The organism is Micromonospora sp. NPDC049679 (genome assembly GCF_040659735.1).
GTDB lineage: Bacteria > Actinomycetota > Actinomycetes > Mycobacteriales > Micromonosporaceae > Micromonospora_I.
This window is the reverse complement of the sequence record NZ_JBFANZ010000043.1, coordinates 1-45,063: the sequence shown is the minus strand read 5'-3', so window position 1 is coordinate 45,063 and position 45,063 is coordinate 1. Positions and strand designations below refer to the sequence as shown.

The 45,063-nt window shown below is 71.7% G+C and carries 41 protein-coding genes; 14 read left to right on the top strand and 27 right to left on the bottom strand.

Annotation, left to right across the window (positions count from 1 at the left end; genetic code table 11):
• Positions 1-95 precede the first annotated feature (95 nt).
• From AB0J06_RS22745 to AB0J06_RS22735, 3 genes are read left to right on the top strand one after another with little or no spacing between them, the layout of a single operon-like run.
• Positions 96-494, top strand: a complete 399-nt coding sequence (locus AB0J06_RS22745) for an iron chelate uptake ABC transporter family permease subunit (protein ID WP_357431068.1) — start codon at positions 96-98, stop codon at positions 492-494.
• Entirely contained in the window at positions 491-1,555 is a 1,065-nt protein-coding gene (locus AB0J06_RS22740; protein ID WP_357431066.1) for an iron ABC transporter permease, read from the top strand. Before AB0J06_RS22745 ends, AB0J06_RS22740 begins: the two co-directional genes overlap by 4 nt.
• Positions 1,552-2,349: an ABC transporter ATP-binding protein gene (locus AB0J06_RS22735; protein ID WP_357431064.1), complete on the top strand. Its 798-nt coding sequence runs from the start codon at positions 1,552-1,554 to the stop codon at positions 2,347-2,349. Before AB0J06_RS22740 ends, AB0J06_RS22735 begins: the two co-directional genes overlap by 4 nt.
• On the opposite strand, the gene AB0J06_RS22730 is transcribed toward AB0J06_RS22735, so the two are convergent.
• From AB0J06_RS22730 to AB0J06_RS22715, 4 genes are all read right to left on the bottom strand, one after another.
• Positions 2,271-2,813 carry a MarR family winged helix-turn-helix transcriptional regulator gene (locus AB0J06_RS22730; protein WP_357431062.1) on the bottom strand — a complete coding sequence of 181 codons (543 nt, stop codon included), beginning with the start codon at positions 2,811-2,813 and terminating at the stop codon, positions 2,271-2,273. The genes AB0J06_RS22735 and AB0J06_RS22730 overlap by 79 nt on opposite strands.
• A 207-nt stretch (positions 2,814-3,020) precedes the next feature.
• On the bottom strand, positions 3,021-4,562 hold the full coding sequence (locus tag AB0J06_RS22725) for a methyl-accepting chemotaxis protein (RefSeq protein ID WP_357431060.1): 1,542 nt from the start codon (positions 4,560-4,562) through the stop codon (positions 3,021-3,023).
• 189 nt (positions 4,563-4,751) lie between these two features.
• A complete protein-coding gene (locus tag AB0J06_RS22720; RefSeq protein WP_357431058.1) occupies positions 4,752-6,353 on the bottom strand; it encodes an MFS transporter in 1,602 nt (533 codons plus the stop codon).
• 40 nt (positions 6,354-6,393) lie between these two features.
• On the bottom strand, positions 6,394-6,867 hold the full coding sequence (locus AB0J06_RS22715) for a helix-turn-helix domain-containing protein (RefSeq protein WP_357431056.1): 474 nt from the start codon (positions 6,865-6,867) through the stop codon (positions 6,394-6,396).
• A gap of 56 nt (positions 6,868-6,923) precedes the next feature.
• Between AB0J06_RS22715 and AB0J06_RS22710 the strand changes: the two genes are divergently transcribed.
• Entirely contained in the window at positions 6,924-7,442 is a 519-nt protein-coding gene (locus tag AB0J06_RS22710) for a PaaI family thioesterase (RefSeq protein WP_357431054.1), read from the top strand.
• 109 nt (positions 7,443-7,551) lie between these two features.
• Here AB0J06_RS22710 and AB0J06_RS22705 read toward each other — a convergent pair whose 3' ends face one another.
• The 3 genes from AB0J06_RS22705 to AB0J06_RS22695 form a co-directional block, all read right to left on the bottom strand.
• Complete coding sequence (locus AB0J06_RS22705; protein WP_357431052.1) at positions 7,552-8,502, bottom strand: acyl-ACP desaturase; 951 nt, start codon at positions 8,500-8,502, stop codon at positions 7,552-7,554.
• 68 nt (positions 8,503-8,570) lie between these two features.
• On the bottom strand, positions 8,571-9,893 hold the full coding sequence (gene hisS, locus AB0J06_RS22700; protein ID WP_357431050.1) for a histidine--tRNA ligase: 1,323 nt from the start codon (positions 9,891-9,893) through the stop codon (positions 8,571-8,573).
• Positions 9,894-9,931: 38 nt separating this feature from the next.
• On the bottom strand, positions 9,932-10,645 hold the full coding sequence (locus AB0J06_RS22695; protein ID WP_357431048.1) for an MBL fold metallo-hydrolase: 714 nt from the start codon (positions 10,643-10,645) through the stop codon (positions 9,932-9,934).
• Positions 10,646-10,916: 271 nt separating this feature from the next.
• On the opposite strand from AB0J06_RS22695, the gene AB0J06_RS22690 reads away from it, so the two are divergent.
• On the top strand, positions 10,917-11,780 hold the full coding sequence (locus AB0J06_RS22690; RefSeq protein WP_357431046.1) for a peptidylprolyl isomerase: 864 nt from the start codon (positions 10,917-10,919) through the stop codon (positions 11,778-11,780).
• A gap of 43 nt (positions 11,781-11,823) precedes the next feature.
• On the top strand, positions 11,824-12,651 hold the full coding sequence (locus AB0J06_RS22685) for a peptidylprolyl isomerase (protein WP_357431044.1): 828 nt from the start codon (positions 11,824-11,826) through the stop codon (positions 12,649-12,651).
• 171 nt (positions 12,652-12,822) lie between these two features.
• Here AB0J06_RS22685 and AB0J06_RS22680 read toward each other — a convergent pair whose 3' ends face one another.
• From AB0J06_RS22680 to ruvC, 8 genes are all read right to left on the bottom strand, one after another.
• Positions 12,823-15,363, bottom strand: coding sequence for a bifunctional (p)ppGpp synthetase/guanosine-3',5'-bis(diphosphate) 3'-pyrophosphohydrolase (locus AB0J06_RS22680; RefSeq protein WP_357431042.1), 2,541 nt, complete (start codon positions 15,361-15,363; stop codon positions 12,823-12,825).
• A 169-nt stretch (positions 15,364-15,532) separates the two neighbouring features.
• Positions 15,533-16,096 (bottom strand): adenine phosphoribosyltransferase, encoded by a 564-nt coding sequence (locus AB0J06_RS22675; protein ID WP_357431040.1) that lies wholly within the window; start codon positions 16,094-16,096, stop codon positions 15,533-15,535.
• An 83-nt stretch (positions 16,097-16,179) separates the two neighbouring features.
• On the bottom strand, positions 16,180-17,373 hold the full coding sequence (secF, locus tag AB0J06_RS22670) for a protein translocase subunit SecF (protein ID WP_357431038.1): 1,194 nt from the start codon (positions 17,371-17,373) through the stop codon (positions 16,180-16,182).
• A gap of 1 nt (position 17,374) precedes the next feature.
• Positions 17,375-19,255 (bottom strand): protein translocase subunit SecD, encoded by a 1,881-nt coding sequence (gene secD, locus AB0J06_RS22665; protein WP_357431036.1) that lies wholly within the window; start codon positions 19,253-19,255, stop codon positions 17,375-17,377.
• 160 nt (positions 19,256-19,415) lie between these two features.
• Positions 19,416-19,751: a preprotein translocase subunit YajC gene (gene yajC, locus AB0J06_RS22660; protein WP_357431034.1), complete on the bottom strand. Its 336-nt coding sequence runs from the start codon at positions 19,749-19,751 to the stop codon at positions 19,416-19,418.
• Positions 19,752-19,899: 148 nt separating this feature from the next.
• Entirely contained in the window at positions 19,900-20,958 is a 1,059-nt protein-coding gene (gene ruvB / locus AB0J06_RS22655; protein WP_357431032.1) for a Holliday junction branch migration DNA helicase RuvB, read from the bottom strand.
• Positions 20,955-21,557 (bottom strand): Holliday junction branch migration protein RuvA, encoded by a 603-nt coding sequence (gene ruvA / locus AB0J06_RS22650; RefSeq protein ID WP_357431030.1) that lies wholly within the window; start codon positions 21,555-21,557, stop codon positions 20,955-20,957. The genes ruvB and ruvA overlap by 4 nt, the downstream gene beginning before the upstream one ends.
• On the bottom strand, positions 21,554-22,081 hold the full coding sequence (gene ruvC / locus AB0J06_RS22645; RefSeq protein WP_357431028.1) for a crossover junction endodeoxyribonuclease RuvC: 528 nt from the start codon (positions 22,079-22,081) through the stop codon (positions 21,554-21,556). Before ruvC ends, ruvA begins: the two co-directional genes overlap by 4 nt.
• A gap of 178 nt (positions 22,082-22,259) precedes the next feature.
• Here ruvC and AB0J06_RS22640 point away from each other — a divergent pair, with 178 nt between their 5' ends.
• Both AB0J06_RS22640 and AB0J06_RS22635 read left to right on the top strand, forming a co-directional pair.
• A complete protein-coding gene (locus AB0J06_RS22640; RefSeq protein ID WP_357431026.1) occupies positions 22,260-23,057 on the top strand; it encodes a 3-hydroxybutyrate dehydrogenase in 798 nt (265 codons plus the stop codon).
• Positions 23,057-24,994 (top strand): helix-turn-helix domain-containing protein, encoded by a 1,938-nt coding sequence (locus tag AB0J06_RS22635; RefSeq protein ID WP_357431074.1) that lies wholly within the window; start codon positions 23,057-23,059, stop codon positions 24,992-24,994. Before AB0J06_RS22640 ends, AB0J06_RS22635 begins: the two co-directional genes overlap by 1 nt.
• Before the next feature lie 182 nt (positions 24,995-25,176).
• Here AB0J06_RS22635 and AB0J06_RS22630 read toward each other — a convergent pair whose 3' ends face one another.
• A complete protein-coding gene (locus tag AB0J06_RS22630; protein ID WP_357431024.1) occupies positions 25,177-26,562 on the bottom strand; it encodes a cation:dicarboxylase symporter family transporter in 1,386 nt (461 codons plus the stop codon).
• 109 nt (positions 26,563-26,671) lie between these two features.
• On the opposite strand from AB0J06_RS22630, the gene AB0J06_RS22625 reads away from it, so the two are divergent.
• Positions 26,672-28,261, top strand: a complete 1,590-nt coding sequence (locus tag AB0J06_RS22625) for a sensor histidine kinase (RefSeq protein ID WP_357431022.1) — start codon at positions 26,672-26,674, stop codon at positions 28,259-28,261.
• Positions 28,258-28,929, top strand: coding sequence for a response regulator (locus tag AB0J06_RS22620; RefSeq protein ID WP_357431020.1), 672 nt, complete (start codon positions 28,258-28,260; stop codon positions 28,927-28,929). Before AB0J06_RS22625 ends, AB0J06_RS22620 begins: the two co-directional genes overlap by 4 nt.
• Before the next feature lie 19 nt (positions 28,930-28,948).
• On the opposite strand, the gene AB0J06_RS22615 is transcribed toward AB0J06_RS22620, so the two are convergent.
• From AB0J06_RS22615 to pgsA, 7 genes are all read right to left on the bottom strand, one after another.
• A complete protein-coding gene (locus AB0J06_RS22615; RefSeq protein ID WP_357431018.1) occupies positions 28,949-29,698 on the bottom strand; it encodes a YebC/PmpR family DNA-binding transcriptional regulator in 750 nt (249 codons plus the stop codon).
• 288 nt (positions 29,699-29,986) lie between these two features.
• Complete coding sequence (gene pdxT, locus AB0J06_RS22610) at positions 29,987-30,583, bottom strand: pyridoxal 5'-phosphate synthase glutaminase subunit PdxT (protein ID WP_357431072.1); 597 nt, start codon at positions 30,581-30,583, stop codon at positions 29,987-29,989.
• 99 nt (positions 30,584-30,682) lie between these two features.
• On the bottom strand, positions 30,683-31,597 hold the full coding sequence (pdxS, locus tag AB0J06_RS22605; RefSeq protein ID WP_357431016.1) for a pyridoxal 5'-phosphate synthase lyase subunit PdxS: 915 nt from the start codon (positions 31,595-31,597) through the stop codon (positions 30,683-30,685).
• Between the two features lie 266 nt (positions 31,598-31,863).
• The gene (locus AB0J06_RS22600) at positions 31,864-32,364 is read right to left on the bottom strand and encodes a hypothetical protein (RefSeq protein ID WP_357431014.1); all 501 of its coding nucleotides are present in this window, start codon (positions 32,362-32,364) and stop codon (positions 31,864-31,866) included.
• Between the two features lie 34 nt (positions 32,365-32,398).
• Positions 32,399-33,559: a glycosyltransferase family 4 protein gene (locus AB0J06_RS22595; protein WP_357431012.1), complete on the bottom strand. Its 1,161-nt coding sequence runs from the start codon at positions 33,557-33,559 to the stop codon at positions 32,399-32,401.
• A 14-nt stretch (positions 33,560-33,573) separates the two neighbouring features.
• Positions 33,574-34,518 (bottom strand): phosphatidylinositol mannoside acyltransferase, encoded by a 945-nt coding sequence (locus AB0J06_RS22590; RefSeq protein WP_357431010.1) that lies wholly within the window; start codon positions 34,516-34,518, stop codon positions 33,574-33,576.
• The gene (gene pgsA, locus AB0J06_RS22585) at positions 34,515-35,144 is read right to left on the bottom strand and encodes a phosphatidylinositol phosphate synthase (protein ID WP_357431008.1); all 630 of its coding nucleotides are present in this window, start codon (positions 35,142-35,144) and stop codon (positions 34,515-34,517) included. The genes AB0J06_RS22590 and pgsA overlap by 4 nt, the downstream gene beginning before the upstream one ends.
• Positions 35,145-35,373: 229 nt before the next feature.
• Between pgsA and AB0J06_RS22580 the strand changes: the two genes are divergently transcribed.
• Together AB0J06_RS22580 and AB0J06_RS22575 are read left to right on the top strand one after the other, a co-directional pair.
• Positions 35,374-37,539 (top strand): elongation factor G-like protein EF-G2, encoded by a 2,166-nt coding sequence (locus AB0J06_RS22580; protein ID WP_357431006.1) that lies wholly within the window; start codon positions 35,374-35,376, stop codon positions 37,537-37,539.
• Between the two features lie 139 nt (positions 37,540-37,678).
• A complete protein-coding gene (locus AB0J06_RS22575) occupies positions 37,679-38,164 on the top strand; it encodes a hypothetical protein (protein WP_357431004.1) in 486 nt (161 codons plus the stop codon).
• On the opposite strand, the gene AB0J06_RS22570 is transcribed toward AB0J06_RS22575, so the two are convergent.
• The 3 genes from AB0J06_RS22570 to thrS all read right to left on the bottom strand — a co-directional run bounded on the left by AB0J06_RS22570 (position 38,161) and on the right by thrS (position 41,916).
• Positions 38,161-38,631: an HIT domain-containing protein gene (locus tag AB0J06_RS22570; RefSeq protein ID WP_357431070.1), complete on the bottom strand. Its 471-nt coding sequence runs from the start codon at positions 38,629-38,631 to the stop codon at positions 38,161-38,163. The two genes, AB0J06_RS22575 and AB0J06_RS22570, sit on opposite strands and share 4 nt — an antisense overlap.
• 79 nt (positions 38,632-38,710) lie before the next feature.
• Positions 38,711-39,775 carry a pectinesterase family protein gene (locus AB0J06_RS22565; protein WP_357431002.1) on the bottom strand — a complete coding sequence of 355 codons (1,065 nt, stop codon included), beginning with the start codon at positions 39,773-39,775 and terminating at the stop codon, positions 38,711-38,713.
• A 140-nt stretch (positions 39,776-39,915) separates the two neighbouring features.
• Entirely contained in the window at positions 39,916-41,916 is a 2,001-nt protein-coding gene (gene thrS, locus AB0J06_RS22560) for a threonine--tRNA ligase (protein ID WP_357431000.1), read from the bottom strand.
• A gap of 115 nt (positions 41,917-42,031) precedes the next feature.
• On the opposite strand from thrS, the gene AB0J06_RS22555 reads away from it, so the two are divergent.
• Positions 42,032-43,174 carry a class I SAM-dependent methyltransferase gene (locus tag AB0J06_RS22555; RefSeq protein ID WP_357430998.1) on the top strand — a complete coding sequence of 381 codons (1,143 nt, stop codon included), beginning with the start codon at positions 42,032-42,034 and terminating at the stop codon, positions 43,172-43,174.
• Between the two features lie 4 nt (positions 43,175-43,178).
• On the opposite strand, the gene AB0J06_RS22550 is transcribed toward AB0J06_RS22555, so the two are convergent.
• On the bottom strand, positions 43,179-44,105 hold the full coding sequence (locus tag AB0J06_RS22550) for an ADP-ribosylglycohydrolase family protein (RefSeq protein ID WP_357430996.1): 927 nt from the start codon (positions 44,103-44,105) through the stop codon (positions 43,179-43,181).
• 74 nt (positions 44,106-44,179) lie between these two features.
• On the opposite strand from AB0J06_RS22550, the gene AB0J06_RS22545 reads away from it, so the two are divergent.
• Positions 44,180-44,869: a response regulator transcription factor gene (locus AB0J06_RS22545; protein WP_357430993.1), complete on the top strand. Its 690-nt coding sequence runs from the start codon at positions 44,180-44,182 to the stop codon at positions 44,867-44,869.
• Positions 44,870-45,063 lie beyond the last annotated feature (194 nt).

The window sequence follows — 45,063 nt, the reverse complement described above, 5'->3', positions numbered from 1 at the left end:
CGAGTTGTCGTTGTTGCCGCCGAAGCCGGTACCCCACTCGATCATGTACATCGCGCCGTCGGGGCCGAACTCGAAGTCCATCGGACGGAGGAAGGATGCTGGGCGGCGTGCTCGTGCTGCTCGTCGCGCGCCCGCTGGCCGCGCTCGCCCTCGGCGAGCAGGTGGCCACCGGGCTCGGCCACCATCCCCGGCGCGCGCGGCTGGGCGCCGTCGTGGCCGTCGCCCTGCTGGTCGGCAGCGCCACCGCCGTCGCCGGCCCCATCGCCTTCGTCGGGCTGGTCGTCCCGTTCGCCGCCCGCGCGCTCGTCGGCCCCGACCTGCGTCGGGTCCTGCTCCCGTCGGTGCTGCTCGGGCCGGGCGTGGTGCTCGGTGCCGACGTCGCCTCCCGACTGCTCGTCCGCCCGTACGAGATGCCGCTCGGGGTGGTCACCGCCCTGATCGGCGCCCCCGTGCTCGTCGCCGTGGTCCGCTCCCGACGGGTTCCCACACTATGACGACCAGCACACACCCCACCCTGCGGCCGCCCGCCGGGACCCGGCTGCTGCGGCTGGGCAGCCGCACCATCCTGATCCCCGTACGCGCGACGGTCGGCGCCGCGCTCCTGGCCGCCCTGCTCGTCTTCGCCGTCACGGCCGCGCTCGCGGTCGGCGCCGCGTCGGTCGGGCCGCTGCGCTCGCTTCCCGCGCTCTTCGGCAGCGGGGACGCCACGGACGTGCTGGTGGTGCAGCGGCTGCGACTGCCGCGGCTGCAGGCGGGGCTGCTCGTCGGCGCCGCGCTCGGCGTCTCCGGCTGTCTGATGCAGACCCTGGCCCGCAACCGGCTGGCCACCCCCGGCACGGTCGGCATCGACGACGGCGCCACCGCGTTCGCGGTCGCCTCCGTCGTCGGCGTCTCCACCTCGCTGCTCCCCTCCGGCATGGCGCTCGTCGGCGCCGCCACGGCCGCCGCACTGGCCCTGGGGCTGGCCGGCGGCGCGGGCACCTCGGGGTACCGGTTCGTCGTCGTCGGGCTCGGTGTCGGCGCGGTCCTGGGCGCGGTGACCAACCTGCTTCTCGTCCGGGCGCCGATCGACGCCGCGAACGCCGCGTTCCCGTGGGCCGTCGGCAGCCTCAACGCCCGGCCGGCGCTGCCGATCACACTGCTCGGCATCGGCCTCGCCGCCTGCCTGCCACTGAGCGTGCTCGTGGGCCGCCGGTTGGCCGCGCTGCGCTTTCCGGACACCGTGGCGGCCGGCCTCGGCGTCCGGGTCCGGGCCGTCCGGCTGGCTGCGCTCGCGCTGGCCGTGGTCTGCGCCGGCCTGGCCGTCGCCGTCGGCGGACCGCTCGGGCTGGTCGCCCTGGTCGCGCCCGAGGCCGCCCGACGCGTCTGCGGCCCCCGCGGCGTCCCGATCCTGAGCAGCGCCCTGGCCGGGGCCGTGCTGGTGCTGCTCGCCGACACCGCCGGTCGCACCATCGCCGCGCCGGTGGAGGTGCCGGTCGGACTGGTCACCTCGATCGTCGGCGGCCCCTACCTCGTCTGGCTCCTACTCAGTTCCCGCCCCAGGAGGCTGCCGTGACCCCGTCCGATATCGCCGTGCTGCGCGCCGACGACCTCACCCTCGGGTACGACCGGGCCGTGGTCGTCGACGCCCTGCGGCTTGCCCTGCCGCCCGGCCGGCTCACCGCCATCGTCGGCCCGAACGGCTGCGGCAAGAGCACGCTGCTCGCCGGGCTCAGCCGGCTGCACCGGCCGAGCGGCGGCGCCGTGCTGCTCGACGGCCGCGCGCTGGCCCGCATGTCCGCCCGGGAGGCGGCGCGCAGCATCGGGCTGCTTCCGCAGACCGCCCAGGCGCCGGACGGCCTGACCGTGGCCGACCTCGTCCGGTTCGGCCGGCTGCCGCACCAGGGGCTGCTGCGGCAGTGGTCCCCACAGGACCAGAACGCCGTCGACCGGGCGCTGGCCGCGGCCGACGTCACCGCGCTCGCCGACCGGCCACTGGAGACGCTCTCCGGCGGGCAGCGGCAGCGGGCCTGGATCGCCATGGCGGTCGCCCAGGACACCCCCGTGCTGCTGCTCGACGAGCCCACCGCGGCGCTGGACCTCGGCCACCAGCTGGAGGTGTTCGAGCTGCTGCGGGAGTTGGCCGCGGCCGGACGTACGGTCGTGGTCGTCGTGCATGACCTGACGGCGGCCTGCCGCTACGCCGATCACCTGGTCGCGCTGCACACTGGGCGCGTCGTCGCCGAGGGATCCCCGCAGGAGGTCGTGACGCCCGAACTCGTCCGGCGGCTCTACGGCGTCGAGTCGGTCGTCGTCCGCGACCCGGCCGCCGGCTGCCCGGTCGTCGTGCCGCTGCGGCTCGTGTCCTGACCGGGCTCGTCGACGTCGAGCAACGCCAGTAGCCGACGCATCGCCGGCAGGGCCTGCGCGATCGCCCGGCGGTCGGCGTCGTCGAGCCGGCGCAGGGCCGCTGAGATGACCTCGTCACGGGCGGCGCCCCACAGCCGCAGCGCGTCCTCGGCGGCCGGCGTCAGGCTCAGCCGCCCCACCCGCCGGTCCCCGGCAGCCCGCTCCCGCGACAGCAGGCCGGCCTGGACCAGTTCGCCGACGATCGTCGACACCGTGTTCGGCACCAACTGCAGCCGCTCGGCGACCGCGCCCGTGCCGATGCCCGGGTTCGCCTCGACCGCGCGCAACACCTGCACCTGGGCCTCCGGCAGCGGGGGCAGCGCGGCATGCCGCCGGACCGCCCGACGCGCCACCCTCGCCACGGCGCCGAACAACGGCAGCTCGCGGGCCAGGTCCACCATGTCGTCCCCGACCGTCCCGCTCACGCACCACCCCGCATCGTCGCGAACAACCACCCGCACAGGATGAAGCAGAACGTCCTGGCTCCCCCACCCGGCTCCCCTCGCCCGGCCCGTCGGTGCACCGGGTTACCGGCGACCGCGCGGGTCTGACGCGGTGCAGACGCGCTGACCGGGAAACCGCGGCACGAGTGAGGCCCCGGCGGATGCCGGGGCCTCGACGATCGCGGCGGGTCAGACCCGGAACTGGGTGACCGACGCGTGCAGCCGGTCGGAGGTCGCGGAGAGCGCCAGGGCCGCGGCGGTGACCTCCGCGATGCTGGCGTTGGTCGACTCGGTGGCGTCGGCGACGCCGGAGACGTTCGCGGCGATCTCGCCGGAGCCCGTAGCGGCCTCGGTGATGTTGCGGGCGATCTCGTTCGTGGTGGCGGTCTGCTCCTCGACCGCCGCGGCGATCGTGGTCTGGTAGGCGCTGATCTGGCCGATGACATCCGAGATCTCGGCGATGGCGTTGACCGCGTCCGAGCTGTGTGCCCGGATCGCCTCGACCTTGCGGGTGATGTCCTCGGTCGCCTTGGCGGTCTCCTGCGCCAGATCCTTGACCTCGCCGGCGACGACCGCGAAGCCCTTGCCGGCGTCGCCCGCCCGGGCCGCCTCGATGGTCGCGTTCAGCGCCAGCAGGTTGGTCTGCTCGGCGATCGATGTGATGACCTTGACGACGGTGGCGATCTCGGCGGACGAGTCGCCGAGCTTCCCGACGATCTCGTTGGTGGTGTTCGCGGCCGCGACCGCCACCGAGGCGATCCGCGCCGCCTCGGTCGCGTTCTGCGCGATCTCCCGGATCGAGCCGCCCATCTGCTCGCCGCCCGCCGCGACCGTCTGCACGTTGTTGGCCACCACGTCCGCGGCCGCCGAGACCGCCGCCGCCTTCGCCGCGGTCTCCGCGTTGCGGCCCTCGATCTCCCTCGCGGTGCTGGTCAGCCCGCCGGCCATGTCGGTGACGACCGCTGCCTCGCGGGTCAGCGTCGCCACGGCGTGCCGGGTGTTGTCGATCGCGTCGGCGAGCGCCGCGTCCATGACGGCGAGTTCGTCGGAGCCGCCCACCACCGGCGGGGCGGTGAGGTCACCGGCGGCCAGCCGGCGCAGCGTGGCCACCGTCCGCGCCAGCGGCTGGGTGATGCTGCGGGTCACCATGACGACGAGCAGCACCGCGAGGATCACCGCGAGCACCAGCGCACCGGTGGCGAACGTGCTCACCTGCTTGGACGACGCGTTCATGCTCGCCTGCGCGGCGGCGCTACGCCCGTTCACCGAGTCGGTCAGCGTCTTGAGTTCCTTGAGGATGGGGCCGTAGTTCTCCATCCAGTTCTTGTCGTAGACCGAGAACGCGGTCTTGTCGTCGCCGGCCGCGGCGGCCGCGGCGACCTTGTCGTCGTTCTGGAAGAACCCGGTCCACCGGGCCTTCATCGCCTCGAGTGCGGCAGGCTCGGCGCCGGTCAGCACGTCGGTGGGGATGGCGTTGAGGACGGCGTACATCTCGCCCTTCGCGGCCATCATGCCCTTGCGGAAGTCGGAGTCGGGGGCGGCCATCGCGGGACCCGCGCGCAGCGCCTGCGACATGTAGAAGTACTGCCAGTAGTTGAGCGTGTCGGTGTAGAACTTCATCTCACCGAGCTGCTGGGAGACCTTCTGCAGCCGCTGCGCCTGCACCGCGCTCTCCCGCTGGCCGGCGATGCCGGCGATCCCGAACCCGGCGGCGATACTCAGCAAAACCACGACAGAAGCGAACGCGACGGTCAACCGGGCACCTACCCGCAGACGGCGCAACATTGAGATCATTCTCGGCCTCCACAACCTTCGACACAGCTCGTATCGGCCGACATCCCGCGGGGATAAGGGGGATCCCCACGATGGAGACCATCGCCAGGTGAGACCACCCGTTGCCCGAGCGGATCGCGCCGTCGCCTACCGGTCGGTGGCGGGCAGCAGGTGACGTACCTCGGGCGGGCAGACGGTCAGCGCCCGTGCCCCGGTCTCGGCCTGCTGGTCGAGCTCCGTGAGCCGCACCGCGTGCTGGCGCAGATGCTCGTCCCACGAGGGCACGACATAGATCTCCACGAAGCGGTGCTGCTCCTCGCCCTCGCGGTACATCCCCCAGCGCACCGCGCCGGTGCGCAGCCGCGAGCGGCGTACCGCCCGCATGGCCGCCACGAACTCGTCCTGGCGCGGCGGTTCGACGGTGTACGTCACGGTGACCAGCACCGGACCCGCGTGCGGATCGGGTTCGAGCACGAGGTGCGGCTCGGGCCAGTAGACCGCCGGCTCGCGGTTGAGGCCGGCGACGTCGAAGAGCGGCCACTTCCGCACGGTCGCCGTACCGGCGATCATCACCCCGGCCGCGACGAGGTAGGCGACGACGAGGCTCGTCGCCTGGGCCAGTCCGCCCCAGGCCAGCGCCCCGAGCGCCTGGCCGCCCGCGAAGGTCACCTGGTAGACGGAGAGACCGCGGGCACGGACCCAGCCGGGGAGGAAGAGCTGCATCGCGGCGTTGATGCTGGACAGCACGGTCATCCAGGCCATCCCGGCGGGCAGCAGCGCGACCGTGACCAGGGCGACGTTGCGGACCAGCGCGAGGACCAGCAGCACCAGGCCGTAGGTCAACCCGGCCAGGAGCAGCAGCCGACCGCTGGAGAGCCGGGCCCGGATCCGGGGCAGCACGAGGGCGCCGATGATCGCGCCGGTCCCCATGGCCGCGAGCAGCACACCGTAGCCGCTGGCCCCCATGCCGAGCTGCCGCGTGGCGACCAGCGGCAGCAGCGCCCAGAGCGCGCTGCCGGGGACCACGAAGAGCGTCGCCCGCAGGAGGATCCGGCGTACGACCAGCGAATGGCGCACGTACCGGCCGCCCGCGCGGAGCGCGGCTCCGAACCGTTCCGGCAGGTCGCTGTCGCTCTCCTCATCGGTCCGCCACCTCAGCAGCGCGAGAGCGAAGACCAGGAAGGAGAGCGTGTTGAGGCCGAAGACCGCGGCGACACCCACCTTGGCCACCAGCACCCCGGCGATCGCCGGACCGACGGAGCGGGCCAGGTTGACGCTGATCGAGCCGAGCGCCGAAGCCGAGACGATCTGCGCGCGGGGCACCAGGCCGGGGATCACGGCCTGCCAGGCCGGGAGGCTGAGCGCCTGACCGACGCCGAGCGCGAAGGTCAGGGTGAGCAGCAGCGTCGGCGACATCCGGTCGAGCGCGGTCAGCACGGTCAGTGCCGCACCGACCAGGAAGAGCAGCAGTTGCACGGTGAGGAGCAGCCGCCGCCGGTCGACCGTGTCGGCCAGCGCCCCGGACGGCAGAGCGAGCAGGAGTATGGGGAGCATGCTCGCGGTCTGCACCAGCGCGACGAGGGTGGACGCGTGGGGCTGGTGGACCAGCAGCCACTGCGCCCCGACGGTCTGCATCCAGGTGCCGATGTTGCTCGCCAGGACGGCCAGCCAGAGGTTGCGGAAGACCGCGTTGCGCAACGGCGCCCACGATGAGACCGGCGCGGGGGTGGGCAGTTGCGTGGCGCTCATCTAGGGCAACGTACCGCGCCGGGGTGAGCGCGCCAGCCAGTCAGGCCCGGCGGCGCGCCCCCGGACCGGGACGGGGGATGACGTCGCGCGGGGAGGTGACCTCATGCCCGGCGGCGCACCGCAGCGTGGTGCGGAGTTCGGCCCCGCAGCCGCGGTGGACGGTGGTCAGCGGTGACCCTTCGGGGTCGGCGCAATAGCGGTCGCCCCATTGAAGGATCGCAACGAGCACCGGCCACAGGTCCAGCCCTTTGTCCGTGAGGCGGTATTCGTGCCGCAGCCGCGCGCCCGGTTCGCGGTAGGGCTCGCGGCGCAGCACCTGCTGCTCGACGAGCATGGCGAGCCGGTTGGTGAGGACCTGGCGCGGGATGTTGGTGCGTTCGCGCATGTCGTCGAAGCGGCGGACCCCGTTGAAGACCTCGCGGAGCACGACGAGGGTCCAGCGCTCGCCGAGGACCTCCATCGCCCGGGCGATCGTGCAGTTGTCGATCGACCAGTCGAGTGCTGTGGGTCTCATCCCACCCAGGCTAGGTCTCGTTGACAGACCGAGCAACCGGCTGCGAGGCTGCGTCCATGAGCCAGACCCAGACCGAGTCGCGCAGCCGTACGTTCTCCTGGTCCGACCCGGCGCTCACCGCCGCGCAGCTCGGCGGGCGCAGCGGCCTGGAGTTGCTGCAGGCGATGGGGCGCGGCGAGATCCCCGCCCCGCCGATCATGCACCTGATCGGAATGGACTGGATCGAGGCCGAGGAGGGACGGGTGGTCGCCCACCTGACCCCGCAGGAGTTCCACTACAACCCGCTCGGCAGCGTGCACGGCGGGGTGCTCTCGACGCTGCTCGACACCGCCGCCGCCTGCGCCGTGCACACCACCCTGCCGGCCGGCGTCGGCTACACCTCGCAGGACCTCACCGTGAAGTTCCTGCGCCCGGTCACCGTGGACTCCGGCAGGCTGCGCTGCGAAGGCACGGTCATCCAGCGGGGCCGGCGCACCGCACTGGCCCAGGCTCAGCTCACCGACGGCGCCGGCCGCCTCGTCGCGCACGCCATCTCCAGCTGCATGATCTTCGAAGTGCCGACCGGTCAGGCCTGACGCGCGACGCCGGTCGGGACCTGCGTCGCGCGCATCCGCTCCCCTTCACCCCAGCGCCGTCACCCGGCCTATCGGCGGGTGACGCGGCGAGGTGAGGGCGCGCGGAAACTCAGCTGATGCGGGCGGCCTGGCGGGCGTGCCGGGCGGCCCGCTTCTCCTCGAAGCGCGACGCCGACCGCTCCAGCTCGGCCAGCTGCGTCGCGAGCTCCTCGCGCGCGGCCTCGCCGTCGCCGTCGAGGCCGGTGACGTTCCAGACGTCCCACTGCCGCAGCACCGGGACGAGCACCTCGTCGCGGTGCTGGCGCAGGTCGTAGATGCCGGCCAGCGCGATCTGCACCGACTTGCGGGCGAACCCGTCGATGCCGACGCCGGGCATCTGGAAGTCGGCGACCACGTCCGCGACCGCCCGCATCGCCTGACTGGGGGCCAGCTCGAACGCGGCAGCGAGCAGGTTGCGGTAGAAGACCATGTGCAGGTTCTCGTCGGCCGCGATCCGGGCCAGCAACTGGTCGCAGAGCGGGTCGCCGGTGGCCTTGCCGGTGTTGCGGTGCGAGATGCGCGTGGCCAACTCCTGGAACGACACGTACGCCAGCGAGTGCAGCACCTCGTCGTTGTGCTGGTTGACGTAGCCGGCGGCCATGTGCTCCATCCGGGCGCGCTCCAGCGCCACCGGGTCGACCGCGCGGGTGACGGTCAGGTAGTCGCGGATCGCGGTCCCGTGCCGCCCCTCCTCCGCCGTCCACCGGTGCACCCACGTCCCCCAGGCGCCGTCCCGGCCGAACTGGGTGGCGATCTCGTGGTGGTACGACGGCAGGTTGTCCTCGGTGAGCAGGTTGACCACCAGCGCGGTGCGGGCGACGTCGGGGATCGGCGAGTCCTGCGGCGTCCACGCCTCACCCCCGAGCACCCCGTCGAACGTGCGCCCGGCGCTCCACGGCACGTATTCGTGCGGGAACCACTCCTTCGCGATCGCGAGGTGCCGGTCGAGATTGCGCGCGACCACGGGTTCGAGCTCGGTGAGCAGCGCGGCCTGGGTCAGCGGGGTGGTTCCGACGGTCATGCGAACTCCCTACGGTGGCGTAACTTACGCAACCGTAGGTTAGAAATCCGCGCCGCGCTAGTTACTGATCAGTTCACCGCCGGGCGCAGGTCAGCGGCGGGCGGGGTCCAGGTGTCGGCGGTCGCGTCCACCTGCTCACCCGAGCGGATGTCCTTCACGCTGTCGGCCACCCCGTCGCCACCGGGGAACCACACGTACGGGATGCCCCGCCGCTCCGCGTACCGGATCTGCTTGCCGAACTTGGCCGCGGACGGCGACACCTCGGTCGGGATGCCGCGACGGCGCAGCGCCTCCGCGATCCGGCCGCCGTCGCGCCGCCGGTCCTCGGCGGGGAGCGCGACCAGCACGCAGGTCGGCACCGATCGGGAGACCGTCAACTCGCCGGCGCCGAAGAGGAGCCCGAGCAGCCGGGTGACGCCGATCGAGATGCCGACCCCCGGGAAGCGGTCCGTGCCCGAGGTCGCCAGGTTGTCGTAACGGCCACCGGAGCAGACGGAGCCGAAGCGCTCGTACCCCTTCATCTGCGTCTCGTAGACCGTGCCGGTGTAGTAGTCCAGGCCGCGCGCGATCTTCAGATCCGCGACGCAGAGCCCCGGCGCGTGCTCGGCCGCCGTCTCCACCACCTCGACCAACTCCGCGAGCCCCTCGTCGAGCAGCGGGTCGCTCACTCCGAGCGCGCCCACCGCGTCGGCGAAGGAGGCGTCCTCGGTGGCGATATCGGCGAGCGCCAGCACCGCCTTGGCCTGCGCGTCACTCGCCCCCGCCGTCTCGGCCAACAGCGCCGCGACCTTGTCCGGACCGATCTTGTCGAGCTTGTCGACCGCGCGCAGCGCCGCCTCCGGGTCGGTCAGACCGAGCCCGCGGTAGAAGCCCTCACACACCTTGCGGTTGTTGACCTGGATGCGCACCGGCGGGATCGGCAGCCCGCCGAGGGCGTCACCGATGATGAGCGGCAACTCGGCCTCGTAGTGCGCCGGCAGCGTGTCCCGGTCGACGATGTCGATGTCGGCCTGCAGGAACTCCCGGTAGCGCCCCTCCTGCGGGCGCTCACCCCGCCACACCTTCTGGATCTGGTAGCGGCGGAACGGGAACTGCAGCTTCCCCGCGTTCTCCAGGACGAACCGGGCGAACGGCACGGTCAGGTCGAAGTGCAGGCCCAGCGAGTCATCCCCGCCGCCTGCCTCCTCCTGCAGCCGGCGCAGGACGTAGACCTCCTTGGAGGTCTCCCCCTTGCGCAGCAACTGGTCCATCGGCTCGACCGCGCGGGTCTCCAGTGGGGCGAAGCCGTAGAGCTCGAAGGTGGAGCGGATTCGGTCGATGACGTACTGCTCGATCATCCGCTGCGGGGGCAGCCACTCGGGAAACCCGGAGATCGGTGTCGGCTTGCTCATAGAAAGCTCCTCGGTTCTCGCGCCCTGGCGCGAGCGAATCACAGGCCTGTCGTGGGGGCCGGCTGCGCGCCGTGGTCCATGACCTCGAGCAGGTACGGGTTGGTGGCGCGCTCCCGGCCCATGGTGGTCGCGGGACCGTGGCCGGGCAGCACGACGGTGTCGTCGGCGAGCGGGAGGACCTTCTCCCGCAGACTCGTGAGCATCGCCGGGTGGCTGCCGCCCGGCAGGTCGGTTCGGCCGATCGAGCCGGCGAAGAGGACGTCGCCGGAGAGGCAGACCTGGTCCGCGTCCCACTGGGAGCCCGCGCCCGGCAGCCGGAACAGCACCGACCCGCCGGTATGGCCCGGCGCGTGGTCGACGGTGATCTCCAGCCCGGCCAGGGAGAGCGCCGCACCGTCGGTCAGCTCGGCCACATCCTCCGGCTCGGTGTAGGGCAGCCGGCCACCGAAGAGCGAGCTGAGGTCCATGGAGAGCGCCTTGGCGGGGTCGGCGAGCAGCTCACGGTCGGCCGGGTGCACGTACGCCGTGATGCCCCGCGCCCCGCAGACCGGCGCCACCGAGAAGGTGTGGTCGAGGTGGCCGTGGGTGAGCAGCACAGCGGCCGGATGCAGGCGGTGCTCCGCGAGGAGGGCGTCGAGCCGGTCGAGCACCCCGATGCCGGGGTCGACCACGACACACTGTTCCCCCGGCGCGGTGGCCACCACGTAGCAGTTGGTGCCGAAAGCGTCGGCGGGAAAGCCGGCGACGAGCACGGGCGCTCTCCTCTTGTCCAGGGTTGGTCAGCCCCGAGCCTAGTCGCAGGCACCACCGGCTTTCGCGCCGTACACCCCGGCGCCAGCCACCCGGAGACGCAACGATGATCTCCGATTAGTCGCGGGGCCCACCTCGTACAACAATTTCCCAGCGGATACCCGTACACTCTGGCGGGCGTGTGGCACGGCGCACTTGACGCGCGACGACCACGCATGCCTTCCGCACGACGACCAGCTCATCGGCATCACGGTCAAAGGAAGGGGAGCACGGGTGGCTTCCAGCAGGGACCGGCAGCGCAAACTGGCGCGCGCCAAGCTCGACCGGCAGATGGCCCGCCGGGCCTCGGCCGCGCGGCGCAAGCGCCAGATCCAGGCCGGTGTCGGGGCGGGCCTCGCCCTGCTGCTGATCGTGCTCGGCTCGATCTGGGCGCTGGGCGGCTTCGACCGCAAACCCAAGGCGACCGCCGCCGAGGTGTGCTCGTGGACCCGGCAGGACGCCGCGGCCAACAGCAACCTCAAGGATGTCGGCACGCCGCCGACCACGGGGCTCCCGACCAGCGGCACCCGGCCCATGGTCATCACCACCAACCAGGGCAGCCCGGTCACGGTGCAGCTGAACGTCACCGACGCCCCCTGCGCGGCGGCCAGCTTCGCCCACCTCACGGGTCGCAACTTCTTCGACAACACCAAGTGCCACGAGATCACCGCGGAGGGGGCGCTGCGCTGCGGCGACCCGAGCGGCACCGGGCAGGGCGGCCCCACCTACTCGTTCTTCAACGAGAACGTGCCCAGCGCGCCCGAGCCGACCCCGTCGGCGAGTCCCGTGCCCGGGCAGCCGCCCCTGTACCCCGCCGGCACCGTCGCGCTGGTCGGCAGCGCGCCGGGCGCCAACGGCAGCCAGTTCCTCGTCTTCTTCAAGGACTTCAACCCGACCCAGCCGAGCTACCCCATCGTCGGCACGGTGGGCGCGGGTCTCGACGTCGTCCGCAAGATAGGCGGCATGGAAACGGTGGACAATGGGTCGGGCGCCAAGGTGAAGCCGAAGACCGACGTGGTCATCCAGAGCCTCACCGTCGGCGAGGTGACGACCGAGCCGGCCACCGCACCGTCCGGCTCGCCCTCGGCCGCCGGCTAGCCCCGACCGACCCACCGCACACACAGTTCCAGGAGGAGCCACCGTGACGTCCACCAAGGAGCGGCAGCGCGCCGCCGCGCGGGCCCGCCTCGAAAAGGAGATGGCCCAGCGCGCCGCCGCGGCCCGCAAGCGCCGCCAGATGCAGGCCGCCGTCGGCGCGGGGGTCGCCCTCCTGCTCGTGGTGGCGGGCACCGTGTGGCTGATCTCCCAGCTCGGCGACGACGACAAGACGCCCTCGGCGAAGGGCGCCGAGGCGGCGCGCACCACGTGCGTGTGGAACGAGGTGCCCGCCGACCAGCGCACCCCCACCACCAAGGACGTCGGCCTGCCCCCGACCACCAACCCGCCGACAAGCGGCACCCAGGTGATGAACCTCGACACGAACTTCGGTCCCGTCGCGGTCACCATGGACCTGGCCAAGTCGCCGTGCAGCGCGGCCGCGTTCACCCACCTGGCCAGCAAGAACTTCTGGGACGGCACCAAGTGCCACCGCATGTTCCCGGGCATGCTGCAGTGCGGTGACCCGAGCGCCAAGGGCAAGGGTTACCGCGAGACCGACGGCACCGGCGGTCCGAGCTTCCGCTACGCCAACGAGAACCTGCCGGTCAACCAGCGCCCGGCCTATCCGGCCGGGGTCGTCGCGCTCGCCAACAGCGGCCCCGACACCAACGGCAGCCAGTTCTTCGCCATCACCGAGGACGTCGAGCTGAGCCCGGACTACACGGTCATCGGCAAGGTCACATCCGGGCTGGACAACCTCAAGAAGGCGACGGCCAAGGGGCACGACGGCGCCTTCGATCCGCAGCCCGGTGGCGGTCACCCGAAGGACGACATCGAGATCAAGAAGCTGACGGTCACCGCCGCGCAGTAGCGCGTCGATCCCGAAATAGGCTCCCCACCACCCGGTCGTCCGGGACGGTGGGGAGCCTTTTCGGTGCCGACGACGAGCCCCTGCGCGTTCGGGGAGCGGATGACCGGCAGCCGGCTTCAAGCGTGACGGACAAGCACAGCGCCCGAACCCAGCCGTGCGCGAGCGAGCCTGTCAGGCCCCCGACGTGACCCGGTAGGCGTCGAAGACGCCATCGACCTTGCGCACCGCCGCCAGCAGGTGACCGAGGTGCTTGGGGTCGGCCATCTCGAAGCTGAACCGGCTGACGGCAACCCGGTCGCGTGTGGTGGTCACCGTCGCGGAGAGGATGTTGACCCGCTCCTCGGAGAGGACCCGGGTGACGTCGGCCAGCAACTTGTGCCGGTCCAGCGCCTCCACCTGGATCGCCACCAGGAACGTGGACGCGGACGTGAGCTTCCAGCTCACCTCGACGATCCGCTCGCCCTGCACCTTGAGGTCCTCCGCGTTGGCGCAGTCGTCGCGGTGCACGCTCACCCCGCCGGAGCGGGTGACGAAGCCGAAGACGGTGTCCGGTGGCACGGGCGTGCAGCAGCGGGCGAGCTTGATCCAGACGTCGCTGACCCCGCGGACCACCACACCCGGGTCGTGACCAGCGGTACGGGCACGCGGCGGACGGGTCGCGACGGCGGTCTCCGCGAGGTCTTCGGCCGCGCCTTCCTCACCGCCGTAGCCGGCCATCAGGCGCTGCACCACCGACTGCGCCGACACCTGGCTGTCGCCGACCGCCGCGTAGAGCGAGGCGACATCGGCCAGATGCAGGTCGCGGGCGATCGCCATGAGGTTGTCGGAGGTGAGCATGCGCTGCAGGGGCATGCCCTGCTTACGCATCGCCTTGACGATCGAGTCCTTGCCGGCCTCGATCGCCTCCTCGCGGCGTTCCTTGTTGAAGTACTGCCGGATCTTCGTGCGGGCGCGGGGACTCTTGACGAAGCCGAGCCAGTCCTGGGTGGGGGCGGCGGTTTCGGACTTCGACGTGAAGATCTCGATCACGTCGCCGTTGGAGAGCGTCGACTCCAGCGGCACGAGCTTGCCGTTGACCCGGGCGCCGATGCACTTGTGGCCCACCTGGGTGTGCACGGCGTAGGCGAAGTCGACCGGCGTCGAGCCGGTGGGCAGCGGGATGACGTCGCCCTTGGGTGTGAAGACGTAGACCTCCTGGCTGGAGAGGTCGAAACGGAGCGCGTCGAGGAACTCGCTCGGGTCGCTCGCCTCACGCTGCCAGTCGAGCAACTGACGCAGCCAGGTCATCTCGTCGATGTGCGCCGGCGGGCCGACGATCGTCGCGCCCTTCTGCTCCTTGTACTTCCAGTGCGCCGCGATGCCGAACTCCGCGGTGCGGTGCATCGCGTAGGTGCGGATCTGCATCTCCACCGGCTTGCCGGTCGGCCCGATGACCGTCGTGTGCAACGACTGGTACATGTTGAACTTGGGCATCGCGATGTAGTCCTTGAACCGGCCCGGAACGGGCTGCCAGTTCGCGTGGATCACACCGAGGGCGGCGTAGCAGTCGCGGACGGTCTCGACCAGGATCCGCACACCGACAAGGTCGTAGATGTCATTGAAGTCGCGGCCACGGACGATCATCTTCTGGTAGATCGAGTAGAGGTGCTTCGGGCGACCGGTGGTCTCCGCTTTGATCTTGGCGGCCTTGAGGTCGAGCTGCACCTTCTGCGTCACCTGGCGCAGCAGCGTGTCCCGCTGCGGCTGGTGCTCTCCGATCAGCCGGTTGATCTCCTCGAACCGCTTCGGGAAGAGGGTGCCGAAGGCCAGGTCCTCCAACTCCCACTTGATCGTGTTCATACCCAGGCGGTGGGCCAGCGGGGCCAGGATCTCCAGCGTCTCCTTGGCCTTCTGATCCTGCTTGGCCTTGGGCAGGAAGGTCAGGGTCCGCATGTTGTGCAGCCGGTCGGCGAGCTTGATGACCAGCACCCGTGGGTCCTTCGCCATCGCCACGACCATCTTGCGGATCGTCTCGGCCTTCGCCGCGTCACCGAGCTTGACCTTGTCGAGCTTGGTGACGCCGTCGACCAGGAGCGCGACCTCGCCGCCGAAGTCCGTCCGCATCTGGTCGAGGGTGTAGTCGGTGTCCTCGATCGTGTCGTGCAGCAGCGCGGCCACCAGCGTGGTGGTGTCCATGCCGAGGTTGGCCAGGATCGTGGCAACGGCGAGCGGGTGGGTGATGTAGGGGTCGCCGGACTTGCGGTACTGGCCGGTGTGCCACCGCGCGGCCATGTCGAAGGCGCGTTGCAGCAGCCGGCCGTCGGCCTTCGGGTGACTCGCCCGGTGCGTCGCGATCAGCGGCTCCAGGACCTCACTGACCTGCGGCGTCTGCCAGGGCGCGTTGAAGCGGGCCAGCCGGGCCCGCACCCGCCGGCCGGTCGGCGCGTTGACCAGACCGAATCCGGAGGTGGTGACACCGGGCTCGACCGCCGCAGGCCGCCCCGAGGCCGGGAACGGCAGCACGGTGCCGGACGCCCCGTCGCCGGGGTGTTCCCCGGAGTTCGTGGCGGTGAACTCGGCGACGCCGTTGAGCGGCGCCTCGACGTCGAGTTCGATGGGCGTCACCGGCGCGGAGGCGGCCACGTGGCCAGCCTCGATCGCGTCGTCGGTGCCGTTGGCCTCACCAGTCGGGTGCACAGTGCCCTCCACGGAAGGGGCGACGTCGTGGGACACCGGCCTCCTCACACTTGCCGGGATTGAGCCGACCGTAGTCGGCTCACCTGGTCCTGCGCCAGCCGGGAATGAAGCGTCCCTGCCTGGTCAGGCAAGTAATCGTACCCGTACGACCACTCGGACGTGCTTTCCTTCGTTCGCAAGATCGGGCAAGAAGCCTAAAAAGGTGTCAGACGGTCAAAAGCGCGTGCAGCGGACGCGGAGCCAGCCGCTCCCGGCCGCCAAGGAACGCGAGCTCCATCAGAACCGTGAATCCGGCGACCATGCCGCCGGCGCGTTCGACCAGGTCCAGGGTCGCCTCCGCGGTGCCACCCGTCGCGAGGACATCGTCGACCACCAGCACCCGCTGCCCCGCGGTGAAGGCGTCCTGGTGCACTTCGAGCACCGCCTCGCCGTACTCCAGCGCGTACGTCGCGTTGAACGCCGGGCGCGGCAGCTTGCCGGCCTTGCGCACCGGCACGACGCCCACCCCGGTCGCGTACGCGATCGCCGCGGCGATCACGAAGCCGCGCGCCTCGATGCCGACCACCACGTCGAAGGAGTCACGTCCGTGGTGCTCGACGATGCTGTCGATCACCTGCCGGAACACGTCGCCGTCCGCGAACAGCGGCGTCAGGTCCTTGAACATCACACCCGGCTTGGGGAAATCCGGTACGTCCAGCACCCGGCTCACCACCAGCTGCGCGGTGACCGATCCGCTGTCGCCGCGTACCGCGGCGTGGGTCTCCGTCACGTTGTTCCTCTCCGACGATTCAGGGCGTCCGTCACGCTGCTCGCACAGCATGACGGACGCCCTGAATCACAACTGGTACGGGGTCAGCGTCGCTTCGCGCCGCCGGGCCGGTTGCCGCCACCGCCCGGACGACCACCGCGCGCCCCGGCCGAGCGCTTCGCAGCCGGACGCGAGCCCACCTTCGGAGCGGCGCCGGCCAGCGCGGCCGCCTCGGCATCGGCCGGCTCGGCCGACTGCTGCGCGGAACGGCTGCCGCCCTTCGCCACGTCCCGGCTCGAACCGCCGGAGGCGCGCCGGGCCAGCACCCGCTTGGTGTGCGCCTGGATCCGCGGCTCGTAGTCCTTCAGCGTCGTCAGCACCGGAGTGGCGAAGAAGATCGACGAGAAGACCGCGATGCCCATACCCACGAAGAGCACCAGGCCCAGGTCCTTGAGCGTGCCGGCGCCCAGGAAACCCGCACCGATGAACAGCAGGCCACCGACCGGCAGCAGGGCCACCAGACCGGTGTTGATCGACCGCATCAGCGTCTGGTTGACCGCCAGGTTGGCGGCCTCGCTGTAGGTCCGGGTGCTGCCCGCCGTGATCCCCCGCGTGTTCTCCTGCACCTTGTCGAAGACCACGACGACGTCGTACAGGGCCCAGCCGAGGATGGTGAGGAATCCGACGACCGTGGACGGGGTGACCTCGAAGCCGACCAGCGAGTAGATGCCCGCGGTGAGGACGAGGTCGAAGATGAGCGACGAGACCGCGGCGAAGGCCATCCGCCACTCGAAGCGCAGGACCAGGTAGATCGTCACCAGAACGATGAAGACCACCAGACCGAGCAGGGCGCGTTGCGTCACCTGCCCGCCGAAGGAGGGACTCACCTGGCTCTGGCTGATCGCCTCGGCGGAGATCCCGAACTCGTTCGCGACCTTCTGCTGCACCTGCGTCGACTGGTTCGCCTCGAGCTGCGTGGTGCGCAGCAGGTAGGTCCCTGAGTCGGCACTGCCGACCTGCTGGGCCGAGACGACCCGACCGTCGGCGCCACCCTGCACGTCACGGATGGCGCTGTTGACCGCGCTCTCCGCCTCCTGCATCGTGCCGACGCTGACCGGGACCTGGAACTCGTTGCCGCCCTTGAACTCGATCCCCAGGGTGAAGCCACGCACCGCGAAGCTCAGGATCGCGATCAGAATGAGCGCGCCGGCGACCGCGAACCAGAGCTTGCGCCGGCCGATGACGTTGAGACCGGCTTCGCCCCGGTAGAGGCGATTGGCGAGACCGCTGCGAGCCATCTCAGGCCTCCTTCACGCGGGTGCGGGACGCGGCCGGGTCGGCGTCGTCATGACGTTGCTGCAGGACCCGACCGAGGCCACTCACGCGGGGCGAAAGGAACGCCTGGGTACGGGCGAACATCGTCATGATCGGGTGCCGGAACAGGAAGACCACCACCAGGTCGAGCACGGTGGCGAGACCCAGCGCGAAGGCGAAGCCCTGCACCGTGCCGACCGACACGACGTAGAGCACCACGGCGGCGAGCAGCGAGACCGCGTTGGCGGAGATGATCGTCCGCCGCGCCCGGACCCACGCCCGGGGCACCGCGCTGCGCGGGCTCCGTCCCTCGCGGATCTCATCCTTGAGGCGTTCGAAGTAGATGACGAAGGAGTCGGCGGCGACACCCAACGAGACGATGAAACCGGCGATACCGGCCAGTGTCAGGGTGAAGCCGATCTGCCGGCCGAGCACGACCAGCGCGCCGAAGACCAGCAGGCCGGAGAGGATCAGGCTGAGGAAGATGACCGAGCCGAGCAGGCGGTAGTAGAAGAACGCGTAGATCGCCACCAGCAGCATGCCGATGCCGGCCGCCAGCAGACCGCCCTTGAGGTGCTCGATGCCGAGCGTGGCGGAGATGTTCTGCGCCTCCTGCGGCGTGAACGTCAGCGGCAGCGCACCGAAGCGCAGGTTGCTGGCGAGCTCGTTCGCGTCCTTGCTGGTGAAGTTACCGGTGATCTGCGAGTCGCCGGTCAGCACGCCCTGGATCTCGGGCGACGAGATGATCTTGTTGTCCAGCACCACCGCGACCCGGCACTTGCCACTGTCGCCGAGCGCGGCCTGATCGCAGGCGCCGCCCTCGTTGTTGAAGGCCTCGCGGGTCAGGTTGGTCCACTTCTTCTGGCCGTCGCCGGTGAAGTTGAGACTCACCACCCAGCGCCCGCCGGCCTGCTGGTCGATCACGGCGCTCGCCTTGCTGACGTCGGTGCCGAGGACCTTCGCCTGGTCGAGCAGGTACTTGACCGGCCCCTCACAGGCCACCACCTGCTGCTTCTCGTCGCTGATCGACCCGGCCTGCCGCTTGTCCAACTGCTCGCACGTGATCGTGGGAACGTTGAACTGCATCGCCGGCGGGAGCACCTTGACCTCCTGCGGCGAGAGCGCGCCGAAGGGCTTGAGCGTCTGGGCGATCGTCGGGTCCTGGGTCATGTCGGCCGGCGCCTGCAGTCCGGACGCGGCCGCCCAGGCGGCGGGACCGACCTTCTTCTGCACCGCCGCGCGCTGCTCCTCGACGCTCTGCTCACCGGGGGCCGCCGAAGCGGTCGGCGTCGCGGTCGGGGTGGCGGCCGCGGTCGGGGTGGCGGCGCCGCTCGGCGTCGGGGCCGGCGCCATGCCGCCCTGGCCACCGGGGCTCGGCTTCACCTCGGCACCGGGGCTCGCCGAGCCGCTCGGGGCCGGGACAGCGGAGCCGCTCGGCGCGGGGGTCGGCGCGGCCGCGCTGGCCCCGCCGCCGTCGGTCGCCTTGAGCAGCTTGCGGAACCGCAGCTCGGCCGCGTTGCCGACCTCGCTCAGGTCGCGGTTCTGGCCGGGCAGGGAGATCACGATGTTGCGGTTACCCTCGGCCACCACCTCGGCCTCCGAGACGCCGAGCCCGTTGACCCGGCTCTCAATGATCTCGCGCGCCCGCTCCAGCGAGGACGCCGGTGGCGCCTTGCCGTCTTCGGTGGTCGCCTCGAGCGTCACCCGGGTGCCGCCGATGAGGTCCAGGCCCAGCTTGGGCTCCAGCCGCTGCTTCCAGCTGCCGCTGGCGCCGGCGAAGAAGACCAAGAGGTAGAGGACGGCGAAGATGAGCCCGAGTGCGGCGAGTTGCCGCCCGGGACGCATCTGCCCCTGAGGTGGTGCCACGGCTGTCCTGTCTCCCTGCGCGGTTCGGCCGCTGATGCTCGGCGGCGGGTGGAGCGCCGGCATGCCGGCGGGCGGGGTGCGTGCCGTACCGGCGTGGCGTCACGCCGGCACGGTTATCAAGTATCTTCGATGCGGTGCCGATCCCGTTACCCCGGGACGGTCACTCCTTGACTTCGGCCTCTTCGTGGACCGACTCGGCGCGCTCCGTCTTGTTGACGACCCGGGCGATCGCCGGACGGGCGTAGCGGGTCTGGACGCCGGGCGCCACCTCGAGGACGACGGTCTCGTCATCGACGCTCGCGACCGTGCCGTAAAGGCCCCCGATCGTGACGATCTCATCGCCGGGGCCGATCGACGACTGCATCTGCTCGGCCTCGCGACGACGCTTCTGCTGAGGACGGATCATCATGAAATACATGACGCCGAAGAGCAGAGCGATCATGAGGATCGGCATGAAGCTGCCGGCTCCGCCGCCGCTCTGTGCTGCGTAAAGCACGGTTAATGACCTTCCCATTAGCCTCCGTCACGCCGTGGACACGTCGGAGCGGAGGCAGGATTTGACATCCTGTACAGACCGCGGCGAGTCTAATCGCTGCGCCTGTGAACACCGAATGCGGCACAGATCACGTTCGGATCACGGATGACTAGGGCTCCGTGGAGAACAGGTCCGGACCGCGTGCGGCACCCGCACCGAACGTGCCGCTCGGCGGGGTACGCCCCAGATGATGCCACGCCGCCTCGGTGGCCACCCGCCCTCGCGGCGTCCGCGCGAGCAGCCCCGCGCGCACCAGGAACGGCTCGCACACCTCCTCCACCGTGTCCGGCTGTTCGCCGACCGCCACCGCGAGCGTCGAGAGCCCGACCGGCCCGCCGCGGAACGAGTCGACCAGCGCGGTGAGCACCGCGCGGTCCAGCCGGTCCAGGCCCAGCTCGTCGACGTCGTAGACCCGCAGCGCCGCCTGGGCGGTCTCCAGCGTGACCACCCCGTCGGCGCGCACCTCCGCGAAGTCGCGCACCCGGCGCAGCAGCCGGTTGGCGATACGGGGGGTGCCCCGCGACCGGCTGGCGATCTCCACCGCGCCGTCATCCGTGATCGGCACGCCGAGGATCCGCGCCGAACGGTGCAACAGCGCCTCCAGGTCGGCGGGGGCGTAGAAATCGAGGTGGGCGACGAAGCCGAAACGGTCGCGCATCGGACCGGTCAGCAACCCGGACCGGGTCGTCGCGCCGACCAGCGTGAACGGCTCGACATCGAGCGGAATCGCCGTCGCTCCCGGACCCTTGCCGACGATCACGTCGACCCGGAAGTCCTCCATGGCGCTGTAGAGCAGCTCCTCCGCCGGCTTCGCGATCCGGTGAATCTCATCGATGAACAGCACGTCGCCCTCGGCGAGACTGGTCACGATCGCGGCGAGGTCGCCGGAGCGTTCGATCGCCGGGCCGCTGGTGACCCGGATGCTCGATCCGAGCTCGGCGGCGACGATATTGGCCAAGGTGGTCTTACCCAACCCGGGCGGACCGCTGAGCAGGATGTGGTCCGGGGGCGCGCCCCGCCCCATCGCACCGCGCAGCAGCAGGTCGAGCTGGTCGCGCACCCGGTGCTGCGCGATGAACTCCGCCAGCCGCTTCGGCCGGACACTCGCCTCCGCGTCGAGCTCGGCGTCGCTCGCGTACGCCGAGACCAGCCCTTCCGGGTCGCTCATCGCGTCTTACCCAACAGCCGGATCGCCTGCTTCAGCAGGACCGGGACCGCCGGGGTCGCACCGTCGACGGTCTCCGCCACCGCCGCCACGGCCTGATCGGCCTGCGCCCCGCTCCAGCCGAGGCCGATCAGCGCCTGGCGTACCTGGTCGTGCCAGGCGCCGGCGAGCACGCCGGCCGCGCCGTCCGGTCCCACCGCGACCGGCCCGATCCGGTCGCGCAACTCCAGCACCAGCCGCTCGGCGCCCTTCTTGCCGATCCCCGGCACGCGGGTCAGGGTGGCGGTGTCGCCGCCCGCGATCGCCCTGCGCACCGTCTCCGGCGTGTGCACGGCGAGCACCGCCTGCGCCACCTTCGGGCCGACCCCGCTCGCCGTCTGCAGCAGTTCGAAGAGGCGCTTCTCGTCGTCGTCGGCGAAGCCGTAGAGGGTCAGCGAGTCCTCCCGGACCACCAGACTGGTGGCGAGCCGGGCCGGCGCACCCGGCCGCAGGTTCGCGAGGGTGCCCGGCGCGCACTGCACGGCCAGGCCGACCCCGCCGACCTCGATCACGGCGCCGTCGGACGAGACGGCGGCGACCACACCGGAAACACTGGCGATCATCTCGCTCCTCCTCGTCGTACGGCGGCCTGGGCGGCGGCGAGCCGGGCGCGGGTCCCGCCGCGCCAGATGTGACAGATGGCCAGCGCCAGCGCGTCGGCGGCGTCGGCCGGCCGGGGCGGCGCGTCGAGCCGCAACAGGCGGGTCACCATCGACGTGACCTGCGCTTTGTCTGCGCGGCCGGAGCCGGTCACCGCCGCCTTGACCTCGCTCGGGGTGTAGGTCTCCACGGGCAGACCGACGCGCGCGCCGGCGAGCACGGCTATCCCGCTGGCCTGCGCGGTGCCCATCACCGTACGGACATTGTGCTGGGCGAAGACCCGCTCCACCGCGACGCTCTCCGGCCGGTGCTCGGCGATCAGGTCGGTCAGCGACCGGTCCAGGTGCACCAGGCGGAGCGGAAGATCGTCGTTGGGATCCGTGTAGATGACGTAGTAGCCGATGAGCGTGCACGGGCGACCGGGCACACCCTCGACCACCCCGACCCCGCACCGGGTCAGCCCTGGATCGACACCGAGGACGCGCACGCCCGCCCCCTCCCCTGCCACCAGCACGTACGTGTGTTCGACACCCTAGCCTGGCGGCTCAGGGCGCCCACCGGCGACACGCCCGCGTCCCGAGCGACGCCGGCCACACAGATTCGCCGTGGAGTATGTGTCCCCCACCCATGTGTTGCGGGTCGGATGACTCGTAGCTTCATGCGCCATGACGGCACAATCCGGGGCGGTCCCCCACGTCGTACACCTGGACCTGTCGGGCCGCACCGCGCTGGTCACCGGCGGCGGCAGCGGCATCGGCCGGGCCTGCGCCCTCCGCCTCGCCGCGGCGGGGGCGGCGGTGATCGTGGTCGATCGCAACCTCGAGGCGGCGCGGCGGGTCGCCGCCGAGACCGGCGGGCGGGCCGTCGGGGTCGACCTGGCCGGGCCGGGCGCGATGGAGTGCCTCGACACGGGCATCTCCGACACCGGGGTGGATGTCGTCGTGAACAACGCCGGCCTGCAGCACGTCTCGCCGGTGCAGGACTTCCCCGCCGAGCGGTTCGCCTACATCCAGAAGGTGATGGTCGAGGCGCCGTTCCTGATCGCACGCCGCACCCTGCCGCACATGTACGCCCGCGGGTGGGGTCGGATCATCAACATCTCGTCCGTTCACGGGTTGCGCGCCTCCGCGTTCAAGTCGGCGTACGTCTCCGCGAAGCACGCCCTGGAAGGCCTCTCCAAGGTGATCGCGCTGGAGGGTGCGGCCCACGGCGTCACCGCCAACTGCATCAACCCCGCGTACGTGCGCACCCCGCTCGTCGAGGGGCAGATCGCGGCGCAGGCCGCCAGCCACGGCATCCCGGAGAGCGAGGTCGTGGAGAAGATCATGCTCGGCCGGGCGGCGATCAAGCGGCTCATCGAGCCCGCGGAGATCGCCGAGCTGATGGCGTACCTCTGCTCGCCGGCGGCGTCGTTCATCACCGGCACGTCGATCGCCGTCGACGGCGGTTGGACCGCGAACTGATCGCGTCGCGCACAATGAGCGACATGTCGTCACCCGTCGAGTTCCTCGAACTACTCGCACGCGAAGCCGCGGCGGTGGAGTTCGAGGGGCCGCTCGTGGCCGCGCGGGCGGGCGGCGCCTCGGCCGAGCGCCTGGCCGAGCTCGAACAGGCCAAGGTGGTGGCGCTGCGGGTCCGCGCGCTGCTCGGACGGCGCCGGCGCCGCGAGGTCGAGCTCTCCGGCCTGTACGACACGGCGAGCGACCTGGCGGGGTTGCGCGACGTCGATGCCGTGCTGCGGGCCATCGCGCACCGCGCCCGGCACCTGCTCGGCACCGACGTCTCCTACATGACGCTCAACGACGAGGCACGCGGCGACACGTACATGCGGGTGACCGACGGTTCGATCTCCGCCCGGTTCCAGCGGCTCCGGCTGCCCATGGGGGCGGGGCTCGGCGGCCTGGTCGCGCAGACCGGCACCCCGTACGCCACCGCCAACTACCCCGAGGACGAGCGCTTCCAGCACACCGGCGAGATCGACGCGGGGGTGACCGAGGAGGGGCTCGTCGCGATTCTCGGGGTGCCGCTGCGGCTCGGGTCGACCGTCATCGGCGTGCTGTTCGCCGCCAACCGCTCGGCCCGGCCGTTCGCACCGGAGGAGGTCGCGTTGCTGGTGTCGCTCGCCGCGCACGCCGCGGTCGCCCTCGACACCGCCCGGCTGCTCGTCGAGACCCGGGCGGCGCTCGCGGAGCTCTCCTCGGCCAACGCCACGATCCAGGCGCACAGCGCCTCCGTTGAGCGGGCCGCGGCGGCACACGACCGGATGACGTCGCTGGTGCTGCGTGGCGGCGGGGTGGAGGACGTGGCGGCCGCGATCACCGACGTACTCGGCGGGGCGCTCCTCGCGCTCGACGCCGACGGACGGCGGCTGGCGCGGGTGGGCGAGATCGACGAGCCGGACCGGTCGGCCATCGTGGAGGCCGTCGCCGCGTCCCGCGCCGAGGGGCGCAGCGTACGTCGGGGTTCGCTCTGGTACGCCGCGGTGGTGGCCGGTGCGGAGAATCTCGGGGCGCTGGTGCTGCGCCCCGACCATGAGCTGGTCGACGCGGATCAGCGCATCCTCGAGCGGGGCTCGCTGGTGACCGCGCTGCTGCTGCTCTTCCGCCGGACCGTCGCCGAGGCCGAGGGGCGGGTCCGCGGCGAACTGCTCGACGACCTGATCGCCCGGCCGGTGCGCGACATCGAGTCGCTGCGCGGCCGGGCGCGGCGCCTCGGCGTCGACCTGGACGCGCCGCACGTGCTGGTGGCGGTCGGCGACGAGGCGGTCGCCGGCAGCGGATCGGCGCGGCAGCGGGTGGCGTCGTGGGCGACCACGTACGCGTGGACGCGGGGTGGGCTGGCCGCGGCGCGCGACGGGCGGGTGGTGCTGATGCTGCCGGGCCAGGACGCGGGCGGCGCGGCGCGGGCGGTGGTCCGCGACCTGTCCCGGGTGACGGGCCGCCCGGTGACGGCCGGGGCGAGCGGACCATCCAGTGGGCCGTCGTCGTTGGCGCGCGAGTTCCGGGAGGCGGACCGCTGTCTGACGGCGCTGGCGGCGCTCGGTCGGCGGGGGCAGGGCGCGAGTACGGGCGAGCTCGGCTTCGTCGGCCTGCTGCTCGGCGCGGTCGGCGAAGCGGGCGACCGCGACGTGGCCCGCTTTCTGACCGGCACCGTGGGTCCCGTGGTCGACTACGACGCACGACGGGGCACGGCGCTGGTCAAGACGCTGGAGGCGTACTTCGGGGTGGGTGGGAGCCTGGCACGCGCCGCCGAGCTGCTGCACGTGCACGTCAACACGGTGACGCAGCGGCTGGACCGGGTCGGGCAGTTGCTGGGGTCCGACTGGCAGAAGCCGGAGCGGGCCCTGGAGGTGCAGCTCGCACTGCGCCTGCACCGCCTCAGCGCCCCCACCGACCACTGACCCGCCCGCCGGTCCGGGCTCCCCGCCCCCGCCCGCACCCACGCCAGCGCCCCGCCGACCGCGGACTTTCCAGTCGATCAAGGCCATATTCACACGGATAAAGATCAAACCGTGCGCATCATCCCTTGATCGGCCGGGACGTCCCTGATCGGCGGGGCGGCCGGTGGATTCCTGGACGTACGTCAGACCTTGGTCGGGAGCGGGTCCGTCGCGGTGCGTGCGCCGGGGACGGCGGGGGTGGCCTCGTCCGGCTCCCCCTGCTCGTCGTCGAGCATCGTGCGCTCGTCGAACGGCCGCTCACCCGCGAGCACCGACCGCGCCTGTTCCCGGTTGAACTCCCCCGTCCAGGTGCCGACGAGCACGGTGGCCACCGCGTTGCCGGCGAAGTTGGTCAGCGCGCGCGCCTCGGACATGAAGCGGTCGATGCCCACGATCAGACCGACCCCGTCGACCAGGTCGGGGCGGTGGCTCTGCAGGCCACCGGCGAGCGTCGCGAGTCCCGCGCCGGTGATGCCGGCGGCGCCCTTGGAAGCGATGATCATGAACACGAGCAGCGAGATCTGCTCGCCGATCGCCAGCGGCTTGCCCATCGCGTCGGCGACGAAGAGCGAGGCCATCGTGAGGTAGATGGCGGTGCCGTCGAGGTTGAAGGAGTAGCCGGTCGGGACGGTGATGCCGACGACCGGCTTGCTCACCCCGAAGTGCTCCATCTTGGCGATCAGGCGCGGCAGCGCCGACTCCGACGACGACGTCGAGAGGATGAGCAGGAACTCCCGGCCGAGATAGCGCAGCAGCGAGAAGATCGAGACCCGCGCGAAGGCCCACAGCAACAGGCCGAGGAAGACCACCACGAAGATCAGACAGGTGACGTAGAACCCGACCATGATCTGGGCCAGGCTCTTGAGCGCGTCGAGACCGGTCGCGCCGACCACCGCGGCCATCGCGCCGAACGCGCCGATCGGCGCCAGCCACATGATCATCGACAGGATCTTGAAGACCAGCCGCTGGGCCACCCCGACCGCCCGCAGAACGGGTTCCCCCCGGGTGCCCATGGCCTGCACGGCGAAGCCGACCAGCAGCGACACGAGCAGCGTCTGCAGCACCTCGCCCTCGGTGAGCGCGGAGAGCAGCGAGGTCGGGATGATCCCGAGCAGGAAGTCGACCGTCCCCTCGCTGCCGCCACTCACCTGCTTCTGCCCCTGGCCCGCGACCTCCGCGCTGAGGTTCAGCCCGGATCCGGGCTGGATGAGGTTGCCGACGACCAGACCGATCGCGAGGGCGACGGTCGACATCGTCAGGAAGTAGCCGAGCGCCAGGCCGCCGACCTTGCCGACCTTCGCGGCCTGCCGGACGGACCCGACGCCGAGCACGATCGTGCAGAAGATGACCGGACTGATCATCATCTTGATCAGCGCGACGAAGCCCGTGCCGAGCGGCTTGAGTTCCTTGGCCACGTCCGGCGCGGCGAACCCCAGGGTGATCCCGGCGAGCACGGCGACGATCACCAGGACGTAGAGGTAATGCGTTCGATCCCGCCGGGGGCGCGGGACGGGGGGGTGGCTTTCCATACCGCGACTGTGGGTTGCATCTCACCGAACCGCACCATTGCGTTCATTCTGTTCACCGCTGCGACTTCGGGACGAAACATGGCCCGCCCCACGCGCGACACTGGAACCCATGTCCGTACGCCGCTGGAGCATCGCCGGGCAACTCTTCGCCCTGCAGGTCGTCGTGGTCACGCTGCTTGTCGGCGCGGGCACGCTCGGCGCCGTGTTCCTCGCCCGCGCGGACGCCCGGCAGAGCGCGCGCGAGGAGGTGCTCGCCGTCGCCGAGACCCTCGCCCGCTCCCCCGATGTCCGCGCCGCGGTCCGCTCCGCCGACCCGGCCCGGGCGCTGCAGCCGTACGCCGAGGCCACCCGGCACGCCACCGCCACCGACTTCGTCGTGGTGATGGCCCCCGACCGCACCCGCTACACCCACCCCGACCCGACCCGGATCGGCCAGCCGTTCGTCGGCACCGTCGGTCCCGCCCTCGCCGGGCGCCCCTTCACCGAGACCAACGTCGGCACCCTCGGCGAATCGGTCCGCGCGGTGGTGCCCGTGCGCGCCACCGACGGCCGGGTCGTCGCCCTCGTCTCGGTCGGCATCACCACCGAGGCGATCAACCGCAAGCTGCTCCGGCAGACACCCGTCCTGCTCGCCGCGACCGCCGCCGCGCTGGCGCTCGCCGGCGCCGGCTCCTGGCTGCTCAGCCGCCGGCTCCGTCGCCAGACGCACGGACTCGGACCCGCCCAGATGACCCGGATGTACGAGTACTACGACGCCGTGCTGCATTCCGTACGCGAGGGGCTGGTCGTGATGGACCCGGACCGCCGGGTGGCGCTGGTGAACGACGAGGGGCGGCGGCTGCTGGGGCTCGCGCCGGACACGGAGCTGCACGACCGGCCCGTCGGCGGGCTGGCCCTTCCGCCCGCCGTCGCCGAACTGCTCGACTCGGGGCGCCCTACCCACGACGAGCCGGTGCTCGCCCACGACCGGGTGCTCGTCGCCAACCAGCAGACGACGCTGTTCGAGGGGCGCCCGCTCGGCACCGTGCTGACGCTGCGCGACCACACCGAGCTCCGCGCCCTCGCCGGCGAGCTGGACTCCGTGCGCGGATTGAGCGAGGCGCTCCGCTCGCAGGCGCACGAGTCCGCGAACCGGCTGCACACCGTCCTCACCCTCGTCGAGCTCGGCCGCGCCGACGAGGCGGTACGGCTGGCCACCGAGGAACTGACCCTCGCCCAGCAGCTCACCGACCAGGTGGTCGGCGCGGTCACCGAACCGGCGCTCGCCGCGCTGCTGCTCGGCAAGTCGGCGCAGGCCGGCGAGCGCGGCGTGGAACTGGTGATAGACCCGGAGTCCCGGCTCGAGGAGGGTTTCCTGCCCAGCGGCGATCTGCTCACCGTCGTCGGCAACCTCGTGGACAACGCCCTGGAGGCGGTCGCCGGGACCGAGGCGCCGCGTCGCGTCACGGTGTTCGTGGGGACCGCGGGGGGCGAGGTCGTCGTCCGCGTCGCGGACACCGGACCGGGGCTGGACCCGGGCCGGGTCACCGACGCGTTCCGGCGCGGCTGGTCGACCAAGTCCAGCGGCCGGGGCCTGGGACTGGCGCTGGTCGGACAGGTCGTCGCCCGGCACGGTGGCCGGTCTGCGGTCGACGCCCGCAGCGGAGGTGGCACGCTGTTCACCGTGCGGCTGCCGATCGGGGAAAGGTCCGGGGCGTGACCATCCGCGTGCTGGTGGTGGAGGACGAGCCGCTGCTCGCCGAGGCCCACCGGGCGTACACCGAACGGGTGCCGGGCTTCACCGTGGTGGGCGTCGTGCACACCGCCCGGTCGGCGATGGCCGCGCTGCGCGGCGACACCGCCGACCTCGTACTGCTGGATTTCCGCCTGCCCGACCTGCACGGCCTGGACGTGTGCCGGGCCCTGCGGGCCGCCGGCAGCACCGCCGACGTCCTCGCCGTCACCTCCGCGCGCGACCTGGCGACGGTCCGCGCGGCGGTCGCCCTCGGCGTCACCCACTACCTGCTCAAGCCGTTCACCTTCGCCGCGTTCCGCGACAAGCTGGAGCGCTACGCCGAGTACCGCCGGCAGGTGTCGGCCGAGGGTGAGGTGGCCGCGCAGCACGAGGTGGACCGGATGTTCGCCACGCTGCGCAGCCCGGCGCACGCCACGCTGCCGAAGGGGCTCGGCGCGGAGACGCTGGACGTGGTGTTGGCCGCGCTGCGCGCCCGCCCGGGCCTCTCCGCCGCCGAGGTCGCGAGCCGGACCGGCACCTCACGGGTGACGGCCCGTCGCTACCTGGAACACCTGGCGGAGATCGGGCGGGTGGTACGCACGCCGCGGTACGGCACGCCGGGCCGACCGGAGGTGGAGTACCGACCGGTCTGAGTCGTCCGGTCGACCCGGATCAGCCGACGGCCTCCATGATCTCGTCGCTCACGTCGAAGTTGCCGTAGACGTTCTGCACGTCGTCGCAGTCCTCGAGCACGTCGATCAGCTTGAACACCTTGCGCGCGCCGTCCTCGTCGAGCGGGACGTTGACGCTGGGGATCAGCGACGACTCGGCCGACTCGTAGTCGATCCCGGCCTCCTGCAGCGCGGTCCGCACGGCGACGAGGTCGCCGGGCTCCGAGACCACCTCGTACGCCTCGTCGAGGTCGTTGACCTCCTCCGCGCCGGCGTCGAGAACCGCGAGGAGCACGTCGTCCTCGGAGAGGTTCGCCTTCGGCACGATGACGACGCCCTTGCGGGAGAACATGTAGGAGACCGAGCCGGCGTCGGCGAGCGACCCGCCGTTGCGGGTGAGCGCCGTGCGCACCTCGGTGGCCGCGCGGTTGCGGTTGTCGGTCAGGCACTCGATCAGCAGCGCCACGCCGTTGGGGCCGTATCCCTCGTACATCACGGTCTGCCAGTCGGCGCCCCCGGCCTCGAGGCCGGACCCGCGCTTGACGGCGCGGTCGATGTTGTCGTTGGGGACCGAGCTCTTCTTCGCCTTCTGGATGGCGTCGTAGAGCGTCGGGTTGCCGGTCGGGTCGCCGCCGCCGATCCGCGCCGCGACCTCGACGTTTTTGATCAGCTTGGCGAACATCTTGCCGCGCTTGGCGTCGACGACCGCCTTCTTGTGCTTCGTCGTCGCCCATTTTGAATGGCCGGACATGAGCCCTCCGTCGTTTTCCGTGGTCGCCCGCGCCCTTCCCGCGAAGAACCGGCGCACAGGCACGTCTCCGGCGGATGATGGGCGGAAGGCGATGGCGAGCAGATTGCCCTGCCGAACCGCGACAATCCTACCGGCGGCGGCGCCAACGACGCCGCGCCCCTCTTCCGGAGTGCTTCCGGGGTGGATCCAGCGATTCTCGGGCTGATTGTCCCTACGGTCAACAACGACGCGCGCCGCCGCATGCCCGGACCCGGGGCACGAGCGGCGGACGCGGTCGATCCGCGCAGGTCAGGCCGCGTTGCGCACGAGATCGACGAAGTAGCGATGCAGGCGCAGGTCGCCGGTGAGCTCGGGGTGGAACGAGGTGGCGAGCACGTCGCCCCGGCGTACCGCGACGATCCGTCCGGCCGCCTCGCCGGTGGTCACCTGGCCGAGCACCTCCACGTCGGCGCCGACCGACTCGACCCAGGGCGCCCGGATGAAGACGGCGTGGAACGGGTCGCCCTCGATGCCGTCGATCTCCACCGGCGACTCGAACGAGTCGACCTGCCGGCCGAACGCGTTGCGCCGCACGGTCATTTCGATGCCGTCGAAGCCGCGCTGGTCGGGTCGGCCGTCGAGGACGTTCGTGGCCAGCATGATCATGCCGGCGCAGGAGCCGTACGCGGGCATGCCGCCCGCGATCCGCTTGCGGATCGGGTCGAGGAGGTCGAACTCCGCGGCGAGCTTGCTCATCGTGGTCGACTCGCCGCCCGGGATCACCAGGGCGTCGACGCTCTCCAACTCCGCGGGGCGGCGCACCGGACGGGCCTGCGCGTCGCACTCCGTCAACGCGTGCAGGTGTTCGCGGACATCGCCCTGCAGCGCGAGCACGCCGATGATCATCGTACGCGTTCCTTCCTGGTACGCGTTGATCATGGGCATACGCGCGACATTCCGGGCAGCCGGATGGCGCGTATGCCCATGATCAACGAAAAGAGGGGGTCACCAACCGCGCTCGGCGAGGCGGTGCGGGACGGGGATGTCGTCGACGTTGATGCCGACCATCGCCTCGCCCAGCCCGCGCGACACCTTGGCCAGCATCTCCGGGTCGTCGTAGAAGGTGGTCGCCTTCACGATCGCGGCCGCGCGCTGCGCCGGGTTGCCCGACTTGAAGATGCCCGAGCCGACGAAGACGCCCTGGGCGCCGAGCTGCATCATCATCGCGGCGTCGGCCGGGGTGGCGATGCCACCGGCGGTGAAGAGCACGACGGGCAGCTTGCCGGTCGTCGCGATCTCCTTGACCAGGTCGTACGGCGCCTGCAGCTCCTTGGCCGCGACGAAGAGCTCGTCGTCGGCCAGCGAGGTGAGCCGGCGGATCTCGCCCAGGATCCTGCGCATGTGGGTGGTGGCGTTGGAGACGTCACCGGTGCCGGCCTCACCCTTCGAGCGGATCATGGCCGCGCCCTCGGTGATCCGGCGCAGCGCCTCGCCCAGGTTGGTCGCACCGCAGACGAAGGGGACGGTGAACGCCCACTTGTCGATGTGGTTGGCGTAGTCGGCCGGGGTGAGCACCTCGGACTCGTCGACGTAGTCGACGCCGAGCGCCTGCAGCACCTGCGCCTCGACGAAGTGGCCAATGCGGGCCTTGGCCATCACCGGGATCGAGACGGCGCTGATGATCCCGTCGATCATGTCGGGGTCGCTCATCCGCGACACGCCACCCTGGGCGCGGATGTCGGCCGGCACGCGCTCCAGGGCCATCACCGCGACCGCACCCGCGTCCTCGGCGATCTTCGCCTGGTCGGGCGTGACCACATCCATGATCACACCGCCCTTGAGCATCTCGGCCATGCCACGCTTGACGCGGTGGGTGCCGGTGACCGGTGCGGTGGTGGGCTGCTCAGTGGTCTCGGACACGGTGTTCTGGCTCCTCAACGGCGTTCTGGACGGGATGTTTTCCCGATGCTACGCCGGGATTGGACCCCATCCGAGAGCCAATCAACCCCCCGGTGGCCTGCGATGTGGCCCGGCTCACCCGCCCGCGCTCCGCCGCACGGGCGTGCCGCGCCGACGGGGCGTGCCGCGCCGACGGGGCGTGCCGCGCCGACCGGGCGTGCCGCGCCGACCGGGCGTGCCGCGCCGACGGGGCGTGCCGGGCCGGTGCGCACCCAGCCGGGCCCCGCTCACGCCACCCGGAGCTCCTCGACCGCCACCGTAGGGTCGTCGACATCGAAGTAGCGCGGGCGCTCGTGCTTGCGGGCCATCCGCAGCAGCCGCACGATCGGTCGGCGCCGCGCGGAGAGCGCGTCGCGGACCAGGTCGGTGTGCACCTGCCGGGCCAGCGCCAGCCGGCGACTCGCCGCGACCACCGCCGCGGCCGCCGGGTCCTCGCCGCCGAGCGCGGTCGTCCGCAGTTGGCGGGTCAGATCGTTCTCCGCCGCCTCCCGCTCCTCGGGCTCGGCATCCAGCGCGATCCGCGCCGCCGCGTAGAGCTCCACGGCGTAACGCTCCTCGGCGAGCACCGCCGCGGCGGCCGCACGGCGCAGCAGATGCGCGTCGAGGCCCCGTCCCGCCGCCGCCACCCGCTCGTGCAGCCGGTCGACCCGAGCCGCCGTCCACGTCAGGTACGTCGACACCGCGACGACCACGGCGACCACGCCAACCACCCACCACATTCCCGGCATCGTAGTGCCGCGGCGTGACCGCTGGCGTGCCCGATCAACGTGGCTCCACCCACTCCTGGTCCAGCACCCGGCCGTCGGTCGCCTCGACGGCGGTCGCGTAGACCTCCAGAACCCGCCGCGCGACCGCCGGCCAGTCGAACGCGGTCACCGCCTGTCGGGCGTGCGCGGCGAGCGCGGCGCGGCGCCCGGGATCGTCCAGGAGCTCGGCGAGGGTCCGCTGCAGCGCGGCCGCATCACCGGTCGGGAAGAGCTGCCCGGCCCGGCCCCCGTCGAGGACCCGACGGAAGGCGTCCAGGTCGCTGGCGACCACCGTCGCACCGGCCGCCATCGCCTCGGTGAGGATCATCCCGAACGACTCGCCCCCCGTGTTGGGCGCCACGTAGAGGTCGACGCTGCGCAGCATGCGCGCCTTGTCCTCCTCCGACACGAGGCCGAGGAAGACGATCCGGTCGCGCAGGTCCGCGGGGACGCCCTTGAAGAGGTCGTCGCGGTCGCCCGGACCGGCGACCAGCAGCCGCAGGCCGGGCCGCTGTCGGGCCAGGGGCACGAACGCGTCGCGCAGGATCTCGAAACCCTTGCGCGGCTCGGTGAAGCGCCCCAGGAAGCCGAGCGCGCCGCCGTGCCCGACGCCGCACTCCCCCGGCCAACCCGGCATCGGCGTGGCCTGCGCGAACTTCGTCACCGCGACCCCGTTGGGGATCTCCACCGCCCCGCCGTCGAGATGCTCCACCTGCACCTTGCGGGCCAGCGCGCTGACCGCGATCCGCGCGGTGATCCGCTCCAGCACCAATTGCAGGACCCCCTGGGCCGCGGTCAGCGCGCGGGACCGCGTCATCGCCGTGTGGAAGGTCGCCACCACCGGCCCGCGCGCGGAGAGGACCGCGAGCAGCGAGAGGCTGAGCACGAAGGGCTCGTGCACGTGCAGCACGTCGAACTCGCCGCGGGCGAGCCACCGGCGCACCCGCGCGGTGGAGACCGGACCGAACGTGATCCGGGCGACCGAGCCGTTGTAGGGGAAGGGCACCGACCGGCCGGCGGCCACCACGTAGGGCGGCAGCGGGGAATCCTCGTCGGCCGGCGCCAGCACGCTGACCTCGTGACCGAGGGAGATCAGCGCCTCGGCCAGATCCATGATGTGGTTCTGCACGCCGCCCGGAACATCGAAGGAGTACGGGCAGACGATGCCGATCCGCACAGCGCCCCTCCCCCTCAGGCCGGCTCGGATGTCGCTGCCGGCGACGTCGCAGAGCCTGCCGCCCGGACCGGCTGCCCCGGATCGTCCAGCCACATGCGTTGCAGCATGTGCCAATCCTCCGGATGCCGGGCGATGCCGGCCGCCAGGAGGTCGGCGATCTGCTGGGTGAGCGCCCGCACGCGCTCGTTGAGCGGACCACTCTCCGCACCGGGCACCGTCAGCGGCCCCTCCAGGCGACCGCAGGCGGCGTCCGCTTCGTACCACATCGACGCGACGTAGAGCGGCGCGCCGGTGCGCAGGGCGAGCAGCGCCGGACCGGCGGGCATCCGGGTTCTACCGCCGAAGAACGTGACCTCCACCCCGCGGGCCGACAGGTCACGGTCGGCCAGCAACGGCACCACGTGGCCCGCGGCGACCCGATCGGCGAGCAGGTCGAACGGGGGCCGCTCGCCCCCCTCGGTCGGGATGATCTCCATGCCGAGACGCTCGCGGAAGGCCAGGAACCGCCGGTAGACCCCTTCGGGCTTGAGCCGCTCCGCCACCGTGGTCAGCGGCCAGCCCATCGCCGCCACCCACGCGCCCGCGGCGTCCCAGTTGCCGGCGTGCGGCAGCGCCACCACTGCGCCGCGCCCCGTCGCCACATCCTCGGCCAGCAGGTCCGCGCCCTCCAGCCGGAAGCTGCGCAGGATCTCCTCGCGCGACAGGGACGGAAGCCGGAACGCCTCCATCCAGTACCGGGCGTACGACCGCAAACCGTCTCTGACCAGCGTGTCGAACTGCGCGGGCCGCAGATCGGGACCGACCACCCGGCGCAGGTTGGCGGCGAGCCGGTCGACACCCCGGCCGCCCTTGCGGTGCGCACGGTCCGCGCCGACGCGGAAGGCCGCGGCCGCCAGCGGGCCCGGCAGGGCGCGTACGACACGCCAGGCGGCCCCGTAGCCCACCTCGACCAGGTTCACGCGTCCGCGCCCTGCGTCGTCGCCTGCGCCTGGCGGTAGACGTGCAGGATGCGCTGCGCGACGGTGACCACCGACAGGGCGGCCAGCACCCAGAGCGCGGCGGGCAGCCCCCAGTCCAGGTGCAGGCCGCTGAGCAGCCCGCCGACGCCGACGGTGATCAGCCGCTCGGGCCGCTCGGCGATCCCGACGTTGCAGGTCATGCCGAGACCTTCGGCGCGGGCCTTCACGTACGACACGATCTGCCCGGCGGTCAGGCAGATCATCCCCGCGATCGCCCCCCAGTGGTGGCCGGTGACCGCGAGCCAGTAGGTGACCGCCCCGAAGATCGCCGCGTCGGCGACCCGGTCCATGCTGGAGTCCAGGAAGGCGCCGAACGGCGTCGACCCCCCGGACATCCGGGCCATGGTGCCGTCGAGCAGATCGGTGAGGGCCGAGAGGGTGACGATCACGAGGCCGGTGATGAGGTGTCCGCGGGCGCCGAAGCCGAGCGCGCCGACGAGCACACCGATGGTCCCGGTCACCGTGACCGCGTTCGGGGAGACCCCCATACGCAGCAGGCGCCGGGCGACGGGTTCGACCACCCGGGTCATTCCGGCCCGGGCCGACACTCTGAAGATCTTCGCCATGGCGGTCCCACGATAACGGGCGGCCCACCGCCAACCGAACGGCCGGTCTCCCCTACTTCCCGCATCGGGGTTGTGTACGGCGCGTCGCGGGTGTGGGATCGCAACAGGGACGTGAGCTACCTCACCCCCGCACACTTCACGTTAACGAAAACCGGACGGCACACCTGACGATGTCGCCGCGGCCCATCCGCGGAACCGCCCCACCATCCACCGGCTAGGAGGTGCGCCGATGGCGCAGAAAAGTCAGGAGAAGGGAGTCACCGGCCCCGCGCCGGTGGTGGACGAGCCCGGCAGGGTCCGCAACGTGGTGGTGGTAGGCCACTCCGGCGCCGGTAAGACGACCCTCGTCGAGGCGTTGCTCGAGGTGACCGGGACGGTCGGCCGGGCCGGCGCGGTCACCGAGGGCACGACGGTCTGCGACCACGACCCCGCCGCCGTACGGCAACAGCGCTCCGTCGCCCTCGCCTGCGCGCCGGTGATGCACGCCGGGGTGAAGGTCAACCTGCTCGACAGCCCCGGCTACGCCGATTTCGTCGGCGAACTCCGGGCCGGGCTACGCGCCGCGGACGCCGCTCTGTTCGTGGTCGGCGCGGTCGACGGCATGGACGCGGCCACCGTCACGCTCTGGGAGGAGTGCGCCTCGGTCGGCATGCCGCGCGCCGTGGCGGTGACCCGGCTGGACCACCAGCGCGCCGATTTCGACGAGACGGTCGCCCTCTGCCAGCGGGTCTTCGGCGACAACGTGCTCCCGCTCTACCTGCCGATGCTCGGCGACGACGGCGTCTCCACCGTCGGGTTGATGGGGCTGATCACCCAGCGGGTCTTCGACTACTCCGAGGGTTACCCGCCGCAGGTGCGGGAACCCGACCCCCAGCACCTGCCGGCGATCGAGGAGGCCCGCGACGAGCTGATCGAGGGGATCATCGCGGAGAGCGAGGACGAGACGCTCATGGACCGCTACCTCGGCGGGGAGGAGATCGAGGTCTCCGTCCTCATCGAGGATCTGGAGCGGGCGGTCGCCCGGGGGCACTTCTACCCGGTGGTGCCGGTCTGCGCCGAGACCGGCGTCGGGCTCGACGCCCTGCTCGAGGTGCTGACCGCGGCCTTCCCCTCTCCGCTGGAGCACGACCTGCCCGTCATCACCGGCGTCGACGGCTCGCCCCGGCCCCCGTTGACCTGTGACCCGCAGGGGCCCCTCGTCGCGGAGGTGGTCAAGACCACCATCGACCGGCACGTCGGACGGGTGTCCCTGGTCCGGGTCTTCTCCGGCACGCTCCGCCCCGATCTCACCGTCCATGTCTCCGGGCACGGGATGATCGAGCGCGGTCACCCCGACCACGACGCCGACGAGCGCATCGCGCACGTCTACTCGCCGCTCGGGGCGACTCTGCGCGAGGTGCCGTACTGCGTCGCGGGCGACATCTGCGCGATCACCAAGTCGGGGAGCGCGGAGACCGGCGACACGATCTCGACGAAGGAGCAGCCGCTGCTCATCGCCCCCTGGGAGATGCCCGAGCCGCTGCTGCCGGTGGCGATCGTCGCCGCCACCCGCGCCGACGAGGACGCGCTGGCCAAGAACCTCTCCCGGCTCGTCGCCGGCGATCCGACGATGCGGCTCGAACGCAACGCCGAGACCCACCAGTTGGTCCTCTGGTGCATGGGCGAGGCGCACGCCGACGTGGTGCTCGACCGGCTCCGCGGCGGCGGCGTCGAGTTGCAGACCGAGCCGGTGCGGGTCGCGCTGCGCGAGACGTTCACGGCCGCCTCCAAGGGGCACGGCCGGCACGTGAAGCAGTCCGGCGGGCACGGCCAGTACGCGGTCTGCGACATCGAGGTGGAGCCGCTGCCCCCGGGCGCCGGCTTCGAGTTCGTGGACAAGGTCGTCGGCGGCGCGGTGCCGCACAACTACATCGCCTCGGTGGAGAAGGGCGTGCGCGCCCAGATGGAGCGAGGGCTGGTCGCCGGCTACCCGGTGGTGGATCTGCGGGTGACACTCTTCGACGGCAAGGCGCACAGCGTCGACTCCTCCGACGCCGCGTTCCAGACCGCCGGGGCGCTGGCGCTGCGCGACGCCGCCGACAAGGGGCAGGTGACCCTCCTGGAGCCGGTCGACGAGATCACGATCCGGATCTCCGACTCCTTCGTCGGCGCGGTGATGAGCGACATGTCCGGGCGGCGTGGGCGGGTGCTGGGTACCGAGCCCGACGAGACCGGCGAGCGCACCCTGATCCGGGCCGAGGTGCCCGCCACCGAGCTGGTCCGCTACGCCGTGGAGCTCCGCTCGATGACCTCGGGCGCGGGCACGTTCCGGCGGTCGTTCATCCGCTACGAGCCGATGCCGACGCACCTGGCCGACCAGGCCAGCGCCGCGCATCTCGCCCGTACCGGTCACTGACCACAGCGGCGCCACGGCTGCGGCGACGTCGGCCACGGAGTTCTTCACCCACGCTGAAGGGCGGACCGCGGGTCGATCGGAGACGTACTTCGATCGACCCGCGGTGCGCTCCGGCCCGGCGGACGTCATGATCGGTGCCATGGAACAGCTCGGAGTGGACATCGGGGGCGTCATCATCCAGCCCACCGACGACGACGCGGACACGTCGTTCTTCGGCGACAACTACCTGGCCACGCCGGCGATGCCGGGGGTGTTCGAGGCGATCGCCACGCTGGTCGAGCGCTTCGACGGCCGGGTCCACCTGGTCTCGAAGTGCGGCGAGCAGACCGCGAACCACACGCGGGAGTGGCTCGCGCACCACGACTTCCACGACCGGACGGGGGTGCCCGCGGAGCGGGTGCACTTCTGCCGTACGCGGCCGGAGAAGGCGCCGATCGTCGCGCGGCTCGGGTTGACGCACTTCATCGACGACCGGCTGGAGGTGCTGGGCTACCTGACGACCGTGCCGCACCGCTTCCTGTTCCGGCCGAACGACACGGAGGTGCGGGCCCACGCCGAGCACCTGCCGACCGTGCGGCGGGTGGAGAGCTGGCCCGAGCTGTTGACGGTCATCAACGCGGACTAGCCGTGCCACGCCCCGGCGAGCAGGTCACGGGTGTCGGTGAGCAACTGCGGCAGCACCTTCGTCCGACCGATCACCGGCATGAAATTGGCGTCGCCGCCCCACCGCGGCACCACGTGCTGATGCAGGTGGGCGGCGATGCCCGCGCCGGCGACGCCACCCTGGTTCATCCCGATGTTGAAGCCGTGCGCGCTGCTGACCCGCCGGATCACCCGCATCGCGGTCTGGGTGAAGACCGCCAGCTCGGCGGTCTCGGCCTCGTCCAGCTCGGAATAGTCGGCGACGTGGCGGTAGGGGCAGACGAGCAGGTGCCCGGGGTTGTACGGGTAGAGGTTGAGGACCGCGAAGACCCGCTCGCCGCGGGCCACCACGAGATTGTCGTCGATCCGGTCGGGGGCGAGGCAGAACGGGCAGCCGGTGGGCTTCTCGTATCCCTCGGCGGGGCGGTCCTCGCCGGAGATGTAGCTCATCCGGTGCGGCGTCCAGAGCCGCTCCAGCCCGTCGGGGGTGCCGGTCTCCGCGTGCGCTGTCACGCCGACGATCCTACGGTCACCGCACCGGATTCCACCCGTCCGCACCGGCGAGGTACGCGCGCCGGGTCAGCGTCGCCGCCTGCTCGGGCGTCAGTTGGGGACGGTCGGGTCCACTCCCCGCGCCGGGGCCCCGGTTGGCGAACTCGGCGTAGCGGGCGTCGCGCCACGGCCAGGTGCCGAAGTCGGTCCAGGGCGCGGCGGCGATGTGCGCGCCGAGGTGACTGTCGCGGATCACGGTCTGGGGGCTCGCGCGGGGGTCGTTGCCCGGGTGCCAGGGGCGGCCGAGGGAGACGGTGCCGGGAAGCGTCGTCCCGGTCAGGCGGCAGCCGGCGATGAGGAAGCCGTACGGGTTGCCGACGTCGGTGCTGGCCGCGGTGACGTACCCGTTGTTGGTGGTGGAGCCGCGGTCCAGCGAGCGGATCTCGCACCGGTCGAGGACGGCGGTGCCGCGGCCGAAGATGAAGTCCACGTCGCCCTCGACGTAGCACCCGCGGAAGTACGCGCGGCTGACGGTGGCGACGTCCGGACTGTTGACGTAGAGGGTGTCCTGGTTGGCCAGGAACCTGACATGCTCGAAGACGAGTCGGTCGGCGCGGGTGAGCACGGCGACGGCCTGACGGTTGGTGATCTCGGGGTGTCCCGCCTCGTCGAAGGAGTTGGCGAAGGTGAGGTTGCGGGCGGTGACGTCGTCGCCGGAGATGGTCACGGACGCGCTGCCGGAGGTGCCCCAGGTGCCGCCGCCGGGCTTCGGGGTGCCGTTGGCGCGATCGTCGGTGATGATCACGTCGCCGGGGTCGCGCCCCAGCCCGCAGAAGGCGATGAGCGGCTTGTCGACGGGAACGGTGACCTGGCCGTGGTAGACCCCGGGCTTGATCAGAATGGCGAAGGGCGTGTCGTTGCCGGCGGGGACGGCGTCGACCGCGGCCTGCACGCTGGCGACGTCTCCGCTCCCGTCGTCCGCGACGACGACGTGCCGGCGGGGCCGTCCGTGCGCGGACCGGGCGGACGCGGTGGCGACCCCGGGAAGGGCAGCGGTGGTCGCGGCGGCGATGCCCGCCGTGAAGAGGACCCTGCGTCGCATCCGCTACCACTCCCAGCCAAGGAAAGGGCTTTCCAATTGACGCAGAGCCTATTGCCCACAACGACGCCCGTCAATCGTCGCGCACACGGAAGGGCCCCGCCGCTATCGCGGAAGCGACAGCGGCGGGGCCCTTCGTTACGTCACTCCGCGGAGGGGCCGACGTTCGTGCGGGACCGGACCACCTCGGTCACGTGCGCGACCGCCTCGGCCAGCGGCACCCCGTTGCGCTGCGACCCGTCCCGGTAGCGGAACGAAACCGTGCCGTCGGCCGCGTCCTGGTCGCCGGCGATCACCATGAACGGGATCTTCTGCTGCTGCGCCGTACGGATCTTCTTCTGCATCCGGTCGTCGGAGGCGTCCACCTCGGCGCGGATCCCCTCCCCGCGCAGCGACGCCACGAACGTGTCGAGGTATGCGGCGTGTTCGTCCCGGATCGGGATGCCGACCACCTGCACCGGCGCCAGCCAGGCCGGGAACGCCCCGGCGTAGTGCTCGGTGAGCACGCCGAAGAAGCGCTCGATCGAGCCGAAGAGCGCCCGGTGGATCATCACCGGCCGCTGCCGCGTCCCGTCGGTCGCCGAGTACTCCAGCTCGAACCGTTCGGGCAGGTTGAAGTCGACCTGGATCGTCGACATCTGCCAGGTCCGCCCGATCGCGTCCTTGGCCTGCACCGAGATCTTCGGGCCGTAGAACGCCGCGCCGCCCGGGTCGGGCACCAGGGTGAGACCGGACTCCTCCGCTGCGGAGCGCAGCGCCTCGGTGGCCTTCTCCCAGTTCTCGTCGGTGCCGACCGACTTCTCCGGGTTGCGGGTGGAGAGCTCCAGGTAGAAGTCCTCCAGGCCGTAGTCGCGCAGCAGCTCGAGCACGAACTGCAGCAGGGACTTCAGCTCGCCCGCCATCTGCTCCTCCGTGCAGAAGATGTGCGCGTCGTCCTGCGTCATGCCCCGCACCCGGGTCAGGCCGTGCACCACGCCGGACTTCTCGTACCGGTAGACCGTGCCGAACTCGAACATCCGCAGCGGCAGCTCGCGGTAGGACCGCCCGCGCGACCGGAAGATCAGGTCGTGCATCGGGCAGTTCATCGGCTTCAGGTAGTACTTCGCGCCCTCCATCTCCATGGGCGGGAACATGCCGTCGGCGTACCAGCCGAGGTGGCCGGAGACCTCGTACAGGTTGCCCTTGGTGATGTGCGGCGTGTTGACGAACGAGTAGCCGGCCTGCTCGTGCTTGATGCGCGAGTAGTTCTCCATCTCCCGGCGGATGATCCCGCCCTTGGGGTGGAAGACCGCCAGCCCCGAGCCCAGCTCGTCGGGGAAGCTGAACAGGTCGAGGTCCGCGCCGAGCTTGCGGTGGTCGCGGCGGGCGGCCTCCTCCAGGAGCTTCAGGTACGCCTTCAGCGCGTCCCGCGTCGGCCAGGCGGTGCCGTACACCCGCTGCAGTTGCGGGTTCTTCTCCGACCCCCGCCAGTAGGCCGCGGCGCTGCGCATCAGCTTGAACGCGCCGATCAAGCGGGTGGTGGGCAGGTGGGGGCCCCGGCACAGGTCGGACCAGCAGGTCTTGCCCGACTCGGCGTCGAGGTTGTCGTAGATGGTCAGCTCGCCGCCGCCGACCTCCATGACCTCGCCGGCGTCGAACCCCTCGCCCTTGACGTCGACGAGCTCCAGCTTGTACGGCTCGTCGGCGAGCTCCGCCTTCGCCTCGTCGAGGTTGGCGAAGCGCCGGCGGCGGAACCGCTGCCCGGACTTGATGATCTCCTGCATCCGCTTCTCGAGCTTGCCGAGATCCTCCGGCTGGAACGGCTTCGCCACGTCGAAGTCGTAGTAGAAACCGTTCTCGATGGGCGGACCGATACCGAGCTTGGCCTCGGGAAACACGTCCTGGACGGCCTGGGCGAGGACGTGGGCGGTCGAATGACGCAGCACGTTGAGCCCGTCCGGCGAATCCATCGGCACGGGTTCGACGCTGACCTCGGCCTCCGGGCACCAGTCGAGGTCGCGCAGGCGCCCCTCGGGGTCGCGGACCACGACGATCGCCTTCGGGCCGCTGGTGGGCAGGCCCGCCGCGGCCACCGCGTCGGCCGCCGTCGTCCCGGCCGGGACGACGACGGAGTCGGCCACGGCGGAGGTACGGGGTGCGGACACGATGACTCCTTTGATTCGGACGATTCCCGGCGATGCCGGATGTTCAGCTTCCCGATGCTATCGGTCCTGGTTTCTACTGCTGCCGCGGACGCGGCCACGGCGTTAGATTGTCGCCGTGGGACCTTCGGACATGGTTGCCGTCCTGCAGCGCAGGTACGACGCGTTTTTCGCCGCGCGACCGCCGGTGCCGTTCGCCGTGGCCCCGGCCGGTGGGCCGGCCCACCTGTTCGGCGCCGGCGAACCGCAGTTCACCATCCGGGTCACCGACGCACGCGGGGCCAAGGCGCTCGCCGCCCTCGACCAGTTCGCCGTCGCGGTCGCCTACCTGCAGGGGTGGCTCGACGTCGACGGCGACCTCGCCGCGGCGCTGCGGATGCGCGCGTTCTTCACCGACTTCCACCCGCTCGCCTGGGTCTCCCGCTTCGGGCCCGCCCTGCTGCGCGGCGGCAAGGAGGACGACCGGCGCGCGATCTCGCACCACTACGACGAGGAGTCGGAGTTCTTCCTGACCTTCCTCGACACCCGCCACCGCTGCTACACCGAAGGGGTCTTCGCCGCCGACGACGAGCCGCTGGAAGACGCGATGACCCGCAAGATGGACCTGGCGCTGGACGCGATCGGGGTCAAGCCCGGCGACCGCGTGCTGGAGGTCGGGGGCGGGTGGGGCGCCTTCGCCGAGCACGCGGCACGGCGTGGGCTCCAGGTCACCACCACGACGCTGTCCCGCGAGTCGGAGCGCTATCTGACCGAACTCTTCGCCCGGGAGCAGTTGCCGGTGCGGGTGGTCCGGGAGCACATCTTCGGTTTCACCGCCGACCGCCCGTTCGACGCGATCGTCAACATGGGCGTCACCGAGCATCTGCCCGACTACCGCACGACACTGCGCAAGTACGCCGAGCTGCTCCGTCCCGGAGGGCACGTCTACCTCGACGCGCTGGCGATGCGCCGCAAGCACATCGCCTCGACGTTCATGAAGCGCTACGTCTATCCCGGCCGCTCCGCTCCGCTGCTCCTGCACCAGTACCTGCGTCAGGTGGCGCGTTCCCCGTTCGAGCTGCTGAGCGTCGTCGACGACCGGCACAACTACTACCTCACCTGCCGGGAGTGGGGCCGCCGGCTCGACGCGGCGCGCGAGGACATCGTGCAGCGCTGGGGGGAGCCGCTCTACCGGCGCTTCCGGCTCTTCCTGTGGGGTTCGGCCGCCGGCTTCGACACCGGGCTGGTCCAGGCGTACCGCTGGGTGCTGCGCCGCCCCTGACCCGTCAACCCACCCACGACGGCAACGGCTCCCGCGCCGCCACCCACCGCTCGGGCACGCCGCCGGCCGTCCCCACCCCGGTGTGCGCCGCGACGATGCCACCGACGATCGCCGCCGTCGTGTCCATGTCCCCGCCCGCCGCCACACAGGCCCGGATCGCGGCCGGGTAGTCGTCGAGGAAGGTGGCCGCGAGCCAGATCGTGAACGGCACGGTGTCCTGGGCGGTGGCCGCCGACCCGTTGCCCAGCTCGTACGCCGCCTCGCCGGGCGGGCGTCCCAGCAGCGTGAGCGCCCGCTCCAGACCCCGACGCACCTGCCCGGCGGCGTCGAGCGCTCCGGCGACCACCTCGATGAACTCGCGGGGCGCCGCCCGGTGCCCCGAGAGGCGGCCCTTCGCCGCGAGCGACGCCGCGACGGCGACGGCGACGGCACCGGCGATTCCCTCCGGATGGGCGTGGGTCACCTCGGAGGCGGCGATCGCCTGCGCGGCGGCGTGCGGCGCGGAGTCCGCGAAGTAGGCGCCCAGGGGCGCGACGCGCATCGCCGCGCCGTTGCCGCACGAGCCCTCCCCGTCGAAGGCGGTCGACGCGGCGATCGGCCAGGGCGTACCGGAGCCGATCAGCCGCAGGATCGTGACGGCGCCCGGCCCGTATCCGCGGTAGGGCTCGCAGCGCTCGGCGAACGACATGGCCAGCTCGTCGCGGTCGATGGCCCCGCGCGACGCGAGCATCCGGAAGACCGAGAAGGCCATCTCGCTGTCGTCGGTCCACTCCCACACCGGATCGGGCAGCCCGGCGGTCCCGTCACCGGTCGGCGCGGCGGGCCGCCCCGGCACGAAATACTGCGCGCCCAGCGCGTCGCCGACCGACAGGCCGGTCAGGCTGTCGCGGGCAAGACCGAGACGGGCGTCGTCGTACAGCGTGAACGTCATCGCCCGTCGATCATCCCCGAGCGCGGCCCGTCGGCGCAACGCACCGGACTTGCCAAGGGCAGTACGGTCTTCGCATGGCCACCGTACTTCTCGTCGAGGACGACCATGTCGTGCGCGGCGCGATGCTGCGGTCCCTGGCCGATCGCGGACATGCCGTGCACGCCGTCGGCACCGCCCTTGACGCGCTGCGTCGGGTCGCGGCGGAGACCCCGGACCTGGTCGTGCTCGACCTCGGTCTCCCCGACCTCGATGGCGCCGACGCGTTGCGGATGCTGCGGGGCATCACGGACATACCCATCATCATCGCGACCGCGCGCGACGACGAGCAGTCCGTCGTGCGGCTGCTGCGCGCCGGCGCCGACGACTACATGGTCAAGCCGTTCACCGGCGCCCACCTGGACGCGCGGATCACCACCGTGCTGCGCCGGGCCGGCCGGGCCAGCCGCTCCGTGCAGCCGGCCGTGCACGAGGTCGGGGGTCTGCGCGTCGACGTCGGTGAGCGCAGCGCGCTTCTGGACGGCGTGCCGCTGGCGCTGACGCGCAAGGAGTTCGACCTACTGGCCTATCTCGCCGCACGTCCGGGCCGGGTAGTGTCCCGCCGGGAGCTCTTGGAGGAGGTATGGCGACAGCCATCGGTCGGCGAGGATCAGACCATCGACGTGCATCTGTACTGGCTGCGCCGCAAAATGGGCGAGTCCGCGGCGAAGCCGCGCTACCTGCGCACCGTGCGGGGGGTCGGCTTCCGGTTGGTGGCACCGGACTGAGGCTGGCGCTGGCCTACCTCGCGGCCGGCATGACCTCCATCGTGGCGCTGGTCTTCCTCGTACCCCTCGGGCTGATGCTCCAGCAGGACACCCGCGAGGCGGCCCTGGCCGACGCCGCCCGGCGCAGCGGCGTGGTCACCGGGGCGCTCGCCGTGACCGCCGATCCGGCCGCGGTCGGCAAGGCGGCTGCGCCT

Bases quoted from the DNA above. Each gene is read 5' to 3' on its own strand.
- AB0J06_RS22745 (WP_357431068.1), top strand. From the start codon at position 96: ATGCTGGGCGGCGTGCTCGTGCTGCTCGTCGCGCGCCCGCTGGCCGCG.
- AB0J06_RS22740 (WP_357431066.1), top strand. From the start codon at position 491: ATGACGACCAGCACACACCCCACCCTGCGGCCGCCCGCCGGGACCCGG.
- AB0J06_RS22720 (WP_357431058.1), bottom strand. From the start codon at position 6,353: ATGAGCGCCACGCAACTGCCCACCCCCGCGCCGGTCTCATCGTGGGCG.
- AB0J06_RS22715 (WP_357431056.1), bottom strand. From the start codon at position 6,867: ATGAGACCCACAGCACTCGACTGGTCGATCGACAACTGCACGATCGCC.
- AB0J06_RS22710 (WP_357431054.1), top strand. From the start codon at position 6,924: ATGAGCCAGACCCAGACCGAGTCGCGCAGCCGTACGTTCTCCTGGTCC.
- AB0J06_RS22705 (WP_357431052.1), bottom strand. From the start codon at position 8,502: ATGACCGTCGGAACCACCCCGCTGACCCAGGCCGCGCTGCTCACCGAG.
- hisS (WP_357431050.1), bottom strand. From the start codon at position 9,893: ATGAGCAAGCCGACACCGATCTCCGGGTTTCCCGAGTGGCTGCCCCCG.
- secF (WP_357431038.1), bottom strand. From the start codon at position 17,373: ATGGCTCGCAGCGGTCTCGCCAATCGCCTCTACCGGGGCGAAGCCGGT.
- ruvB (WP_357431032.1), bottom strand. From the start codon at position 20,958: ATGAGCGACCCGGAAGGGCTGGTCTCGGCGTACGCGAGCGACGCCGAG.
- ruvA (WP_357431030.1), bottom strand. From the start codon at position 21,557: ATGATCGCCAGTGTTTCCGGTGTGGTCGCCGCCGTCTCGTCCGACGGC.
- AB0J06_RS22640 (WP_357431026.1), top strand. From the start codon at position 22,260: ATGACGGCACAATCCGGGGCGGTCCCCCACGTCGTACACCTGGACCTG.
- AB0J06_RS22630 (WP_357431024.1), bottom strand. From the start codon at position 26,562: ATGGAAAGCCACCCCCCCGTCCCGCGCCCCCGGCGGGATCGAACGCAT.
- AB0J06_RS22625 (WP_357431022.1), top strand. From the start codon at position 26,672: ATGTCCGTACGCCGCTGGAGCATCGCCGGGCAACTCTTCGCCCTGCAG.
- AB0J06_RS22615 (WP_357431018.1), bottom strand. From the start codon at position 29,698: ATGTCCGGCCATTCAAAATGGGCGACGACGAAGCACAAGAAGGCGGTC.
- pdxT (WP_357431072.1), bottom strand. From the start codon at position 30,583: ATGATCATCGGCGTGCTCGCGCTGCAGGGCGATGTCCGCGAACACCTG.
- AB0J06_RS22600 (WP_357431014.1), bottom strand. From the start codon at position 32,364: ATGCCGGGAATGTGGTGGGTGGTTGGCGTGGTCGCCGTGGTCGTCGCG.
- pgsA (WP_357431008.1), bottom strand. From the start codon at position 35,144: ATGGCGAAGATCTTCAGAGTGTCGGCCCGGGCCGGAATGACCCGGGTG.
- AB0J06_RS22580 (WP_357431006.1), top strand. From the start codon at position 35,374: ATGGCGCAGAAAAGTCAGGAGAAGGGAGTCACCGGCCCCGCGCCGGTG.
- AB0J06_RS22575 (WP_357431004.1), top strand. From the start codon at position 37,679: ATGGAACAGCTCGGAGTGGACATCGGGGGCGTCATCATCCAGCCCACC.
- AB0J06_RS22570 (WP_357431070.1), bottom strand. From the start codon at position 38,631: ATGAGCTACATCTCCGGCGAGGACCGCCCCGCCGAGGGATACGAGAAG.
- AB0J06_RS22565 (WP_357431002.1), bottom strand. From the start codon at position 39,775: ATGCGACGCAGGGTCCTCTTCACGGCGGGCATCGCCGCCGCGACCACC.
- AB0J06_RS22550 (WP_357430996.1), bottom strand. From the start codon at position 44,105: ATGACGTTCACGCTGTACGACGACGCCCGTCTCGGTCTTGCCCGCGAC.
- AB0J06_RS22545 (WP_357430993.1), top strand. From the start codon at position 44,180: ATGGCCACCGTACTTCTCGTCGAGGACGACCATGTCGTGCGCGGCGCG.